We start from the raw sequence: 57,671 nt of genomic DNA on the forward strand, positions 1-57,671 counted from the left end.
ACTGCCACGGACGGCGACGGCGATACCAGCAGCACCAACATCGCCATCGGCGACAAGGTGCAGATCAGGGACGATGGCCCGACGATCACGGTGCCGTTTGACGGCGACCAGAACACCGGCAACGGCACCGGGACCCACGAGGCTCTGGCCAACACGCTCAACGCGTCGGCTACCGGAGCCTTCGGGTACGACATCGGCACGGACAGCCACCCGGCCTCGTTCTACGACGCCACGCACTCTGACTTCGTCGATGCCAACGGAGCCCTTGATGGTATCCAGATCGGGCTTACAGGTAACCTCACCGGCCTTGTGCCGACGCCAGGGACGACCCCGTTCCTTAGCTCGTTCGCGACGCTTCAGTCGGAAAGCGACACCTCGGCGTCGTTCAACTGGCAAATCTCGTACGATAGTGACCCGAACACGGCCGGCAACCAGACTGCCACAGCGGGTGGCACCCTTGTCTTCAACAAGGTTGCCGACACCTACACCATCACATTGAACGACACGGTCGAGGGCTTCACCAAGGACATCCTGCACACCTCTGAGCTCTTGTCCAAGGAGCCGGTGAGCAACGTCGGTCACCCAAACATCGTGGTGGAGAAGCTTTTCGACGCTAGCACCACGAGCGATCAGACCGACCGGGACTTCTTCGTGCAGTTCACCGGTAACTCGAACCCCAACGGGAACCCCTTCGGGTTCAACGCGACGGGTGACGGCAATCCGGTTGTCGGCGGTGTTAACGACACCATCTTCAATGCCGGCCAACAGATCAGCAGCAACTTCGAGGATTGGGTTTCTGCAACCCAAGCCACGAACGGGGTTGCCGGTGACACGATCCAGAAGGGTGAGTTGCTGACGTTGCGGTTCTTCGACCACAGCCCCGGCATCATCACCGACGACGGCGCCAATAGCGTCCCGAACCAGACGGCCAACGATATGGCAATCAAGTTCGACGGTATCGGCAACAGCGAGGACTTGATGCTGATCCTCAACCTCGTCAATTTCGGTACCGACGGGGTCGCGGGTGGCACAGGCACCGCCGCCGACACGTTTACCACGAAGGCGATGTACGTCTCAAACGCCGACATCTTCAAGACAGGGCAGGTGCCTACTGCCTACGCTGCCGACTTCCCGCTCGACAACAACGACGGTCTCGTTATCGTCGAGAGGAATGACTACAACGGTGCAGGCGAGAACTGGGTACTTCAGGGTGTCCAGATCATGCAGTCTGGTAACGGTCTCACCGGCCCCGATAGCAACCCGAACTTAGCCGGCCTTCAGGAGACACCGACGGCGATCGACCTGCAGCGGGCGACCGGCTCCGGTGGTGGTAGCACAACCTTCGCCCTACAGAACTGGGACCCCACCGACAACGATGTGCTGAAGATCACGGACATCGGCTTCACCTCGACGCAGACCACGACGCCGGATGCCCATCTCGACTTCGCCTTCCAGGTGGCGGACGCGGACTTGGACCAGACGACGCCGCAGCACATCCTTGTTGATGTCGCCTGACGCGTAACCAACGGGGGCAGCCATGGCTGCCCCCGTTGCGCCTCCCGCAATCCGTTGCACGGAGATGTCATCCCGATGATGAAAAACAGACAACAGCCCCCTGCCTTGCAGGTGGTGATGAAAGAGGCCAGACGCGCCATCCGGCCGCTTATCTGGTTCAGCGGGGGCATCAACGTACTGATGCTGACCGGAGCGCTTTATATGCTCCAGGTCTACCATCGCGTGTTGTCCAGCCACAGCTTGGAGACGCTGGTGATGCTGTCGCTGATGGCGGCAGGCGCACTCGCGACAATGGCGGGGCTGGAGGTGGTGCGCGGGCGTCTGCTGGCCACCGTCGGATCGTGGATGAACGCGCGATTGGCACCGGTTCTCCTGACCGCATCGGTGGAATATGCCGCCTCGGCGCCCGGTCATGCCAACGCACGTCCCCTGCGCGACCTGGATCAAGTGCGGAATTTCTTCACCAGCCCAAGCATCTTCCCGATCCTTGACGCGCCCTGGGCGCCGCTATTCTTCGCCGCCATATTCGTCATGCACCCTTGGCTGGGCTGGTTGGCGCTGTGTGGCGGGATCGTCCTGTTTGCCCTGGCGGTGCTCAACGAATACCTCACACGCAAGCCCTTGACCGAGGCTGCGAACGCACAGTCGCGGGCCTATGTGCAGGCCGAGGCGGCGATCCGCAACGCCGAGGTCGTGCAGGCGATGGGCATGCTGAAGCCACTGCTGGAGGGCTGGAAGGCGCAGCAGGACGAGGCAAACAAGGGACAGGTTCTAGCCGCCAACCGTGGCGGCGTCATCGCGGCCATCGCGCGTTGCCACCGGCTGGCCCTGCAAATGGCCATACTGGGCCTTGGCGCCTATCTGGTGCTTCGCAACGAGGCTTCGCCCGGCATCATGATCTCAGCCTCGATCCTGATGGGGCGCGCGCTCTCCCCGGTCGAGCAAGCGATTGGCACATGGAAGGCGACGGTCGGAGCGCGTGCCGCTTACCGGCGTCTCACCGCGGTTGCCGGAGAGCACCGGGAAGCCACACCGGTTCTGCCGCTGCCACGTCCGAAAGGCAGGTTCGAGGCCGAGAACCTCGTGCTGGCCCGGCCGGGTGGCGAGCACATACTAAAAGGGATCAGCTTCCGGCTCAATCCGGGCGAAGCCATGGCGTTGATCGGCCCGAGCGGGGCCGGCAAAACAAGCTTGGCGCGGATACTGGCCGGCGCCTGGCGCCCATCAGGCGGTCGCGCATTGCTGGACGGCATGAGCGTCGCCGAATGGGCATCGGAGGACCGTGGTCATTATGTCGGTTACTTGCCACAGGACATCGAACTCTTCGCCGGCACTATCTCCGAAAACATCTGCCGCTTCGCGACTACCACCCCAGCGGTCTTCAACAACGTGGTCAAGGCCGCGCAGCTGGCGGGTGTCCACGAACTGATCAAAGGACTGCCGAAGGGTTACGCCACCGAGATCGGCGAAGCCGGAGCGGTGCTGTCGGGTGGCCAGCGCCAACGCATCGGGCTGGCGCGGGCGCTCTATGGCGACCCGGCACTCATCATCCTGGACGAGCCCAATTCCAACCTCGACCGCGAGGGTGAGGACGCCTTGATCGCCGCCCTCGGCGCGGTCAAGGCGGCGGGCACGACCATTATCCTGATCGCGCACCGGGCGAACATGATGGACAAGGTCGACAAGATATTGGTTCTCAACCGGGGCCAACAAGACCTCTTCGGTTCACGCGACCATGTCTTCAACGAACTCGCCGCGCGCGTCCGCCAGGTAACTCAGATACCCTCAAATCCGGCGCCGGAAATCTCCACCGCCGTAGTCGGCGTCGACAACGGGCCACGGCCCTCTTCCAAGCGTACGTCGCGTCAGAACGCAATGAGCACGGCTGTCGTGGCGAACCAGGCATGAAATGAGAACAGCTATGAACGTCGTGCCGTTACCCGTTCCGCCTCCCTCCCTGCTGGAACCGGTCCCCCTGCGTCTTACGGGCGTGACGTACACCGGCTTCGCCATCCTGTTCCTGTTCTTCGGCGTGGCCGGGGGCTGGGCGGCCCTGGCGCCGTTGGACAGCGCCGCGGTGGCCCCGGGCGTCGTGAAGGTCGCCGGCGACCGCAAGCTCATCCAGCACCTTGAGGGCGGCATCATCGCGGAGCTCGATGCCGCCAACGGTGATATCGTCAAGGCGGGCAAGGTCCTCGTCCGGCTCGACGACACCCAGGCAAAGGCACAGCTCGACCTGATCCAGAACCGGATCGCCACGCGCGAGGCGCTGGCCGCGCGCCTCAGGGCCGAGCGCGACGGCAAAGACGAGATCGCGTTTGACCCGGCGTTGCTCGCAAACCCCGCCACCGCCGCGAAGGACGCGGTTGCCGCGCAGCGTGACGTGTTCGCGGCCAAGCATCACAACTTGACGGACGAGCAGGAAATTCTCAATCAGCGCCGTCGCCAGACCGCGGAAGAGATAACAGGACTGGAGCAGCTTATCGTCACCAAGGACAGGCAGATCGACGCGATCGAGGGTGAAACCAAAGATCTCGAGACCCTGCTCGCGAAGGGGCTGACCACGCGCGAACGGAACCTTTTGCTCAGGCGCCAACAACAGGAGATCGAGGGGGATCGCGCCACCAACATCGCCGCGATCGCCCGCGCCAGAAGTGCCATGGCCGAGATCGACATGCAAATCTTGAACCTCGGCACAGTGCGGCTGAACGAGGCCGTCGACGAGTTGAGCAAGGTCGAAGCGGAATTGTTCGATCTTAGACAGGAGGAACGTTCCGCCAGGGACGTGCTTGCCCGTACCGATGTCGTCGCCCCAGTCGACGGCATCGTCATGGACCTGAAGGTCCACACGGCTGGCGGCGTCGTGAAACCCGGTGAGACGTTGATGACGATCGTACCGCTCGGACAACAACTCGTGGTCGAGGCCATGGTCAAACCGGAGGATGTCGAGACGATCGCTCCCGGACAGCCCGCGCACGTCAGCTTCCCGGCCTTCGCCCGCTACAATCTGCCGCCGCTCGACGGCGTCGTGGAGATCGTGTCGGCCGACCGCATGGTGGAGGAGCGCAGCGGCGCACCCTATTTCGCCGCGACCGTGTTGATCGACAGAAACGAACTCGCCAAGCTGGAGGGTCGCAAGCTGCTGCCCGGCATGTCGAGTGAGGCGATGATCCGGACGGGCGCCCGCACAGTGCTTTCCTACCTTGCCGAGCCGATCACGCAGAACTTCCGCCGGGCGATGCGGGAAAAATAGTCATAGGCGGCCCAAGCTGCATCGCAGGTCCTTGTCCCTACCGTGCGCTCAACGCGACCATGCGGTCGAGCGCAGCGGTCAGGCCGTGCAGCGACACCGGGAATGTCAGTGGCGTGTCCGCATCTGTCGTGACATTGAGCTTCAGCACCTCGCCTACCCTCAGCTTTCCGAGCACGGATCGGTCAATGGAAAACACCGCGATGCAGCCTGTCGGCAGGCAGGTCCTGAAGTGCTGCGGGGACAATGGCGGCTGATCGTCGATCTGGGGCGTCACGCCCGGATCGAGCAGGATGCCGAAGGGCAGAAGCAGGGTGGCCGTCGTCGACCCGTCCGCGCGCCTCTGTATCTCCATGGCAAGCAGCCTTTGGCCATTCTTCTGGACCTGGTCCTGCGAAAGCGAGCAGACCCTCGCATTCTCCTGGACAGAGCAAGCCACGCTCCAATCCTCATAGACTTCGCGCAGCGATGACGGTCCATCTGGAGCAGCCGCGGCCTTTTGTTGAGCCGACGCTGGCGACATCAACGAGAATGCGATTGCCCCGTATGCGCAGGCGGCCTTGAGGCCACGCTTCATGTGCAGACCCATTCGCGAATCTTGCATTTGGCCCCTGACGCCTCGCAGGCCTGCAAGGCAAGGTCTTCGGCCTCCCGGCGGGTCTCGGCCGAGTTCACGCCCCAGGGCGTGAAACGGTTCTCGACCTTGTCGGCCAGGGCGAGCGCGCCGCAGTGCTTGTAGGGAAAGCCGGTCTCGTCGTCATCAGTCCAATGGCGATGGTTGCGGAAGACGGAGACGACGTTGCAGGCCTTGCCGCCGGCGTTCTCGCAATATTTCTGCGCGATGTCCTTCGCCTCCTGCCGCTTGTCGGCGCCCCAGAAGAAGCCGTATTTGCTGTCGGACTGCGAATAGGCGATGGCCGCCCAGATGCCTTTTTCCTCCTGCTGCGGTTCCGAAGGTGCCACCAGGTCGGCCGAGACGACGTGTCCGCTCCACAACAAGGTCAAGCCCAAAACTGCCAAAGCCCGTAATCTCATGGTCGGCACCCCTTTCCTTGATCCGGTCGCATTGCCTACTTCGCCGCCGAGGCGACGGAGATCACCACGCAGCTTTTGCCTGTCGGCAAGAGAAGGGCCTCACCCGCATTGCCGCCGAGCTCGTACACCTCGACCTGCCCGAGATGGTCGGTGATCTTGCTGCCTTGCGGAAGAATGGACGGGAGATCGGCGCACGGGCTGGCGAACGGCGCCACCCGCACCATCGTCCCTTCGCAACCCGAAGCGGTGGGCGATGCGAAAACGACGCCCGCGGCAGGTCCGCTATAGCGTTCCGTCGCATAGTCCATGCCGACGAAGGCCTGGACCGCATGCTTGTCGGCGGCCTGATCGTTCCACAAGGATTTGACGCTGTATTTGGTGCCTGTCGTCAAGATCTGCCCGAGCACCGGATAGATAGTCGAACAGGCCTGCACCCCGGCCTGCTTGACATGCTCGAGGAAAGGCGTGTCCGGAAGCGCCGGGTTGGCTGTCTCAGCCTGTGCGGCCGTCGCGCTGCCGACCAGATTGGCGATCGCGGCATAGTTCCCGGCGGCGAAGCCAAGGCCGGCCACGGCGAGCCCCAACAATGAAAATCCGACGACGCGCGGCCATCGCCGCCGCGTCGGTTCGACGAGCCGCTGCCGATCCGCCTCGACGGCCGGGCTGCTGCGTTTTGCGGACATGAACTGGTCCTGCTGGCTCATTGTGCTGCCCCGGTCATTTGAGTGGCGAAAGGGCTGCCGTCAGCCCCTTGAGAGTTGCTGCGGTCACCGTGATCGTCTTGCCGTCGACGGTCGGATAGGAAATCGCTGGCGTCGCATTCTGCGAGATCTGCTGGCGCATGACGGGGCCGACCGGCAGCATGCCGACGCAGACCACTTCATTGCAGCCGTTCAGGTGGACGTCGATCGCCTGGTCCCGCCCGTCGAACTTCAGTGAGACCAGGCCATCGCTCCTGGCGTTCGGCGCGGTGCGAACGATCATGTAGGGCTTGCCGTCCTGCGTGGCTGCAAGCGACCAGCTGAAGGCCATCTTGCCCGAGGTATCCTCGATCACCTGCGAGACATTGCAGACCTTCTTGCGGGCTTTGAGGTTCTCGTCGCAGATCAGCGTCCAGTTTTCGAAGGGACGGATCGTCCGCTGATAGGTTCCCAGTTTCACGTCGGGCGGCAGCACCACATCCGAAGGCTTGATCCTGTAGGGCGACGCCACCTGCCCCGCGGCCGGCGCGAGGCCGCCGCAGAGCACCAGGCAAGTCAGTACGGCAAGTCCTTTCATTCCTGCCTCAGTTCAAGGTGAAGCTGATGCCGGCGCCGACGCCGACATGACCGCCGGCGGCCGTGCCCGACACGTTGCCGCGGATGCGGCCGTCCTCGCTGGTGTAGCCCGCACCGAAGGCCAGGGCGCTCGAATCCCGCCAGAAGCCGCCGCCCGCCGCGACGCTCAGCTTGCCGGGCCGGTCATCGTAGCGCAGCGAGGCCGCGGCAAGGCCGATCGCCGCCGCCTGGCGGGCTTCGTCGCGTATGCCGTCGATGTCGGTATTGAGCTGGCTGAGCTTTTGGTCGGTATAGTTGTTGGCCTGCTGCAAGGTCGTGGCGGCCACCTTGTCGGTGTAGCTGTTGGACGTGTTGATGGCGTAATCGACGCGGTTGTTCATCTGGGTGACGTTGACCGCATCGGTGCCGGCAACACCGGGCCCGACATTGGAGATGACCACGGGCGCGTTGACGTCGCCGCCCTGCAGCGTGATGCTGTTCTTCTTGCTGCCGTCCGGATTGGTGTCATAGGTGACGGCATTCTGGGTGAGCGATCCAAGGCCCGATTTCAAGTCCTCGACCGCCGTGTTGGTGGCGTAGAGCTGCGAGCCGTTTATCGCGTCGGTGCTGCCGGCGTTGACCCGTCCGGCGGCGACATTGGTGATCGTGCGCTCGGCGCCGGCGTCGCCGACGCTGACGGTCCCGGTCGGGGTGGTGCCGGCGAAGGCATAGGTCTTGCCGTTGATGACGGTGCTGGAGGTGCCGACCGCGGCCTGCGTCACCGAGCCCGAACCCAGCGCCACGTCATTGGCATTGTTGGCCTTGGCGCCCTGACCAAGCGCCACCGCGCCTTGTCCGGTGGCTGTCGAGCCATTGCCGGCGGCAAGGCTGTTGGTGCCGCTGGCCACGCTGGCCGGCCCGATCGCCACGCTGTCGGTGCCGCTGGCGGTGGAGTCGGCCAGCGTCGAATTGGCGTGGAAATACTTGATGCCGCCGCCATTGCTGATGTTGGTCAGCGCATTGTTGACGGCCGTGAACCCGTCATAGACGGTCGAATAATTGTTGCCCTGGATGGTATAGGTCGGGCCGGTGATCGAACCGTCGGGATTGACCGTGGTGCCGCCGCCGAACAGGTTGCTGATGTTTTGCGACACGCCCTTAAGCTGCGAGACGTTGACGGCATCGGTGTTGGCCGAGCCCGCCGCGACATTGGTGAGCTTGCGTTCGGCTCCGGCGCCGCCGATCGACACTTCGCCGGCCGAGGCCTGTGAGCCCGACAGCGCATAGGCCGTGTAGTTCGCCTGCGCGCCGACCGTGGTGACGGATTGCGCTCCAAGCGCCACGCTGTTGGCGAAGGTGCTGTTGGCGCCCGCGCCGAGCGCCACCGACTGGACGCCGGCCGCGGTCGAATTGGTACCGAGCGCCAGCCCGTCGGCCAGCATCACATGGGCATTCTGGCCGATGGCCGTTCCGCCGGGCGCGATCTGGTCGACGATGGCGCCGTTGCCGATGCCGATGCCGTTATCGCCGTTGACGACCGTGGTCGGGCCGACCGCGACCGATTCCGCGCCGACTGCCAGCGAGTCGCCCGCCGTCGAATTGGCATGGAAGTACTTGGTCGAGGTGACCGATACGGCGGCGATGGCGCCGGCGAGCTGGCGCACCGTCACCGCGTCCTGATCCTGCGTGCCGTCGGCGACGTTGGTGATCTGCCGGTACGCCGAGGTGGTGCCGACCGACACGGCGCCGAGCAGCGTCTTGTCGGTGGTGTTGTACTGGATGAAGTTGGATGGGCCGGCCGCGATCTGGCCGGTGGCGGGCGCCACGGCCCGGTCGGATACGGAACCCGAACCAAGCGCCACGCTGCCGTCGATGCTGGCCAGTGTGTCGCGGCCGAGCGCCAGCCCGCTGACACCGGTCGCGGTCGCCTGGTAGCCGACGGCGGTGGAGCCGACCCCTTGCGCGAAGGAATCGGTTTGCGCCAGTCCGGCCTCGTTGGTGCGGGCGTAGCGAATGCCTATGCCATTGGCGTCGGTATAGGCGGTCGAAGTGTCGCCGGCGATGTTGTTGATCGTGTTGCCGAGATTGGTGACGCCACTGCCGATATTGGCGATATCGGTCGTGTTCTGCGTGACCTGCTGGTTGGTGGCGAAGAGCTGCGAGCCGTTGACCGCATCGGTCGAGCCGCCGTTCAACTGTCCGGCCGCGACGTTCTGGATCTGGCGCTCGGCGCCAGCCGACCCGACCGAGAAGGCGCCCGCCGGCGTGCCGCCGGCGAAGGTGTAGTTCACGCCGCCGATCGTCGCTCCGCCGACATTGGTCGTTGCTCCTGACGTGGAATTCAGGCCGATCGCCACATCGCCGGCATTGTTGGCCACGGCGTTGGGTCCGACAGCGACGGAATTGGTTCCAAGGGCCTGGGAATCCGGCAGGGCCGAATTGGCATGGAAATACTTGATGCCGCCGCCGACATTGATGTTGTTGAGCGTCGTGCCGATGGCGTCGACCGCCTGGTTGGTGGCGAAGAGCTGCGAGCCGTTCACCGCATCGGTCGAGGAGCCGCTGATCCGCCCCGCCGCCAGATTGGTGAGCGTGCGTTCCGCACCGACCGCGCCGATGCTGACCGTCGAGGTCGGATTCGTGCCCTGGAAGGCATAGGTCGTGCCGTTGATCACTGCATTGGGCGTGCCGACCGCCGCCGTGGTCACCGAACCGGAGCCGAGCGCCACGTCGCCGGAGCTTGCCGCCGCGGTGGCACCGTCGCCCAGCGCGACATTGCCGGCGAGGCCGGCGGCACCCGCCGTCGAGCCGTTGCCCAGCGCCACGGAGCCTTGCCCGATAGCCTTGTTGTTGTTGCCGATGGCGACGGCACCCGCCGCCATATTGGCCGCGGAGGCACTCGCCGTGCCGTCGCTGTTGGCGATGTTGTTGGCGCCGCCGGTGAAGGCGCCGGTGCCGCTGGCGTAGCTCGGATCGCCGATGGCGACCGCACCGTCGCCATAGGCTTCGTTGCCGTAACCGATGGCGACCGCCTTGCCGCCGTCAGCCACCGCGCCCGTGCCGATGGCGACGGAATCGGCGGTGATCGCGCTGGCGGCGGTGCCCATGGCGACCGCGTTTACGTCCTGTGCCACCGCGCCCGCTCCAACTGCTGTCGAGCCTGCCCCTGTCGAGACGGCCGTCGTGCCGATGGCGATGGAATCGTCACCGCCGGCAGTGGACGAACGGCCGCCTGCGAACGCACGGGCGCCGGTGGCTTTGGAGGTGGAACCAAGCGAAGTGGAGTACGTTCCGCTAGCCGTAGCGCCCAACCCCAGCGCGCTGGCATTTGCGGCGGTCGCCGCGGCGTTGTTGCCGAGCGCCGTGGTCGAGACGTCCGTGGCCTGGGCTCCAGAACCAGCCGCGACGGAGCCGACCCCGCTCGAGACGGCCGAATTGCCCAAGGCCAGCGCGAAATTGCCCGAAGCCGTGGCGACGTTGCCGAAGGCTGCCGAGTTTGATGCCGATGCATTTGCCTGGGGACCGATGGCGGCGGCATTGGTGCCGGCGGCCTGGGCCTGGAAGCCGACGGCCGCCGAACTGGCGCCGCCGGCAGAGGTGCCGATACCAAGTGCGGTACTGCCAACTCCGCTGGCGTTGGCGCTGACGCCGGCAGCAAGAGAATTGTCGCCTATCGCATTCGATCCGGTTCCGAAGGAGGAGGCGTTTATGCCGCTGGCAGCGGCCTGGCGTCCTACGGCAGTGGAATTGGCGCCGCTGGCGACGGATCCCCAGCCTGCGGCTGTCGCATAATTGTTGCTGGCCGTGGAACTGGTGCCGAGGGCAGTGGAGTTCCCACCCGAAGCAACGGAGAAGGTGCCCAAGGCGTTGGCGCCAGCCCCGAGGGCTTGGGCCTGAACACCGAGCGCGACCGAGTTGACGCCGCTTGAGATCGTGCCCTGGCCCAGCGCCATCGCGCCGCCGGTGCCCGTGGCTTTCGCGTTTAGGCCGAGAGCCACCGAATATTGTGCCGACGCAAGGGATGACCGTCCGACCGCGATGGCATCGGCCTGCGAAGCGGTGACATCCGTACCGATGCCGATAGCGCTCTGGGCGGTAACACCTGTCCCGGGGGCGGTGCGCGAGCCAAGATAAATGGAATTTATCGCGGAGGCGATCGTTCCGAAGCCAATCGCCACGGCATTCTGGCTGCCGGCGCTGGCATTGGTGCCCTCGGCTATCGAGTCGGCTCCGTTTTGCACGGCTCCGGATCCAAACGCGATACCGCGTACCCCGTTCGCCGTGCCGCCGCCGCCGAAAACCTGTGCTGATGCCGGCGTGGCGATGCTGCCCAATGCGATGGCACCCAGCGCCGCCGCCAACATCTTGCCGATGCCGAGCATGCCGAGTCCAGATCCGTTGCGCCGCATGCCGAGCACGCGGTGCGCCATGCGCAGCACCGCCATCAGGCGGCGGCGAACCGAGCGGGAGCCGTGCTCGGCCCCCGCAATCCAATGCCTGGCGAAATGCGTCGTGCGACGCTGAACAAACGAGCCACTCGAAATGTGATTGTCGGTCATGGTCCCTCTCCGTTCGCCAGCCGTCATCAAATGTCTGACAAATTCCAGCACTCGCAGAAAGCCATGATTCTGGTTTGCCGTATTTCACGAAATTGCTGTTTTGTCAGAAAAAATCGCGGCAACTTCACGGGAGTTAACGGATAGTTACTTTAGTTAGAGCTTTAATAAGGCAAAGTAAAACAATTAAGCGGTCAATATATCACCTAAGCTTCGAATTAAGCTTGCCGAAGCGAGCCTGCAAAGGCGTCAATCGCCGGTATTTCTTCATCACGGTAGTAAAATGGCTCTGGCTCGAAAAGCCGCTCAAATGGGCGATATCGGTGATCGTCATGCGGCTTTCGGCAAGCAGCCTCTCAGCGAAATCCAACCGCAGATCAAGCACATATTGATGCGGCGGCACCCCGAACGTCCGCGAGAAAGCCCGCACGAAATGATAGGATGACAGCCCGCAAACCGCTGCCATTTCGGCAAGCGCTATCTTGCGTGTAAAATTCTGATCCAGGAAATCCTGCACCTTGCGCGCGCTGTGGGCGGAAAGGCCGCCTTTCACGTTCAGCGCCGGCTGTCGCGCGGGACCGGGTCCGGATGCCGATCCCGGAGGGCCATCATCAGACCGCATCTTTCGGTCCCTTGATATTTCGCAGATGGAATTCAACCCGAGACCGCCCTCCCCGTTCCCCCCAAAAACAATTCGTGATTGATCGAGCTGTGGCCGCATTGTCGCTCCGGTTCATTCGATCGGTCCGGCCAGATGGCGAATAATGCACAGGCTGCATGCTATTTCGAATGACTCCCGTAATGCCTGCGGCATTGTGGCGACGGACGTATTTTGGAAAACTCCGGAAGCTTAGTAGAAAATTCCGGTCTTGGATTATCGGACGGCAGGTGTTGCCACTTTGCCATCCCGGGCTTTCATTTTCTGCCCGGCGCATATCCGGTCATGGTCGGTGTTCTGCCCCTGTACTTCTTCATGGTCGAGGCCAGATGACTCTGATCCGAAAACCCTGCGAGGTAGGCGACTTCGGCGATTGCGAGCTCGCCGTCAACGAGTAACTTTTCCGCGAAGTCCAGGCGCAGGTTGATCAGGTATCGGTGCGGCGGCATGCCGAACGTGCTGGCGAACCTTGCTATGAAATGATTGGGCGAAACCCCCGCGACCGAAGCCAGCTCGGCGACCATGACCTTCCGCACGAAATTCTCGTCGAGATATTCGCGCACGCGTCGGGCGCCGGCGGCGGAGAGCCCGCCTTTGGGCGACGCGGCCTGCCTGTTGCGGCCGGTGTAGGTGCGCAGCAGATGCACGCCGAACACGGTGAGCAGCGAGTCCAGGTAGAGCTCGTTCGGCGGCAGCGTGCCGGTCAGCTCCGCGGTGATCATCTGGGCGATGTTGAGCGCCCTCAGGTCGACCTTGCCGAACGCAGGCGGCTCGAGCTCCAAGTCGGAGCGATCGAATTCGTGCGCGGCCAGCTCCGACAGCGCTTCGGGAGAGATGGAAACGACAGCGTTTTCCCTGGTCTGCGTCCAGGCGAAGGTGCTGTCGACTCCGGCGGGATTGATGATGAGGCATCCGACCGGCGCATCGTATTCTGTAACTCTGTCGCTGCCGAGCGAGGCTCTGAATTTGCGCCCGGGCCTCAGCACGATGCCCGCGGAATGTTCCCTGGCCAGGAACGTCTGCGAGCCTGGGCCGCGGACGGAATGGATGACGCTGCCACGTGCGGTGGCTCTTCTGGGACCGGCACTTTCTGGAATGATGTCCAGGACATATCGGGCCACCCGATCGACGCCTCGGGAAACGCCGCTTTCCCGAGCTTCGTCCGCATTTTTCATTTGCGTTGCCTCAGCCGCCTGCCGCCGCCTGAAATCCCCTTGCCCCACCCCGTAACCAACGTAACGCAGGCGTCTCGGCTAGGGAAGAACTCTCATGCGCAAAGAAAAATTCTTATTCGCGAAAAGAGAGAAAAAATGACCGATCGACGAAGTTGGCGAGCATTCTATTTCAGGGCGATGGCCGATCTTCGCCATCCCTGAGATCCGTTTATCACCCGTGGGCGCGGCTTCGGCGAATCCATCTTCATTTTTTTGGCGCCGAGATCGGCGGCCAGGCACGACGGGGCGCCGAGCCGACCGGCTACGGCCGGCTGCTACAGATCACCGCGACGTTTCTCGTACAGATCCCAGGTGAGTTCGACAAAGGCCAGAAGGACATCGTCGCGGTTCCAGCCTGCCGCGACCGCCGCCTGGACGATCTCACGGAGGGGAGGCAGCAACTGGCGCTGGCATTCGGCAGACAGGTCGCCATCCCCCACGGGAGGCCCCTCGAAGTTGAATTTCGTCATTCGGCGCCCCTCCCGCCTCGGATCAAGTTTTATACCGCTAATTTCGTTCCCGCTGATATACAACAGATGTGATACCAAAGTACAGGAAGCCTTGGGCCACAAGGGCAGCACAGGACGATGCAGGACCACGCCGTCTCTTTGCTTTCCCTCGTGTCAAGTTGGTTTTCGAAGGCGGGCGTTCAGGGGGAATTAATTGGTGCAAACCCTGACTGGGGCTAGATATCCTCGGCCAGGCGGCAACCGCCATCCGCCGAATGCGAGGCATGAACCGGCCGCATTGCCTTCTGCAACCGCTCGCTGGATAGTCCCGGCAATGTTCGAGACCATTGCGACTCACTGGACCCAAATCCTGGCGATCATCTCGGTGGTGATGGCGACCGTCGGCATCGCCCACGCCGTCATGACCAAGGAGGACGTGCGCGCCGCCACCGGCTGGGTCGGCGTGATGGTGCTGTCACCGATTCTTGGCGTGCTGATCTATGCCGTGGCCGGCATCAACCGCATCCGCCGCGCCACGATCACGGCGCAGCGTCCGCTCACCGGCGACGCGGTATCCGCCAAGGACGAGCGCGACATCGCCGCCGAGGAGGCCCTGATCGTCGAGCGCTACGGTCAGCGCTTCACCGGCCTGCGGACGCTGGGCGACAGGGTGGCGCGGCGCGCCCTCAACCCCGGCAATGCCATCGACGTGCTGGAGACTGGCGACGAGGCCTATGCCGCCATGTGCGCGGCGATCGACGGCGCCGAGCGCAGCGTCCTGCTCGAGACCTATATTTTCGACAATGACGCCGTCGGCCTGCTTTTCGTGGAATCGCTGGCCGGTGCCGTCCAGCGCGGCGTCACCGTTCGCGTGCTGATCGACGCCGTCGGTGCCCGTTACTCCGTTCCCAGCATCCTCGGCCATCTGCGCCGCGCCAACATCCCCGCCGATGTCTTCAACGGCAACATCGTCATAGGCCTGCGCCTGCCCTACGCCAATCTCCGGACCCACCGGAAGATCCTTGTGGTCGACGGCATCGTTGCCTTCACCGGCGGCATGAACATCCGCAAGGGCTTTTCGGCCGAGTTCGCAGGCTCCAACAGCGCCAGGGACACGCATTTCAAGGTCACCGGACCTGTCGTCGCCGACCTCTTCTCGGTCGCTGCCGAAGACTGGCGCTTCGCCACCAACGAAGCGCTGAAGGGCGATGCCTGGCGAATTGCCCCGCTGTCGCCGGCACCCGGCCAGCCGATGCTGGTGCGGGCGGTCGCATCCGGGCCGGATGCCAGCAATGAGACCAACCACAAGCTGCTGATCGGCGCCTTCTCGGTGGCGCGCAAGTCGATCCGCCTGATGTCGCCCTATTTCCTGCCCGACCGCGAACTGATCAGCGCCTTGATCACCGCCGCCCGGCGCGGCGTTGAGATCGATGTCGTGGTGCCGGCGGTCAACAATCTCTTCCTCGTCGACCGCGCCATGACCGCGCAATTCGACCAGATCCTGAAGAATTATTGCCGCATATGGCGCACGGAGGGCCCATTCGACCATTCCAAGCTGCTGTCGATCGACGGCGTGTGGGCCTATGTCGGCTCGTCCAACCTCGACGCCCGGTCGCTGCGGTTGAACTTCGAGATCGATCTGGAGGTCCTCGATGCAGGCTTTGCCCGCGAGATCGAAGCCCGGATCGGATCGGCAATCGAAACGGCCAGTCCCGTCACGCTGGACTCCTTGCGGGCCCGCCCCTTCATCATCCGGCTGTTCGACCGCATCCTGTGGCTGGGATCGCCCTATCTCTAGATGGGTTCTCACCCTATCTCTAGATGGGTGCTCACCCTATCTCTGGATAGGCTTTAACAAAACGACGTGTTTGACGGATAGTTTGGTGTCGGCCGTGGAACATAAGCGCAAAGACTCTATTTGAGGTGCATGGTGAGACCAGCAGGCATGGCAGGCACACGGTGCGGATGAACGGACGCAGCCTCCCGGCAACCATGCTTTTGTCCATTCGCGACAGGCGGATGCGCAAGGCAAACGCGGCTGCGCACAAGGCAACCGCCACCACAGGCACCTTGGTTGCCTCCTACAACGTCCACAAATGCATCGGCGTCGACCGCAAATTCGATCCCGAGCGCACCAGCCGCGTCATCCGCGAAATCGACCCCGACGTCATCGCGCTGCAGGAAGCGGACAACCGTTTCGGCGACCGTGACGGGCTTCTCGACCTGCCCCGCCTCGAGCGGGAAACCGGCCTGGTGCCGGTGCCGATTTCAGCGACCGGCAAGGGCCATGGCTGGCACGGCAATGTCCTCCTGTTCAAGAAGGGCGTCGTCCGTGATGTGCATCAGATCAGGCTTCCGGGCCTGGAACCGCGCGGCGCGGTGGTGGCGGAGATCGACCTCGACGGAAACCGCACCTTGCGCATCATCGCCGCCCATCTCGGCCTGCTGCGCCACTCGCGCTCGCAACAGGCCCGTGTCGTGCTGGACATCATGAGCAGCGCCGATGAAAAGCCGACCTTGCTGCTCGGCGACCTCAACGAATGGCGGCTCGGCAACCGCTCGGCGCTCAACACGCTGCACGCGACGTTCGGGCCTCAGCCACCGGCGGTGCCCACCTTCCCCTCGAACCTGCCGCTTTTGGCGCTCGACCGGATCATGACCAATCGGCACGGAATGATCGCGGCGGTCGAAGCCCATGACACGCCGCTTTCGCGCGTCGCCTCCGACCATCTGCCGCTCACGGCCTTCGTTCGCCTGGACCACATGGTTTCCGCCGATAACGCCATGATGTCCCCGGCGTCGCAAAGCGTGTAGATCTACAGTGGAACGCTCCGGGTCATCCGCGAGTTTATGTGTCAAGTTTATATGTGTTGAACGCGCAGGAGGACAAAATGAAAAAGTTGATTTTAGCGTCCCTTTTGGCATTGGCCGCAACTGCGTCGGTCATTGCGCCGACGCAAGCTGCAAGCGTGATTATCCAGTCCGACGACGGCAACCAATATTCACCAGACGATTCCGACAATGGCGGGATTGTTATTCGCCGGCACCATGACCGGCGCTATGACAACCAATATGAGGACGACCAGAGCGTTCAGTACGATAATTATGGCCAATATCGGCGTTACCACCGGCACCATCGCTGCCATTTGGAAACAGTCGTGCATTGGCGCCACCACCATAGGGTGGTCGAAGACGTTCGCGTTTGCGGCTAACCCGCGCCTTACCCCGTTCTGACAGGACGTAGTCCTCGGCGGCGGCATGGCCACATTCCTTTCAAGGACGTGGCTATGCCGCATTGCACAATTTCGCGGCCTTCCCCACAATGCAGGCATGGTCCGATCCTCCCTAGCCGTCCTGGTGATCGATGAAAATCGCATCCGTGCCTCGATCATCGAGGCCGGCCTGCGCGAGGCCGGCCATCAGCTTGTCACAGTCATCCATGACGTGACCGGCATTGCGCGGCGGATCGCCGAGATCGAACCCGACGTCATCGTCATCGACCTCGAAAACCCTAACCGCGACATGCTCGAAAACATGTTCCAGCTGTCGCGCGCCGTGAAGCGCCCGATCGCCATGTTCGTCGACCGGTCCGACCAGGCCTCGATCGAGGCCGCGGTCGATGCCGGCGTGTCGGCCTATGTCGTCGATGGCCTGCGGCAAGAGCGTGTCAAGCCGATCCTCGACATGGCGGTGAGTCGCTTCAATGCCTTCTCGCGCATGGCGCGCGAATTGGAAGAGGCGCGCAGCGAACTCGAGAGCCGCAAGGTCATCGATCGCGCCAAGGGCATACTGATGAAGTCGCGCGGCCTCTCCGAAGAGGCCGCCTACACGCTGCTGCGCAAGACGGCGATGAACCAGAACCGCAAGATCAGCGACATCGCCCAGAGCCTGGTGACCGCTGCCGGGCTGCTGGGGCCGGCGGAGGACGAATGAGCATGAGCCATCAGATCACCGCCGGCTTCATGCCGCTTTTCGACAGCGCCGTGCTGGTGGCCGCGAGCGAGCTTGGCTTCGCCGCCCGCGAAGACATTGAGCTGACGCTGCACCGCGAGACGTCCTGGGCCAACATTCGCGACCGCATCGCCATCGGCCATTTCGATCTCGCGCATATGCTGGGGCCCATGCCGCTCGCCTGCAATCTCGGGCTGACGCCGCTCGCTTCCGAGACCATCGTGCCGTTCTCGCTCGGGCTCGGCGGCAATTGCGTCACCATCTCCAACGCTGTCTGGGCCGGCATGGCGGCGCATGGCGCCCAACCCGATCTCGATCCCGCGCGCGCCGGCGCGGCCCTGCGCGCATTCATTCGCGATCGGGCGGCCGCGCGCCGCGAACCGCTGCGCTTTGCCGTGGTGCACCCGCATTCCGGGCACAATTACGAACTGCGCTACTGGCTCGCCGCTTGCGGCATCGATCCCGACCGCGAAATCGAGATCGTCATCGTGCCGCCGCCCTTCATGACCGACGCGCTCGCCACTGGACGCATCGACGGCTACTGCGTCGGCGAACCCTGGAACAGCGCTGCGGTCGCCGCCGGCATCGGCCATATCGTCACCGTCAAGGCGCAGATATGGCGCAACAGCCCGGAGAAGGTGATCGGCGTGCGCAAGGCCTGGGCCGACGAGAAACCGGAGGCTCTGGCGGCGCTGCTGCGCGCGCTGCATCATTCGGCGCGCTGGTGCCAGGACCCGGCCAACCACGCCGAATTGGCCGCGGTGATGGCGCAGGCCCGCTTCCTCGGCTTGCCGCCGGCCGTGCAGATGCCGATCCTGACCGGCCATCTGCGATTGGGCGGCGGAGCGGAGCTGGATGTCGACGACTTCTTCCTGCCCTTCGACAAGGCCGCGAACTTTCCGTGGAAGAGCCATGCGCTGTGGTTCTACACGCAGATGGTGCGCTGGGGGCATGTCGCGCACACGCCTGACAATCTCGCCATCGCCCGGGATTGCTACCGGCCCGACCTCTACCGCTCGGCGCTGAAGCCGCTCGGTGTCGCGCTTCCCGGGGCCAATGCGAAGGTCGAGGGCGCGCTCAAGGTCGCCACCGCGGTCGGCGCGACCGGCGCCGGCCTGGTGCTCGGCCCGGACGGTTTCTTCGACGGCCAGATCTTCGATCCCGATGAGATCGACACCTACATAGCGCGCCAGAAATCGGCCCGCACGGAAGCCTGATCATTTCCGCGCCACTATTGTGCATTGCACAAAAATTGTGCGTGCATTTGCACCCATGAACAATCTTTGGCTTGTCCACCCTGCGGGTTCTTGCGCCGATAGCTGTACTATATAGTTGATTTTATTTGTGTTTGTCATCTGCTCCGAAACTGGCACGGTTCCTGCATTGCAATAGGCAGACCCTTCTCGGGTCACGTAACAGGCGTCCAATGGCGGGCGCTACAGGCAAAGCTGCCGCTCAGGTCAACACGCGATCCCGGATGGACGGACGCGCGCGGCCTGGCCGGTGGCTTTTTTGTTTTGACCGAACACGCAATCGACGGCGCTGATCCGAGCAGTGCCCAACGGGAGATGACGATGACGAAACGCATCAAGACTGAAACCTCTCTTGAGGGCATGACCCGTCGCGGTTTTCTGATGGCAGGTGCTGCCACCGCGGCAACCCTGGCGGCCGCGCGTGCGCTGCTCCCCTCGGGCGCCTATGCCGCGACCGCCGCGCCGGAAGTCACCGGCGCCAAGCTCGGCTTCATCGCGCTGACCGATGCCGCGCCCCTGATGGTCGCCAAGGAGAAAGGTCTGTTCGCCAAATTCGGCATGCCCGATGTCGAGGTGCTGAAGCAGGCCTCCTGGGGTGCGACGCGCGACAATTTGATGCTTGGCGGTGCCGCCAACGGCATCGACGGCGCCCACATACTGACGCCGCTGCCTTACCTCATGCACACCGGCAAGGTGACGCAGAACAACCAGCCCATGCCGATGGCGATCGTGGCGCGGCTCAACTACGACTGCCAGGGCATCTCGGTCGCGCAGGAATATGCCGGCACCGGTGTCGGCCTCGACGCCTCAAAGTTGAAGGAGACCTTCGCCGCCAAGAAGGCCGCCGGCAAGGAAGTGAAGGCCGCCATGACCTTCCCGGGCGGCACGCATGACCTCTGGCTGCGCTACTGGCTGGCCGCCGGCGGCATCGATCCCGACAAGGACGTCTCGACCATCGTCGTGCCGCCGCCGCAAATGGTGGCCAACATGAAGGTCGGCAACATGGACGTCTTCTGCGTCGGCGAGCCGTGGAACGAGCAGCTCGTCCACCAGGGCGTCGGCTTCACCGCCGCCACCACGGGCGAATTGTGGAAAGGCCATCCGGAAAAGGCGCTCGGCCTGCGCGCCGAATTCATCGAGAAGAACCCGAACGCCACCAAGGCGATCCTGATGGCCGTCATGGAAGCCCAGCAATGGTGCGAGGCCAAGGAGAACAAGGACGAGATGGCCGCCATCATCGGCAAGCGGCAATGGATGAACGTGCCGGTCGCCGACATCATCGGCCGCCTCAAGGGCGACATCAACTATGGCAATGGCCGCGTCGCCAACGGTACCGATCTCTACATGAAGTTCTGGAAGGGCGGCGTTTCCTACCCCTTCAAGAGCCATGATTCGTGGTTCCTCGCCGAGAACATCCGCTGGGGCAAATTCGCACCGACCACCGATGTCAAGGCGTTGGTCGATCAGGTCAACCGCGAGGATCTCTGGCGCGAGGCAGCCAAGGACCTCGGCGTGGCGGCGGCCGACATTCCGGCCTCCTCGTCGCGTGGCGTCGAGACGTTCTTCGACGGCAAGGTCTTCGATCCGGCCAACCCGTCCGCCTATCTCGACAGCCTGAAGATCAAGGCATCGGCTTAGGCCCAACGGCACTCGCGCCGTTGTCGCCCAGCGCCCAGGAGTGTTTCCAAGACATGTCCATCCAAACCATCGAGGACACCAAGGTGAAGGCGTTTCCGGCAAAGCCCGCCGCCGAACTGGTTGCGTTCACAGCCAAGAGCCGACGCCGCATCGACCCGCTCGCCATTGCCGGCAAGGTCGCGACGGCGCTGGTGCCGCCTGCCGTCGTCATCGCCCTCCTGCTCGTCGTCTGGCAGGTCGCCTGCTCGTCACCGACCGCCAGCCTGCCGCCGCCGAGCCAGGTGTGGAACGAGGCCTATGACCTGATCGCGCATCCGTTCTTCGACAATGGCCCGCAGGATATCGGACTGGCCTGGCGGGTGCTGATCTCGCTGCAGCGCGTCGCCATCGGCTTCGGCCTGGCGGCGGTGGTCGGGGTGGCGCTCGGCGCGCTGGTCGGCCAGTCGATCTGGGCGATGCGCGGCCTCGATCCGGTGTTCCAGATCCTGCGCACCGTGCCGCCGCTGGCCTGGCTGCCGCTGTCGCTGGCGGCGTTCCGCGATTCCAGCCCGTCGGCGCTGTTCGTCATCTTCATCACGTCGATCTGGCCGATCATCATCAACACCGCCGTCGGCGTGCGCAACATCCCGCAGGACTACCGCAACGTCGCCCTCATCCTGCGGCTCAACCCGTTCGAGTTCTTCGTCAAGATCATGGTGCCGGCCGCAGCACCCTATATCTTCACCGGCTTGAGGATCGGCATCGGCCTGTCCTGGCTCGCCATCGTCGCCGCCGAAATGCTGACCGGCGGCGTGGGCATCGGCTTCTTCATCTGGGACGCATGGAATTCGTCGCGGCTGCCCGACATCATCGTCGCGCTCGCCTATATCGGCGTCACCGGCTTCTGCCTCGACCGCCTGGTCGCTGGCGTCGGTGCCTTCGTCACCCGCGGCACTACGGCAAAGTGAGGACAGCGCGATGACCGCCTATCTGAAACTCGACCATATCGACAAAACCTTCGCCCGCGGCGGCCAGGTCACCGAGGTGCTGAAAGACATCCGGCTGACCATCGACAAGGGCGAATTCGTCTCCATCATCGGCCATTCCGGCTGCGGCAAGTCGACCTTGCTCAACCTGATCGCCGGCCTGACCAAGGTGTCCGCCGGTGCCGTGCTGCTCGAGAACAAGGAAGTCGACAGCCCCGGCCCCGAGCGTGCCGTGGTATTCCAGAACCACTCGCTGCTGCCCTGGCTGACCGTCTACGAGAACATCAACCTGGCGGTGTCCAAAGTCTTTGGCCGCAGCAAAAGCAAGGCCGAGCGGCATGACTGGATCATGCGCAATCTCGACCTCGTGCAGATGGCGCACGCCAGGGACAAGCGCCCGGCGGAAATCTCGGGCGGCATGAAGCAGCGCGTCGGCATCGCCCGGGCGCTCGCCATGGAGCCGAAGATCCTGCTGCTCGACGAGCCGTTCGGCGCGCTCGATGCGCTGACGCGCGCCCATCTGCAGGATGCCGTGATGGACATTCATTCCAGGCTGGGCTCGACGACGATCATGATCACCCACGATGTCGACGAGGCGGTGCTGCTCTCCGACCGCATCGTCATGATGACCAATGGTCCGGCAGCGACCATCGGCGAGGTGCTTGCGGTGCCGCTGGCGCGCCCACGCCGGCGCGTCGAACTTTCTTCAGACCGGACCTTCCTGCGCTGCCGTGAGGCGGTGCTGAAGTTCCTCTACGAACGCCACCGCTTCGTCGCAGCCGCCGAATAAGGCCATGACCGAAAAGCGCAATCATCGGCAATTGGCAATGTGCATCGGCAATAGGCAGCCTACCGCACTGCACAAATATTACGCTGCCGCAAGGCATTCTGACTAATCTTTGATCCGCTGCCGCGCTTGGCCAAAAGTCGTTCGGCTGCGGTTCACATTGATTTCATTCGATAATCCAGGGAGCTCTAGAATTGGCACGCTTCCTGCATTTCGGAATGTAGGCCCGCAAGGGCCAAGTGATACGGCGTCCAATGGCGGGCGCCACAGGCAAAGCTGCCGCTCAGGTCAATGCGCAATCCCGGATGGACGGACGCGCGAAGACCTGGCCGGCGGCTTTTTTGTTTTTGCGAGATCGACGGCGCTGGCCCAAGCGGCGCCCAAACGGAGACGACGATGACGAAACGGATCGGAACTGGCGCGTCCCTCGCGGACTTCACGCGGCGCGATTTTCTGGCCAGCAGCGCGCTGACGGCGGCACTGTTCACCGCCGCGCTCCTGCTGTTTCCGACAGGCGCCAAGATTCAAGGCAAGGACCTGACCGTCGCGAACTCGGTCTCGTTGCATCCATCGATGCCGCGTCGCTGATCATTCACCCACAAAATATCCGCGGTGCCTCCCACGCCGCAGACCGGAGCCAGACATTGACCGCAAATCTCCCAGCCCCGCCCAGCCAGGACAATGCCCCCCGGCAGGCGCTTGTGATGTCCACCATCGCCTTCACCGTATGCTTCGCGGTGTGGACGATCTTTTCAATCATCGGCGTGCGCATAAAGCAGGATCTCGGGCTGAACGAGACGCAGTTCGGCCTGCTCGTCGGCACGCCGATCCTCACCGGTTCGCTCGTGCGCATGGTGCTCGGCGTCTGGACCGACCGCTTTGGCGGACGGCTGGTGTACACCGCGACCATGCTTGCGGCGGCGGCGGCGACCTTCCTGCTGGCTTTCGCGCACACCTACGGGCAGATGCTGGTCGCCGCGCTTGGCGTCGGGCTCGCCGGCGGCTCCTTCGCCGTCGGCGTGTCCTATGTCTCGCGCTTCTTCCCCGCAGACAGGCAGGGCACGGCCCTCGGCATCTTCGGTGCCGGCAATGTCGGGGCCGCGGTCACCAAGTTCCTGGCGCCCTTCGTGCTTCTCTCCTGGGGCTGGCAGTCGGTGGCGCTGATCTGGGCCGCAGCGCTCGTCGTCATGGCCGCCATCTTCTGGTTCACCACCGGCGATGATCCCGTCATCCGCGAGCGCCGCGCCGGCAAGGCAACACCCACGAGAAGCTTCTGGCAGGAATTCGCGCCGCTCAAGAATGTGCAGGTCTGGCGCTTCGCCTTCTACTATTTCTTCGCCTTTGGCGCGTTCGTGGCGCTGTCGCTCTGGCTGCCGCGCTACCTGATCGGCGTCTACGGCTTCGGGCTTGCGACCGCCGGCATGATCGGTGCGGCCTATTCAATTCCCGCAAGCGTCTTCCGCGCCTATGGCGGCGTGCTTTCCGACCGGATCGGTGCCCGCACCGTGCTCTATTCGACGTTCGCCGTCAGTGCCGTCGCGACTCTCGTTCTGTCTCTCCCCTCGGCAGACTACGTCGTGCGCGGCATTAGCGGGCCGATCGCCTTCCATTTCGAGATCGGCCCGCTCGCCTTCATCGCCGTCGCCTGCGTGCTCGGCTTCTTCATGAGCCTCGGCAAGGCCGCGGTGTACAAGCACATCCCGGCCTACTATCCGCAGAATGTCGGCGCGGTCGGTGGTGTGGTGGGCATGATCGGCGGGCTCGGCGGCTTCATCCTGCCAATCGCCTTCGGCGCGCTCAACGACCTCACAGGCGTGTGGTCGAGCTGCTTCATGCTGCTGTTCGTCATCGTCGCCACCTGCCTTGCCTGGATGCATGTCTCCATCCGGCGCATGGAGCGCGCGGCATCCGCCGAAGTTTCACCCCTTTCCTATGCGGCTGAGTGAGAGAGCGGACATGACAGAAAAACTCGTCATCATCGGCAACGGCATGGCCCCCGGGCGCATGCTGGAGCACCTCCTCGAGCAGGCGCCGGGCCGCTACGCCGTCACCATCTTCAACGCCGAGCCCCGCGTCAATTATGACCGCATCATGCTGTCGCCGGTGCTGTCGGGCGAAAAGGATTATGAGGAGATCATCATCCATGGTGACGGCTGGTACATCAAGCATGGCATCACCCTCTACAAGGGTCACAAGATCGTTGCCATCGACCGGCAGGCGAAAACCGTCACCTCCGACCATGGCGTAACCGAGCCCTACGACAAGCTCGTCATCGCCACCGGCTCGGTGCCGTTCATCATTCCGGTGCCGGGCCACAACCTTCCCGGCGTGCTGACCTACCGCGATCTCGACGACGTACGAGCCATGATGCTGGCCGCCCAGTCGCGGGCCAAGGCGGTCGTCATAGGCGGCGGGCTGCTCGGGTTGGAGGCGGCAGCGGGCCTCAACGCGCAAGGCATGGACGTCACCGTGCTGCATGTCATGCCGACGCTGATGGAGCGCCAGCTCGATCCGGCCGCCGGCTACCTGCTGCAGCGCGCGGTGGAGCAACGCGGCATCAAGGTCATCACCAAGGCCAACACCCAGGCAATCACCGGCAACGGCAAGGTCGAGCGGGTCGAGCTCGCCGATGGCACCGTCATTCCGGCGACGCTGGTGGTGATGGCCGTCGGCATCAGGCCGAACGCGACGCTGGCCAAGGAGGCTGGCATCGCCGTCAACAGAGGCATCGTCGTCGATGCCGGCATGCGCAGCAACGACCCCGACATCTACGCGCTCGGCGAATGCGCCGAGGTCAACGGCATGGTCTATGGGCTGGTCGCGCCGCTCTACGAGATGGCTCGCGTCGCCGCCCACCAGCTTGCCGGCAACGAGGCCGCCGCCTTCGTCCATTCGGACACGCCGACCAAGCTCAAGGTCACCGGCATCGAGCTCTTCTCGCTCGGCGACTTTGCCGAGGGCGAGGACCGCCAGGAGATCGTGCTGCGCGACGCCGCCGCCGGCGTCTACAAGCGGCTCGTTCTGAAGGACGACCGCATCATCGGCACGGTGCTCTATGGCGAGACGGCGGATGGTGCCTGGTTCAACGATCTCAAGAAGAAGCAGACCGACATTTCGCAAATGCGCGAAACGTTGATCTTCGGCCAGTCCTATCAGGGGGGTACCCCGCTGGACCCTATGGCGGCCGTTGCAGCCTTGCCGGATGATGCGGAAATCTGCGGCTGCAACGGCGTCTGCAAGGGCAAGATCACAGGCGCTATCACGGCCAAGGGCCTGACCTCGCTCGACGATGTCAGGGCGCACACCAAGGCGTCCGCCTCCTGCGGTTCCTGCACCGGGCTGGTCGAGAAACTGATGGTGCTGACGCTCGGCGACACATACAACCCTGCGGCCGTGCAGCCCATGTGCTCCTGCACCACGCTCGGCCACGACGAGGTGCGCCGGCTCATCAAGGCAAAGCACCTTAAGACCATTCCCGCCGTCATGCAGGAACTGGAGTGGAAGACCTCCTGCGGCTGCGCCAAATGCCGTCCAGCGCTCAACTACTACCTCGTCTGCGACTGGCCGGACGACTACGCCGACGACTACCAGTCGCGCTTCATCAACGAGCGGGTGCATGCCAACATCCAGAAGGACGGCACCTATTCGGTGGTGCCGCGCATGTGGGGCGGCGTCACCAACGCCGCAGAACTGCGTGCTATCGCCGACGTCGTAGACAAGTTCGAGATCCCGATGGTCAAGGTCACCGGCGGCCAGCGCATCGACATGCTCGGCATTCGCAAGGAGGACCTGCCGGCGGTGTGGGCCGATCTCGGCCAGGCCGGCTTCGTCTCCGGCCACGCCTACGCCAAGGGCCTGCGCACGGTGAAGACCTGCGTCGGCTCCGACTGGTGCCGCTTCGGCACGCAGGATTCGACGGGGCTGGGCATCCGTATCGAGAAATTCATGTGGGGCTCGTGGACCCCGGCCAAGGTCAAGATGGCGGTGTCGGGCTGCCCGCGCAACTGCGCCGAGGCGACCTGCAAGGATGTCGGCGTCATCTGCGTCGATTCTGGCTACGAGATCCATTTCGCCGGAGCGGCAGGGCTCGACATCAAGGGCACCGAAGTGCTCGGCCTTGTGAAGACCGAGGACGAGGCGCTGGAGCATATCGTGGCGCTGACGCAGATGTACCGCGAGCAGGGCCGCTATCTCGAACGCATCTACAAATGGGCCAAGCGCATCGGCATCCCCGAGATCAAGCGCCAGATCATGGACGACGATGCCAAGCGCAAGGCCTATTACGACCGCTTCGTCTTCTCCCAGAAATTCGCCCAGGTCGACCCGTGGTCAGAACGCGTCTCCGGCAAGGACAAGCACGAGTTTCGGCCGATGGCTTCGGTCGGGTTTGCGCAGGCGGCGGAGTGATGGAGATGTTTGCGCGAAGCACCCCCCTCTGGCCTGCCGGCCATCTCCCCCTCAAGGGGGGAGATCGAATGTCGTTTCGGCTTTCGCCAATCTCCAACGTCGCAGGACGGTCGCCGTCATCGAGGCTGCCAATCTCCCCCCTTGAGGGGGAGATGTCCGGCAGGACAGAGGCCTTGGCGCAATCCTATCAAGCAAAGGCAGCCCAATGAACTGGATCGCCATCGGCACCATCTCCGACATCCCCCGCCGTGGTGCGCGCTGTGTCGCCACCCCGCAAGGCAAGGTCGCCGTCTTCCGCACCCAGGACGATCAGGTCTATGCCATCGACGACCATTGCCCGCACAAGGGCGGGCCGCTGAGCCAAGGCATCGTCCATGGCGCGGCGGTGACCTGCCCCCTGCACAATTGGGTGATCTCGCTGGAGACAGGCAAGGCGCTCGGCGCCGACGAAGGCGCAGTACGCACCATCCCGGTCAAGGTCGAGGGCGAGCGCCTGTTCCTGGCGCTGGAAGCGCTGGCCAGCCGCGCCGCCTGACCATGGAGATCGACGCAGCACGCGAGGTGAGGACCACTTGCCCCTATTGCGGGGTGGGCTGCGGCGTTTTGGCGAAAGTCGCCGCGGACGGGCAGGTGTCTGTCCGCGGCGACCCCGATCATCCCGCGAATTTCGGCCGGCTCTGCTCCAAGGGTTCCGCCCTGGCCGAGACTATCGGTCTCGACGGCAGGCTGCTTCATCCCGAAATCCACGGCCGCCGGACAGGCTGGAACGAGGCGCTCGACATCGTCGCTTCGACTTTCTCGCGGACCATTGCCGAGCACGGACCGGATGCGGTCGCCTTCTATGTCTCGGGGCAACTGCTGACCGAGGATTACTACCTCGCCAACAAGCTGATGAAGGGCTTCATCGGCTCGGCCAACATCGACACCAATTCGCGCCTGTGCATGGCCTCGTCCGTCGCCGGCCACCGCCGCGCCTTCGGCTCCGACACGGTGCCGGGAACCTATGAGGATCTGGAACGCGCCGACCTGATCGTGCTGGTCGGCTCCAACCTCGCCTGGTGTCATCCCGTGCTCTACCAGCGCATCGCGGCGGCCCGGGAAAAGCGGCCGGAGATGAAGATCGTGCTGGTCGATCCGCGCCGCACCATGACATCTGATATCGCCGACATGCATCTGGCGATCGCGCCCGATGGCGACGTCGCCCTGTTCACCGGCCTGCTCGCCTGGCTCGGCCAGCACAATGCGCTCGACCGCGCCTATATCACAGAGCATACGACCGGCTTCGGACAAGCTCTTTTTGCAGCATCGGCGCTCGATCTCACCAGTGTTGCCACCGCAACAGGCCTGAGCGAAGACGAGCTTGCCCGCTTCTACAGCCTGTTCGCAGCGACCGCGAAGACGGTGACCGTTTACAGCCAGGGTGTGAACCAGTCGTCGTCCGGCACCGACAAGGTCAACGCCATCATCAACTGCCATCTCGCCACCGGCCGCATTGGCAAACCGGGAACCGGGCCGTTCTCGGTGACCGGCCAACCCAACGCCATGGGCGGTCGCGAGGTCGGCGGCATGGCCAACATGCTCGCCGCCCATATGGAGATCGAAAATCCCGAACACCGCGATCGCGTCCAGCGCTTCTGGAATGCGCCCGACATCGCGCAAAAACCCGGGCTGAAGGCCGTCGAGATGTTTCAAGCCGTGGCCGACGGGCGCATCAAGGCGCTGTGGATCATGGCCACCAACCCGGTCGATTCGATGCCGGACGCAGACGCCGTCGAAGCGGCAATCAAGGCTTGCCCGTTCGTTGTGGTTTCGGACGTGCTGGCCAGCACGGACACGGTGCATCATGCCCATGTCAGGCTGCCCGCCGCCGCCTGGGGCGAAAAGGACGGCACCGTCACCAATTCGGAGCGCCGCATCTCGCGCCAGCGGTCGTTTCTGGCGGCGCCCGGCGAGGCGAGGCCCGACTGGTGGATCATCGCGGAGGTGGCGCGGCGGATGGGTCTTGCCGAGGCGTTCGGGCATGAGACGCCGGCGGAAATTTTTGGCGAGCATGCCGCCCTGTCTGGGTTTCAGAATGACGGTGCGCGGGATTTCGATATTGGCGCTTATGCAAGTGTCGATGATGAGACCTATGCAGCGCTTGAGCCTTTCCAATGGCCAGCGCCGAGCCAAGGCACCCCCCTCTGGCCGGCCGGCCATCTCCCCCTCAAGGGGGGAAATCAGCTGTTTTATCGGCTTTCGCCAATCTCCAGCGTTGCAACCGGAGACCCGGCGTCGGAGCTGCCGATCTCCCCCCTTGAGGGGGAGATGTCCGGCAGGACAGAGGGGGGCGATCAAGCTCGACATTCGCAACAAGCGAACAGCACGACGGAGCAGCAACCCGCGCGTTTCTTCGCCAACGGCCACTTCTACACATCCGACCGCAAAGCCCGCTTCATCGCCATCCGCGCCACCACGGAAACCCGCACCACCGCCGACTTCCCGCTCATCCTCAACACCGGCCGCATCCGCGACCACTGGCACACCATGACGCGCACCGGCAAAAGCCCGCGTCTGTCCCAGCACATCGCCGAGCCCTTTGTCGAAATCCATCCCGTGGACGCGCAGCACCACGGCATCGGCGACGCCGACATCGTGCGGATCTCCAGCCCGCGTGGCGACGTCCTGGTCCGCGCCTTGATCACGTCACGCCAGCGCCAAGGCAGCGTCTTCGCGCCGATGCACTGGACCGATCAGTTCGCGGCAAAAGGCCGGCTCGACGCATTGACCGCACCGCTCATCGATCCGGTTTCAGGTCAGCCGGCGTTGAAACATGTCGCGGCCCGTATCGAGAAATTTGCCGCAAAGGCCTTTGGTTTCGCCGTGATGCGCCGCCGTCCCGAGGCGATTGCTGCTGACTATTGGGCGGTCGCTCGTTGCAGGGGCGGATGGCGGGTCGAGCTTGCCTTTGCCGACGACGACGCGGACTGGACAGCCTTCGCCGGCTCGCTTTTCGAGGCTCCTTCGGCCGAAATGCTTGCCTATCACGACCGCGACGCCGGCCAGCACCGCATCGCTGCCTTCGACGGTGAGCACCTCACGGGTGCTTTGTTCGTCGCCCGGGGCCCGGTCGCGGTGTCGCGCGGCTGGGCGGCCGAACAGCTCGAAGAGGTCCACGCCAGCCAGCGCGAGCGCTTCAGGATCGTCGCCGGCCGCGCCGGTGCCGAACGGCCGGATGCCGGCGCGACCGTCTGTTCCTGCTTCAACGTCGGGGCCAACCAGATCGTGGCCGCGGTGGTGGCCGGCTGCACCACTGTCGAAGCCATCGGCGGCGCGCTGAAGGCCGGCACCAATTGCGGCTCCTGCCGGTCCGAGATCCGCGCCCTCATCCAGGCTGGCCGCGTTCAAGCGGCCGAGTGAGCCGCAATCCTGTATGATTTGAGCTGTCCGCGAGGCCACGCCAAACCTGACCAACTGTTAATTCGACTTCAGGCTTCGACCATATTGGTGGATGGGGTGATGCCGCCGTGGACCAGCAATTGGAAATGGTCACCTGCCCGCTCATCCAGGTGAATTTCAAGGAGGGCCAGGACGCACAGGTCGCCCTTCAACGGGCAGCCGTTCGGCTGGCTATCGTTGCGAGAGGTTTTCCAAGCCATAGCAATCAGTTAGCGGACTGAACCACGAACCCGCCACTCTCGATCCATGCCTCGGCTGGCCCTGTTGTCCGCAAATGGTACGTCTGGACACAAGTGTTGAAGGCTGAAAAATAGGGAACGCAACTTCGCTATCCGAGTTGATTCAAGAGATCGGGAGATCCGCGCTGAATCTGGAAGACATAGCCGCCCATCCGGCCTTGCACCGCTACGTACAGGAACAGTCGCAGTCCCTGATCCGAATCTATGAGGAAACCCCGCGACTGGCTTCCATCTTTGCCACGCAGCAACGTTGGCTGATGGCTCATGTCGGCCTTTCCATGCATTTCCGGCGGGACCCGAACAACCGCCGCAAGGAGTTGACCGTCTCGCGTTTCACCGAGGTCGTGCACAAGAACGCCGTGGCCAGCCGCAATACGGCGGATGCTTTCATCAAGGAGATGCTGCACTACAACATCGCCGAGTATGTGGCGGGTGGGGACGGCCGCACGCATCCCCTGCAACCGACGGCCGCCACCATCGAGAGGTTCACCGGCTGGGTGACCGCCCATCTGCGCACGCTTGACCATATCGATGGCGGCGACCGGCTGGGTAGATATCTGGAACGGCCCGACATGCTTGCCACGCTGCAGCCACTGATCGCTGACGGCCTGCTGGCCTCAAAGCCGGTGCGCGAACCCAACCAGACCTTTTCCCTTTTCATCTGGCTCAACAATGGCGGTATCGTCATGGACTGGCTGATGTCCGGCATCGATCCGGATCATGCCGGCCTGGAGCGGATTCCGACCAGCGTCGTTTCGATCGGCGATTTCGCCAAATGGCTCAAGCTGTCGCGGACCCATCTCGGCCGCAAACTGCGCACTGCCGAGGAACTCGGCAGCATTGGCTGGCTTGGCCAACGCGGCCATTCGGTGATGTGGGTGTCGCACGGGTTCTACGAGGAATACATGACCGTGCAGGCCGCCAAGCTGGCTGTCGTCGACAACGCCTTCAAGGCTTGTTTCCCGCCATCGCAAGGCGGTGACTGAGCAGCGCCCTGCACAGGGGCCGATTTTGGGGAACGCGTGAGGCGGATTGCCGTGTGTCGATTGACGCTCGCCGAGCATCACCGACACTGATCTTGGGCAGACCTCGGCGTTCTCAGTCGATGTCGAACGAAACACCCTGGGCAAGCGGCAGCGCCTTGGAATAGTTCACCGTGTTGGTGGCGCGCCGCATGTAGGCCTTCCACGCATCCGAGCCGCTCTCGCGGCCGCCGCCGGTCTCCTTTTCGCCGCCGAAGGCACCGCCGATCTCGGCGCCCGACGTGCCGATATTGACATTGGCGATGCCGCAGTCCGAACCGTCGACACCGAGGAAACGCTCCGATTCCTGCAGATCACGGGTGAAGATCGACGACGACAGGCCCGCACCCACCGCATTGTGTTCGTCGAGCACGGCGTCGAAATCCGAATATTTCATCACATAGAGGATCGGCGCGAAGGTCTCTTCTGTCACCGGCGACACCTGCTTCGGCATTTCGACCAGCGCCGGGTGCACGTAGTAGGCGTCCGGGTGGCCGTTCTCGACGCGCGCGCCGCCGGTCACCTTGCCGCCATGGGCGGTGGCTTCCTTCAGCGCCTTCTGCATGGCATCGAAAGCCGCCTTGTCGATCAGCGGCCCGACCAGCGAAGAGGTCTCCAGCGGATTGCCGACCGAGACGCTCTGATAGGCCTTCTTCAGGCGCGGCACCAAGGCATCGTAGACGCTCTCATGCACGAACAGGCGCCGCAGCGTCGTGCAGCGCTGGCCGGCCGTGCCCATGGCACCGAACGCGATGGCACGCAGTGCCATGTCGAGATCGGCGGTGGGCGCCACGATGCCGGCATTGTTGCCGCCGAGTTCCAGCACGGCACGCGCAAAGCGCTTGGCCAGGCGCGGACCGACGTCGCGGCCCATGCGGGTCGAGCCGGTCGCCGAAACCAGCGGCACCTTGGGATGGTCGACCAGGATTTCGCCGACGGCGCGGTCGCCGATCAGCACCGGCGCCAGCCCCTGCGGCGCGTCGGCGCCGAAACGCTTGACCGCGCGCTTGAAGATCGCTTCGCAGGCAAGTGCGGTCAGCGGCGTCTTCTCCGATGGCTTCCACACCACCGCGTCACCGCAGACCAGTGCCAGTGCCGCATTCCACGACCACACCGCGACCGGGAAGTTGAAGGCGGAAATGACGCCGACGACGCCGAGCGGATGCCAGGTTTCCATCATGCGATGGCCCGGACGCTCGGTAGCGATGGTCAGACCGTACAATTGCCGGGACAGACCGACGGCGAAATCGCAGATGTCGATCATCTCCTGCACTTCGCCGAGCCCCTCGGATGGGATCTTGCCGACCTCGATCGACACCAACCGGCCAAGTTCGGCCTTGTGCGCACGCAATTCCTCGCCGAGCAGCCTTACCAGTTCGCCGCGCTTCGGACCGGGCACCAGCCGCCAGGACTGGAACGCCTTGTGCGCGGCATCGATGGTCTTTGCCGCGTCGGCCGGCGAGATGGTCTTCAGCGCCGCGATCTGTTCGCCCGTCACCGGGCTGCGCACGATGAGGTCGCCGCCGGCAAGCGCGTCCTTGGCTACACCCAGTTTCGCCAGAAGCTCGGCCGTTTCCTTCGCAATGGTCATTTTTGTCCCTTTCAGATCCCGTCGTCATCATCTGGCGTCGGATCAAAGCCTCGCGCCATTCGCCCGCGTGCCGAAAAGGCACTTCGGGCACAGTCATGGCGTGGCCTTACTCGTTTCAAGGGAAAATCGCCACCCCGGCATGGTCTAAGCCCGGGCGACACGATTGAGCCAGAGGGCAAACGCGGCTCAGTTGGCCTTTTTCGCCGGCACGCGCACGGCGCCGTCTTTCATCAAACGGTCGATATGCATGCGGATATGGGCCGCTTCCGCCGCCGTGTTGGCCAGCGCGATGGCGCGGTCGAAGGCAACCCGCGCCTCCTCACCCCGGTCGAGTTGCATCAGCAGTCCGCCCTTGAGGCCGAAGAAGTGGAAATAGCCGGAAAGCCTTTCTTCCAGCGGCTCGATCATCGCGAGGGCGGCTTCCGGGCCGCGTATTTTCGAGACCGCCACCGCGCGGTTGAGCGTGATGACGGGCGACGGCTGCATTTGTTCGAGCAGGCCGTAGAGCAGGTCGATCTCCACCCAGTCGGTGTCCTCGGCCTTTTCTGCCCGGGCATGCAAAGCGGCTATTGCCGCCTGCACCTGATAGGGACCGGGCTTGCGATGGCGCAACGCCTTGTCGACCAGCGCCAGCCCCTCGTCGATCATCTTGCGGCTCCACAGGCCGCGATCCTGGTCCTCCAGCAGCACGATCTCGCCGTCTCCGTCGAAGCGGGCCGGCGCGCGCGCATGCTGCAGCAAAAGCAGCGCCGTCAGCCCCATGATCTCCGGCTCGGTCTGGAACAGCCGCAGCAACAGCCGGGCAAGCCGGATCGCCTCCTCGCATAGCGGCGCGCGGGCCGGCGCCTCGCCGCTGTTGGTCGAATAGCCTTCGTTGAAGATCAGGTAGACCATCGCCGCCACCGCGGCGGGCCGCTCGGAGCGCTCGACCGCGCCCGGCGTCTCGAACGGCACGCCGGCGTCGGCGATGCGCGCCTTGGCGCGGGTGATGCGCTGCTCCATGGCGCTCTCGCCGACCAGGAAGGCGCGAGCGATCTGCTTGACGGTGAGACCGGAGACGATGCGCAGCGCGACTGCGATCTGCTGCGTTGCCGGAAGGTCCGGATGGCAGCAGATGAACAGCAGCCGCAAGATGTCGTCGCGATAGTGCGCGCCGTCCAGCCGCTCGGCGATGTCGCTCTCGGCATCCTCCAGATCGGAGATCTGGTCCTCTTCCGGCATCGGCGCCTGCTTGGCGCGCTTGCGCACCGCGTCGATGCCGCTGTTGCGGCCGACGAAGATCAGCCACGCCGCCGGGTCGCGCGGCGGCCCGTTCTGCGGCCAGTTCTTCAACGCCCTGAGACAGGCATCCTGGAAAGCTTCCTCCGCCGTATCGAGATCGCGGAAATAGCGCAGCAGCGCGCCCATTGCCTGCGGGCGGGCGGCGCTGATCGCGGAGCTGATCCAGGCAAGTTCGGTCATACGGCAACCCCGGTGGGATTGAACACCGAGACCGGCCGGATCTCATAGGAGCCGCCGCTCGGGTTGACCTCGGAGAGCTCACGGGCGAATTCGACGGCCTCGTCGAGATCGGCGCAGTCGAGGGTGTAGAAACCTAGGAACTGCTCCTTGGTCTCGGCGAAGGGCCCGTCGATGACGACCGATTCGCCTTTCACTTTCCGCAGCGTCGTCGCCGCCGTCGTCGGCAAAAGCCGCGCCACCGGGCCAAGTCGGCCAGCCTTGGCGTACTTGTCCTGAACGTTGAGGAGATTGGCCATGACTTCGTCGTCCTGCGCCTTGCTCCAGGAGCTGACGACGTCTTCGGAGGCATAGCAGAGTATGGCGTAGAGCATGGCTGGTCCTTTTCTGTATCAAAGGACGAAACAGTATGACCGATCCCGACACGACGTCGACAAAAAAGACGGATTGAGCGACCGTCAATCGCCGCCAGTCAGCGTTGATGCGACTTCAACCATCTCAGCACGATCGCTTCCTCGTCATCGAGACCCTCGATCGGCCGCTTGCGCTTGTTGGCTTCCGCCATTTCTGCCAGCAGCCGTCCCTGCGACCAGGCCTCGAAAACCAGCGGATGAATATAGCATTTGCGGCAGACGGCGCGCGTGTTCCCCAGCCGCTCGGCCACCTTGTCGATGACGCTGTTCATCACCCGCTTTTGCTGGGCCTGGGTTTCGGGCAGCTCCGTCTGCGCAAACAGCGACGCGGCATGGATGGTGCCGCCCCAGGTGCGAAAATGCTTGGAGCTGAACGCATCGCCGGCGGCATCCCTGATGTAGCGGTTGACGTCGTCGGAGTGGATCGGGCGTCTGTTGCCTTCCTCGTCGAGATACTGGAACAGTTTCTGGCCCGGCAGGTCCTGCGCACCCCGCACGATGCCGGCGATACGGCGATCGACCAGCTTCAGTTTCCATTCCTTGCCGGACTTGCCCTCGAAGGCGAAGCGCAGCCTCGATCCCTTGATATCGACATGACGGTCGCGCAACGTCGTCAGGCCGAAGCTCTTGTTGTCTCGCGCATAGGCGGCATTGCCGACGCGGATCATCGTGTTGTCGAGCAGCCAGACGACCGCGGCGACGACGCGCTCGAACGGGAGGCCGTGGCGGCGCAAATCGCTGTCTATCGTGCGCCTCAGGCTGGCCAAGCTTTCGGCGAAGGCAACGAGGCTCGAATATTTGGCACCGTCGCGTTCTTCGGCCCATTGCGGATGATAACGATACTGCTTGCGCCCCCGCTGGTCCCTGCCAGTCGCCTGGATGTGCCCGTCGGCATCAGGCGAGATCCAGACATCCGTCCAGGCCGGCGGGATGACGATCGCCTCGATACGCGCCCTGGCGGCATCGGAGACCGCTTTCCCGTCCGGCCCCTTGTAGGAAAATCCCTTGCCTGTCTTTAGCCGGCGTATACCGGGCTCGGCATCGCTGACATAGGTCAGTGCGGCGTGCCCGGCCGCGCTTTGCGCCCCGTTCTTCGGCGCGGCGTCGCCGTCGGTTGACCGGCAGGGCGGCAATCCGGATCTCTGCAGCATGCAAGCTCCACGCAAATATGCGTAGATAAGCTGCTGGCCGACAGCTGGTTCCACGCCCTGCCGCGAAAGTCGGCTGGCGCGGCAAGCGAAGGACGGAACCTTACGAGGCGCCCTGCAGTTCCACCCGCGGCGCCGACAGCCGCCGTCGCACCGCGAGCTTGAGCCTGTAGCGCAGGCAGCGCCAGGCTTCCGACCGCCGCTTTGGCGCGGCAGCGGCCACTGCCAGGAAGCGCGCGGCAATGTCCAGGTCGCCGCGCGCATAGTGGACGCGGGCGATCTTGAGGGCGACAAGCCCCTCCCTGGTCTTGAGCGCCGAGACCGGGATGCCGCAATCGGTGAGCGTGCGCAATTCCCGGCGCCACTCCAGGAAGCGCCGCACCGGGTTGATTGCAAAGCGGTCGTCGGAACGGGCCGGCGAAACCTCATAGACCATGACGGGTTGCGGCGTCATGGCCAGCGAAGCCTTGCTCATCAGCCGCGCCCAGAACAGCGTGTCCTCGTCATAGGCAAGGCCCACCGGAAACTGTGTATCGCCGATCAGTTGCCGGGACGCCAGAACGCTGCCCACGGCGACGGAGCGTATGTCGCCTTTTACGTAGGCCGAAGCATTTGTCAGGCACGCAGCCTGATAGCCGTTCGGAATCTTGATCTGCCGATCCTGGCCGTTCACCCGCCGCCGGTAGGCCCCTACGATCATTCCGGCCTTCGGCTGGTCCTCCGCCTGCCGCAGCAGCGCGCGCAATCCGCCCTGAAGATGCAAATCGTCGGCGTCGATCAGATACACCCAGGGATGGAGCGCCTGGGCCAGCGCCACGTTGCGGGCGCCGCCGGCGTCGCGGCATTCGGCAGGCAGCACGCGCAGCGGCAAGGCCAATTGCGCCGCTGCCTGCCTTGCGACATCAGCCGTGTTGTCGGTCGATGCATCGTCGACCAGCAGGACCTCGCCGATGACGTCGGCCTCACTGCTAAGCGACGCCAGCGTTGTCGCGATCGTGGCCGCCGCATTGTAGGCCGGGATGACGACGCTGACCGCTTTCAATTAAAAGACCCCGCGCCCGCGCCCATTGGCAGCAAAAAATGGCTGTCCCTCGAAACGAATAGAGATTAGCGACCCCTTCGATGTTTGAGAAGTCGCTTCCTCCACCCACAATTGCAGTGGCGGAACGCTTCGCGCTTTTCAGCTCGCTCTCATGCCTTCTCGAGCGCAGCCGGAATGACGTCGACGGCCTGCTCGCCGACCTGCCCGCCAGTGGTCTTCAGCACGCCGACGATCGGCGCGACGTCGGAATAGTCGCGGCCGTAGCCGACGGTGATATGATCGTTGCTGGCTCGCATGCCGTTGGTCGGGTCGAACTCCTGCCAGCCGGCGTCACGTCCGCACCAGACCTTGACCCAGGCATGCATGGCGTCGGCGCCTTCCAGCCGCGGCTTGCCCTTGGGCGGGATGGTGCGCAGGAAGCCGCTGACATAACCGGCCGGAATGCCGAGCCCGCGCAAGCCCGCGATCATGATGTGCGAAAAATCCTGGCAGACGCCGCGCTTCAGCCTGAAGGCATCGCTGGCCCGGGTCCGCACCGTGGTCGCCTCGCCGTCATAAGTGAAATCCCGATGGATGCGGTTGCACAGATCCATTGCCGTGCCGGCGGCCGAGGTGCCGATGCTGTCCTGCGCATAAGAGGTGATCGCCGCGTCGATACCGGAGTGAGCGCTTCCCGCCAGAAAATGGTGCGGCGAGTCAGACGCCAACGACCGCACCGCGGCCAGTTCCTGCCGCAGCCGCCCTATATCGGGCGACACGTCGAGCCCGGGCTCGGGCCGCGACACCGAAACGCGGGCGCTCATCCTGATGTCGAGCGCGTCATGGGCATCGCGAAAAGCAATCGAAGTGACGTTGTTGCCGAAGAAATCCGAGAAATCCGATCGTTCATTGGGCGCCGGGGCAAAGGACAGCGATGCGGCAATGACGCGCTGCACGCCCGATATCGTCGATGGCAGCACGCGGATCTGATGGCGACCGCCGCCCGCCGCGGCTGCATAGTCGTAATGGAGATGAAGCCTGATGTCGTAGAGCATGAACTAGCCGAAATAGGCTTTGGCGAGGCTGTTGTAGAGACCGCCGATTTCATAGGCGAGTTCGTCCAGCGCCTTTGCCGTCATATCCGAAGGCTCCTTGATGGCTATGGCCGTGTTGAGCTGCAGGATCTCCTTCGCCGCCGTCGACATGTGCCCCTCGCCGCCGACCGACGGCAACAGGCCGATCTCGGCCTTCAGCCTTTCCAACTGGAACAGGATCGAGCGAGGATTGAGCGGGTCGAGCGCCAGAAGATCGATCACCGTGCGCCGGCCGGCCTGCACCGGATATTGCCGGCGATGGGTCATGACGCTGTCGCCGATCTCCAGCATCATGTCGAGCGCGCCGTCCGGCGCCTTGGGGTCGGTCAGCCGGGACAGCGTCCGGGCAATCTGGATGCCGCGTTCCAGCCGCCGGCCGATCTCAAGGAACCGCCAGCCGGCGAAACGGTACATGTTCTCATGCAGCAGGCCGGAAAAACCGGCGAGCTTGCGCAGGATCACCGTCATGGCCCGCGTCGCGTCATCGCCCGGCGCCACCGTCGTCGCGAATTGGTGGATGGTCTTCGACAGGTCCTTGAGCGCCAGCCAGCCGTCGGGCGAGAAGCGGTCGCGGATCTGGCCCGCGCTGTAGACCGCGCTGTCGAGCGTGCCGATCAGCCCCGACGGGATCGCCGTCTCGACGTCGATGCCGAACGGTTCAAGATAGTCCCTGATGTCGGCCAGCAGCGGCATGTCCGGATCGGATGTCTCGGCCAGCCGCACATGATAGGCACGCAGGATGCGCACTGTGTCTTCCGAGCGCTCGATATAACGGCCGAGCCAGGTCAGGTTTTCCGCAGCGCGGCTCGGCAGGCTGCCCGGCCTGGTGCGCGTGAAGCTGTCACCCTCCTGCGGCAGCAGCGTCTCGCGCTCGACGGGCCTGTCGCTGACCACCCAGACGTCGGCCGCCTGGCCGCCGCGTTGCATGGCGATCGCCGTCGGGTCGAGCGACAGGCCGACGCGGGCAAACCCGCCCGGCATCACCGTCCAGCCATCGGGTGTGCGCGCCAGGTAGACGCGCAGGCTCGCCGGCCGCGGCTCCAGCCAGCCGCCGACAAAGACCGGTGTCGTCGACAGCGTCACGGCTTCCTGGCCGACGAAGGCGCCGCCATCGCGTTCGATGCGCGCCACCAGCTCGGCCCGTTCGCCTGCCGACAGCGCCGAACCGAGCGTGGTCTGGCCATCATCCTCGAAGGCAAGTCTCGTCGACAGCGCCGGGCCGACCACCATGCGGTCGATATTTGCAAGCACATGGGCGCGTTCGGTCGCCTGCCCGCACCACCATGTCGCGACGCTCGGCAAGAGCAGCTCCTCGCCACGCAATTCGCGCGCGATCTTGGGCAGGAAGGCGAGCAGCGCCCGCGTTTCCATCAGGCCTGAACCCAGCGCATTGACTGTGGCTACCGCCCCCTGGCGGATCGCCTCGACCAGCCCCGGCGTGCCGATCTGCGAATCCGACCGCAATTCGAGCGGATCGGCAAAAGCCGCGTCGAGACGCCGCCACAACACGCTGATCGGCATCAGGCCGGAAACGGTGCGCACCATCAGCCTGCCGCCGGAAACGGTCAGGTCCTCGCCTTCGAGCAGCATGATGCCGAGATAACGGGCGATATAGGCGTGTTCGTAGTAGGTTTCGTTGAGTGGCCCCGGCGTCAAAATGGCGACGCGGCCATCGCTTTCCCTGGCCATGCCGATCAGCGCATCGCGGAAACGTCGAAAGAAGCCGGCGAGCCGATGCACATGCATCTCGCCATAGATGTCGGACAGCGCGCGCGTCGTGGCGACGCGGTTCTCCAGGGCGAAGCCTGCGCCCGACGGCGCCTGCGTACGGTCGCCCAGCACCCACCACTGGCCGTCAGGCCCACGGCCAAGCTCGAAGGCACAGATATGCAGGTAATAGCCGCCGGCCGGCGTGGTACCCACGACAGGCCGCAAATATTCGGGGCTGGCCGCGATCAATCCCGCTGGCAGGATGCCTTTTTCGATCAGCCGGTTGCGCCCATAGATATCGGCGATGGTTTCCTCGAACAGTTCGGCCCGCTGCACGAGACCGGCGCTGATCGCGGCCCATTCGCTGTCTTCGATGAGCAGCGGTACATGCGCCAGCGGCCATTCGCGCTCATTGGCGCCGGCCTTGTCATACACGCGGTAGTAGACGCCGGCATCGCGCAGATACTGGTCGGCGCGGGCAAAACGCTGGCCGAGCTTCTCGGCGCCGAGATCGTCGAGCGCCTCGATGAAATGCTTCCAGACCGGACGGGGATTGCCTGCGGCGTCGACCATCTCGTCGACGACGCCGTCGATGGGCTGGTAGTGCTCCAGCAGGCTATGGATCTGCGGCTTGCCGCGTATCCTTTTGTGATTCCCCTTTGCCATCGCTGATCAGAGTCTTGCCGGTCGCCTGAGGTCAAGGGTCATCGGGAAATCTTCCGCCGGTTGTTCCTCGCGCAGCACATAGGCCGATGGTGTATGGCCGCGCGGTTCGAAGCGGGCGAGCCGCCGCGCCTCCGCCTCGTTGCCGTTGACCGGGAAGGTGTCGTAATTGCGGCCGCCGGGATGCGCGACATGGTAGACGCAGCCGCCGACCGCCCTTCCTGACCAGCGGTCATAGATGTCGAACACCAGCGGCGTGTTGACCGGCAGCGCCGGATGCAGGCCCGAAGCCGGCTGCCAGGCCTTGAAGCGCACGCCGGCCACCGCGACCTCGCGGTTATCGGTCACCTTCATCGGCACGATGCGGCCGTTGCAGACGATGGCATGGCGTTCCGGATTGAGGCCTTCGGTCTTGACCTGCAACCGCTCGACCGAGGAATCGACGAAGCGCACGGTGCCTCCGATCGCGCCCTGTTCGCCCATGACATGCCATGGCTCCAGCGCCTGCCGCAGCTCCAGCTTGATGCCGGCATGCTGAACCTCGCCGCAGAACGGGAAGCGGAATTCGAGCTGCGCATCGAACCATTCGGGACGGAACTCGAAGCCATTGAGCTTGAGGTCGTCCAGCACGTCGAGGAAATCCGCCCAGACATGATGCGGCAGCATGAAACGGTCGTGCAGGGAAGTGCCCCAGCGTACGAAGCGGCCGTCGAGTGGGTTCTTCCACGCACGGGCAATGATCGCCCTGACAAGCAGTTGCTGCGCCAGGCTCATGCGCGCATTGGGCGGCATCTCGAAGCCGCGGAATTCGACCAGTCCCAGCCGTCCTGTCGGGCCATCCGGCGAAAACAGCTTGTCGATGCAGATTTCCGAGCGGTGCGTGTTGCCGGTGACGTCGGTCAACAGATTGCGGAACAGCCGGTCGACCAGCCACGGCAAGGGTGCCGCGCCCTGGTCCGGATGCGGTACCTGCGCCATGGCGATTTCGAGTTCGTAAAGCGAATCGTGACGCGCCTCGTCGAAGCGCGGCGCCTGGCTGGTCGGGCCGATGAACAGGCCGGAGAACAGATAGGACAGCGACGGATGCCGCTGCCATTGCAGCACCAGGCTCTTCAACAGATCGGGCCGGCGCAGGAACGGGCTGTCATTGGGCGTCGCACCGCCGACCACGACATGGTTGCCGCCGCCTGTGCCGGTGTGGCGGCCGTCAATCATGAACTTGTCGGCGCCAAGCCGCGTCAGCCGCGCTTCCTCATAGATCGCCGTGGTCGTCGCCACGCAGTCCTGCCAGTTGGAAGCCGGATGGATGTTGACCTCGATGACGCCGGGGTCCGGCGCCACACGGATGACGTTGAGACGCGGGTCATGCGGCGGCCCGTAACCCTCGATATGCACGGGAAGACCGATGGCACGCGCCGCATTCTCGGCGGCGGCGACCAGTTCGAGATAGTCTTCCAGCGCCTCGACCGGCGGCATGAATACGCACAGCCTTCCGTCGCGGGGCTCGACGGAGAGCGCGGTGCGCACCGCGCCGCCGATCTCGGTGATCTCCTGTTCGACCCGGTCCTGCTGACCGGTCGCTGCGGTGAACGACGCCGCCTGCTGGCGGCGCGCCATCTCGTCGGCGCCTTCAAGCTCGGCCGGCGCCGCGGTGGGCAGGATCGCTTCGCGGGCCGGCAGCGGGCCGCGCGGCAGCGACGGATCGACCGGCACGATGTAGGGGAATTGTGCCGGCGGCACGTAGGGCAGCGTTCCCAAGGGCAAGCGGTAGCCGACCGGCGAGTCGCCCGGCACCAGGAACAGCCGGCCGCGCCGTGTCTTCCATTTTTCCGAACGCCAGCGCGGTCCCGAAGCCTGGCTGTTCCAGCGCTGCACGGGCAACACATAGCCCGACGGTTTGGTCAGCCCGCGCTCGAACACTCTTGCCATGCGGCTGCGCTCTTCCGGATCCTCGAGCTTCGAATTGGACGGATCGACATTTTCCGGCAGCTTGCCTTCCTTGAGCAGCCATTCGGCCGGATCCTCATAGGCTTCGCTGACCATGGCCTTGTCGATGCCGAGCTCGCCGGCGATCGCCGTCAGCAGGCTTTCGGCCTGCTGCGGGCCAACCTTGGCTTCGCTTTTCTCCCGCGCGATCAGCGACGGATCGCTCCACACCGGCTGGCCGTCGGCACGCCAGTAGAGCGAGAAGGTCCAGCGCGGCAGGCTCTCGCCCGGATACCATTTGCCCTGGCCGTAGTGGAGGAAGCCGCCCGGTGCGAAGCGCTCGCGCAGCCTGCGGATCAGCGCATCGGCCTTTTCGCGCTTGGTCGGACCGACGGCGGCGGTGTTCCATTCGGCGGACTCGAAATCGTCGATCGACACGAAGGTCGGCTCGCCGCCCATCGTCAGCCGCACGTCGCCGGCCGCAAGTGTCGCATCGACCTTGTTGCCGAGCGCATCGAGCGCCTGCCAGCTTTCGTCGGAGAACGGCTTGGTGATGCGCGGATGCTCGGCGATGCGGTCGACCCGCATGTCGAAGCCGAACTCGACATTGGCAAAGCTCGCCATGCCGGAAATCGGCGCGGCATTGCGGAAATGCGGCGTGGCGGCAAGCGGCACATGGCTCTCGCCGGTGAGGAGACCCGAGGTCGGGTCGAAGCCGATCCAGCCGGCGCCGGGAAGATAGACCTCGCACCAGGCATGCAGATCGGTGAAATCGACCGATGTGCCGGCCGGCCCGTCCAGCGCGACGAGATCAGGCTTCAGCTGGATCAGATAGCCCGAGACGAAACGCGCGGCGATGCCGAGATTGCGCAGGATCTGCACCAAGAGCCAGCTCGAATCCCGGCACGAGCCCTTGCCGGCGGCCAGCGTCTCCTCCGGCGAGAACACGCCGGTCTCCATGCGCACGATATAGGCGATCTCGCGCTGCAGCCGCGCATTCAGGTCGACGAGGAAATTGACGGTGTTTTTCGCGCTGGTGTCGATGGTTCTCAGGAAGGCCGACAGCAGCGGTCCGGCCGGCTCAGGTGTCCGGTAGATGGCGAGATCGTCCCTGATCTCTTCTGGATATTCGAACGGGAATGTCTCGGCCGACGGCTCGACGAAGAAATCGAACGGATTGTAGACCGTCATGTCGGCGACGAGGTCGACCTCGATCTTCAGTTCCGTCACCGGCTCGGGAAAGACGAAGCGGGCAAGGAAGTTGCCGTAGGGATCCTGCTGCAAATTGACGAAATGGTTCGCCGGCTCGACCTTGAGCGAATGGCTCAACACCTTTGTCCGGGAATGCGGCGCCGGCTGCAGCCTGACGATCTGAGGCCCGAGAACCACCGGCCGGTCGTATTTGTAATGGGTCAGATGGTAGACGGCTGCCAGAATTGCCATGGGGCCCCGGAGATCGGCGTTTCAAACGAATTCGCCGAACCCTGACACATCTGCTGGCCATTCTCCAAGCACAGATGTTGCGGTGCACCTAATTTAAGCAGCCGAAGTCGGCTTAAGGCACGGCTTAGAAGAAAGCCTGGATCCCGGTCTGCGCCCGTCCCAGGATCAGCGCGTGCACGTCATGCGTGCCCTCATAGGTGTTGACCGTCTCCAAATTCTGCGCGTGGCGCATGACGTGGTAGCCGATCTGGATGCCGTTGCCGCCATGCATGTCGCGGGCCTGGCGGGCGATGTCGAGCGCCTTGCCGCAGTTGTTGCGCTTGACGATCGAGATCATCTCCGGCGCCATCTTGCCTGCATCGAGCAGCCGCCCGACGCGCAAGGATGCCTGCAGCCCAAGCGCGATCTCGGTCTGCATGTCGGCGAGCTTCTTCTGGTAAAGCTGCGTGCCGGCCAGCGGCTTGCCGAACTGCTTGCGGTCGAGACCATACTGGCGTGCGCGGTGCCAGCAATCTTCCGCCGCACCCATCGAGCCCCAGGAGATGCCGTAGCGAGCCCGGTTGAGACAGCCGAACGGGCCGCCAAGGCCCTTGGCGTTGGGCAGCAGCGCGTCCTCGCCGACCTCGACGCCTTCCATCACCACTTCACCGGTGATCGACGCGCGCAGCGACAGCTTGCCGCCGATCTTCGGCGCCGACAGCCCCTTCATGCCCTTTTCCAGCACGAAGCCGCGAATCTCGTCCTTGCCGGTCTCGCCCTTCAGCTTGGCCCAGACGACGAAGACGTCTGCGATCGGTGCGTTGGAGATCCACATCTTCGAGCCGCTGAGCTTGTAGCCGTTCGCGGTCTTCTCGGCGCGCGTCTTCATGCCGCCCGGGTCCGAGCCGGCATCCGGCTCGGTCAGGCCGAAGCAGCCGATCCACTCGCCGCTGGCAAGCTTGGGCAAGTACTTCTTGCGCTGCTCTTCCGAGCCATAGGCGTGGATCGGATACATCACCAGCGACGACTGCACCGACATCATCGAGCGATAGCCGGAATCGACGCGTTCGACTTCCCGCGCGACCAGCCCGTAGGTCACATAATTGGCGCCGAGGCCGCCATACTCTTCCGGGATGGTAATGCCGAGCAGGCCGGCCTCGCCCATTTCGCGAAAGATGCCGGCATCCGTTTTTTCATTGAGATAGGCATCCTCGATGCGCGGCGCGAGCTTGTCGGCGGCGAAGGCCGCCGCGCCGTCGCGCACCATGCGCTCTTCTTCCGAAAGCTGGTCCTCGATCAGGAACGGGTCTTCCCAGACGAATGCATTCTTGTCGGCGGCCATCGCTTGTCGATCCTCAAACGGGTGAAGCCCGGCTTATCGGCCCGTGGTCTTAAAAAATCAAACGAAATTGCTTCACTGATCAATGAGCGTTAGGAATGGATCATGAGTGTCCAGCGCCGCCTTCTGCCCAACATCAGCGCCCTCGCTGCCTTCGAGGCGGTGGCCCGGCTTGGGTCTTTTACCGCCGCTGCCCAGGAGCTGGACCTGACCCAGGGCGCGGTCAGACGGCAGATCAGACTGCTCGAAGACCAGTTCGGGCGCCGCTTGTTCGAGCGCGACAGCCGCAATGTCCGGCTGTCGACGGCAGGGGAAATCTACGCCGAAGCGGTGCGTTCAGCCCTCGGTCAGTTGCGCGACGCAGCTCTTGGACTGATGAGCAATCGGCATAGCGGCATCCTGAACCTCGCCATTTTGCCGACCTTCGGCACGCGTTGGCTGATGCCGATGATCCCGGATTTCGTCGCGAACAATCCCGACATCACCATCAACTTCGTCACCCGCGTCGGCCGCTTCGACTTCGCCAGGGAGAGGTTGGACGCCGCCATCCATTACGGCCTGCCGGACTGGCCGGAGGCCGATTCGACGTTGCTGGTGCGCGAAACCGTGGCGCCGGTGGCGTCGCCCGAATTCCTCGCCGGCCGCGCCATCGCCACGCCCGCCGATATCGGCCGCCTGCCGCTGCTGCACATGGCGACGCGCCCCGGCGCCTGGACCGAATGGTTCGAGCATCAGGGCCTGAGCGCGCCGGCCGGACCCGGCATGCAGTTCGAACAGTTCGGCACCGCCGCCCAGGCCTGCATGGCGGGGCTTGGCGTCGCGCTGTTGCCGCTGCTCCTCATCGTGGGCGAATTGCAGCGCGGCCAACTCGTGCCGGCGCCCGGCCAGCCCATGCAAAGCCGCAGCGCCTATTACCTCGTCGTCCCGCACGACAAGCGCGACCATCCCCCCGTCGCCAGCTTTCGCGACTGGCTGCTGGAGCAGGTTGAGAAGGAGCCGGCTGTTCTGGCCTGGTAGCTACTTCCGCTTCAGCGCATCCGCCAGTGCCGCACCGAAGGCCCCTTGCTGGGCCGGCCGTTCCGGCTGGCGTTGCGGCGCCGGCGATCGCGGCGCCGGCCTGCCGCCGCCATTGTCGCGCGGCCCACCACGCGGCGCACCACCCTCGCCGCCATCCTTGCGCATGGAGAGCGCAATGCGCTTGCGCTTGATGTCGACGTCGACGACGCGCACCTTGACCACATCGCCGGCCTTGACCACTTCATGCGCGTCCTTGATGAAGCGGTCGGCCAGTTGCGAGACGTGTACCAGCCCGTCCTGATGGACGCCGATATCGACGAAGGCGCCGAAGGCCGCGACATTGGTCACGGTGCCTTCCAGCAGCATGCCGGGTTTGAGGTCCTTGATGTCGTCGACGCCGTCGGCGAAGGTCGCCGTCTTGAAGCCGGGGCGCGGGTCGCGGCCGGGCTTTTCCAGCTCCGCCAGGATGTCGCGCACCGTCGGCAGGCCGAAACGCTCGTCGACGAAGACGCGTGGATCGAGCGCTTTGAGCGCGGCACTGTCGCCCATCAGCGAGCGGACGTCGCGGCCGCAGGCGGCGACGATCTTCTTGGCCACGCCATAGGCTTCCGGATGCACCGACGAGGCGTCGAGCGGCTCGCTGCCATTGGCGATACGCAGGAAGCCGGCGGATTGTTCGAACGCGCGAGGTCCAAGCCGTGGCACCTTGAGGAGATCTTTCCGGCTGGCGAAGGGGCCGGTCGCATCGCGATGCGCGACGATGGCGTCGGCGAGCGATGCGCCGAGGCCCGAAACCCGCGCCAGCAATGGCGCCGAGGCGGTGTTGAGATCGACGCCGACCGCGTTGACCGCATCCTCGACCACCGCCTCCAGCGAGCGGCCGAGCCGGTACTGGTCGACATCGTGCTGGTACTGGCCGACGCCGATCGACTTGGGTTCGATCTTGACCAGTTCGGCCAGGGGATCCTGCAGGCGCCGCGCGATCGACACCGCGCCGCGCAACGACACGTCGAGGCCGGGAAATTCCGCCGCCGCCGTCGCCGACGCCGAATAGACCGAAGCGCCCGCTTCGCTGACGATCACCTTGAGCGGCTTCGGCCCGCCGTCGGAAGGCATGTCGGACAGCATGTCTGCCACCAGCTTTTCCGTCTCGCGGCTGCCGGTGCCGTTGCCGATCGAAATCAGCTCGACCTTGTGCAAGCGGATGAGCTTGGCGAGTTCGGCCTGCGTGCCGCGCACATCGTTCTTCGGCGGGAACGGATAGACCGTCGTCGTCGCCACCAGCTTGCCGGTGCCATCGACCACGGCCACCTTGACGCCGGTGCGGATGCCGGGGTCGAGCCCCATCGTCGGCCGCGAACCGGCGGGTGCGGCCAGAAGCAGATCCTTCAGATTGCGGGCGAAGACATGGATCGCCTCTTCCTCGGCCCGCTCGCGCAGGTCGCGCATCAGATCAAGCGTCAGGTGCAGCGAAAGCTTGATGCGCCAGGTCCAGCCGGCGACCTCCATCAGCCAGCGGTCGCCGGGCAGGCTGGCGCCGATCGCATAGGCGTTGGCAATCATCCGTTCGACCGGTTTCACCGGAGACGCGTCGTCGGCATCGACCTCGATGTCGAGCGACAGCACCTCTTCGTTGCGGCCGCGCAGCATGGCCAGCGCGCGATGGCTCGGCACGTTTGCCCAGCGCTCGACATGGTCGAAATAGTCGGAGAACTTGGCGCCGGCCTCCTGTTTGCCGTCGACCACCCGGGCGCGCATGAAGGCGCGGTCCTGCATGTAGGTGCGCAGTTTGCCGACCAGGTCGGCATTCTCGGCGAACTGTTCCGACAGGATGTCGCGCGCGCCTTCAAGGGCTGCCTTGGCGTCGGCCACTTCCTCGGTGACATAGGCGAGCGCCAGTTCGGCGGGCACGAGCGAACGGTTGGCAAGGATGGCCTCGGCCAGCGGTCCCAGCCCACGCTCGCGGGCGATCTCGGCCTTGGTGCGGCGCTTCGGCTTGTAGGGCAGATAGATGTCTTCGAGTTCCGCCTTAGTGGCCGCCGCCGCGATCTTGGTTTCCAGTTCCTCGGTCAGCTTGCCCTGCTCGCGGATCGAACCGAGGATGGTGTCGCGACGGGCGTCGAGCTCGCGCAGATAGGCGAGCCGCTCGGCAAGGTCGCGCAGCTGCGTGTCGTCCAGCCCGCCGGTCACCTCCTTGCGATACCGTGCCACGAACGGCACGGTCGCACCCTCGTCGAGCAATTCGATGGCCGCCGCCGCCTGTTCGGGCCGCGCCTTGATCTCGGCCGCGATGATGGCTGCGATGCGCTTGATGTCGGATGCCATGTCGTTCCTGCTCTCATCGAAAAGAGCGGCGACCATAGGCGCAGACACCTGCCTCGCCAACCGCGACGTTTTCAACGGTCGCGGGCGGTCCACAGGAAAGCACGCGGCAACGAGGCCGCGACGGACGGTCAGACCAGTTGGGTCAGCGCCTCGAAGAAGGCGACGATTTCGAGGTCAAGCGGATCGTCGACCGGCTCCGGCTGCGACGACATCTTGGCGATGACCACTTCCGCCTTCGGGTCGACATAGAGCCATTGGCCATGAATGCCGATGCCGCAATAGGCGCCGTTTGGCTTGCCTGACTGGTACCATTTATTGCGGTAGCGGCCTTGCGGGAACAGCGGCAGCATGGTGCCACGCTGCCAGGCTTCTGCACTACCGCCGGTGCTGACGGTGTCACGCACCCAGGCCTCCGGCGCGATGCGGCGGCCATTGGCGGTGCCGCCTTGCCGCATCATCTCGCCAATGCGCGCCAGGTCGCGCGGCGTCATCGAAATGCCGCCGGCGGTGCGGGCCGTGCCTTCCATGTCGACGCCGATCGAGGCTTCGCTGACGGCGCCAAGCGGGAGCCACAATTTTTCGCGCATCAGGTCGCTGAAGCGCTGGCCGGAGGCGCGCTCCAGCAGCAGGCCGAGCAGGTCGGAATTGGGTGAACGGTAGCGAAAAACCTGGCCATGCGGCTCGGCAAGCCCCTGCAGGGTCAGGATGAATTCGCGCAGGCTTTCCGTGCCGCCACCCGGATTCCACAGCGTGGCGCGGCGATAGCGGGCAAAGGCACTCTCCGGATCGAGATAGGCCTCTTCGAAATCGAGGCTGACGCTCATGTCGAGCACATGCCGCGTGCTCGCATCGCCATAGGCCGAGCCGGCGGCTTCCGGAATGTAGGTGGTGACCGGCGCTTCCGGATCGAACACCCCCTCGCCTTCCAATATGCCGGCTATGATCGCGGTCACCGACTTGCTGATCGAGAAGACAATGTGGCGGGCGCCGAATTCCATGTGCGGCGCGAACCAGTCGCCGATCACCTTGCCCCCTTTCATCACCGTCAGCGCATCGGTGCTGGAGCGTATGAGGAATTCGGCGACCGTCCCCGGCGCGCTGACCACCGACACCTTTTCGCCGAGCAAACCACCGAAATCCTTGGCGGGTGCCTCGGCACCAGCCGATGCCGCGGCCACGCGCGCCGTGGGCACCAGTTCGCCAAGGTTCTGGAACGACCATCGGTTGAACGGGCTTTCGCGCCAGTTGGAAAGCAGCACCTCGTTGCGGCGGAAGCCGTGGCGAATCTCGAACGCGGTCTTGCCGGTCATGGCGTTTCCTTCCAGGTCGTTTCTTGCGGGGGGCCTAGAGCAGTGCGGCGGCGATGGTGTGCACGGCCTTCAGCGTCGCTGTGGAGTAGGCGAGATTGCTGAAATCCGGCCAGGTCGAAAGCTTCACCACGACCGTTCCTGTATTCCAGTCGATATGGATCATCTGCCCGAACACGCCCCGGCACATCAGCGCGCGCGAACTGGGGTTCTCGATCCAGAACTGGTTGCGGTAGCTGCCCTCAGGCAGACTGGGGGAGAAATCAGGGCCATGCCTGCCATTGCGTGTCGCCTCGATCCAGGCGGCCGGCACGATGCCGCCGCCATTGTCGAGGATCATCTGGCCGAAGCGGCCATAGTCGCGCAGTGTCGCGTTGAAGCCGCCGTCGGCCAGCGCATAGCCGGCGCCGTCGACGGTGAAGCAGGCGCTTTCGTCGGCGCCGAGCTTTTGCCAGAGTTCCTCCGACACCAGCTGCGGCAGCCGCTTGCCCGTCACCCGCTCCATGATGAAGGCAAGCACGTCGGTCTCGATCGAGCGGTATTCGAACGCCGCACCGTGCGGCCGGACCGTGTCCTTCAAGCCCAGGATCAGCTCGAACATATGCGAGGGCCAGCGGAAGTCCGGATCGCTGCCCGGCGGCACCGGCTTCCAGCCGGTGGCGACATCGACCTGGCCGATATCGGAATAGCGGTCGGTATACTCTTCGGAAAAACGCACGCCCGTCGTCATGTCGAGCACATGCTGAACGCTGGCGCCAGCCCAGCCGGTCGCGCTGAGTTCAGGCAGGTAATCCGTGACCGGCCTGGCCGCATCGATTAGGCCGCGCCCGGCCAATATGCCGAACACCGAGCCGGTGATGGACTTGGCCATCGACTGCGACAGATGCAGCGTGCGCACGTCCATGCCGTTGAAATAGCGCTCATAGGCGAGCCTGCCGTGCTTGAGCACCAGGAAGCCGTCCGTATAGGTCTCGTCGAGCAACCCGGCGAGCGTCGAGGGCCTGCCCTGGCTGTCCTCGACCGCAAGTCCGTCGAGATCGACCTCGGCGCGTTCGAGACGATGGCGGTGGCCGTTGCCGCGCCAGACTTCGGCGGTCGGCAGGATTTCCCGGATGTGCTGGAACGCCCAGCGGTTCCATGGCGGCCGGTCCCAGTCGAGCTTCGGCGGCACCATGGCGGGCGGCGAGCCCCGCATGATCGGCGGCCGCGGATCGCTGTTGCGATAGGAGTCCATGAAAGGCATTCCCGGAAAAGAAAAGACCCGGCGGTGTGTGCCGCCGGGTCTGGCATGCAGCGATTACTTCTGCAGTTCGGTCCAGATCTTGGTGTAGAGTTCCTGCGTTTCCGGCGCGCACATCTTCTGGAATTCGCCTTTCGGCTTGGCGTCGGCCGGAATGACGACTTCCGGCGCGTCCTTCATGTCGGCCGGCATGTATTTGTCCGAGCCGGTGATGGCGTTGGCGTAACGGTGGAAGGCCGAGAGGCCGGCCGCGTTTTCCGGATCCATGATGAAGTTCTGGAACAGCTTGGCGTTCTCGACGTTCTTGGCTTCCTTCAGGACGACGACATTGTCGCTCCACAGGCCAAAGCCTTCCTTCGGATAGTTGTAATGGATGGCCGCATTGGCCAGACGCTGGCGCAGCGCCGAGCCGTTCCAGTCGCTGGTTGCCTTGAAGTCGCCGGCACCCATCTTCTCGATGGTGTTGTACTCCATCGCGATCCAGTTCGGCTTGGCCGCTACCAGCAGGTCGCGCACCTTCTTCAGCACCGCCTTGTCGTCGGTGCATTGCTGGCCGCCGACATATTTGATCGCCGCGAAGATGACGTCGCCCATCTCGGGAACGACGTTGACCTTACCCTTCAGCTCGTCGGGCGTGTTGAAGACGATGCCCCACGTATCGGCCGGACCCTTGTAGGCATCGGTGTTGACGACGACCCCAATCGTGCCCCAGGCCCACGGCACGGAATATTTGCGGCCCGGATCGAATTCGGGATTGGCCCATTCCGGCGCGACGTTCTTGAAATTCTCCATCTTGCCCGGATCGGTCTCGAGCAGGAGCCCTTCCTTGATCCAGATCGGCACGTAGGTCTGCGACGGCACGGCGATGTCGAACCCGGTGCCGCCCTGCCGGACCTTGGCGAGCGCAGTGTCGTTGGAATCGTAGTCGGTGATGGTCACCTTGATCTTGTATTTGTCTTCGAACTTCTTGATCACGTCGGGGCTGGTGTAGTTGCCCCAATTGTAGATGTTGAGCACGCCCTCGGCGCGGGCCAGGCCCGTCGAAGCGAGCAGCGCCAACCCCATGGCGGTCGCCGTTGTCTTCCAGTTCATCGTTCTAACTCCCATTTTCAGGTTCAGTCTCGTTTCCTGCTGACGAAGAAAAACAACGTGACGATCGCGACCGAAAGCAGCAGGAAAGCGGTCGATATCGCGTTGATCTCGGGTGTGACGCCACGGCGGATCTGGCCGAGCATGTAAGTGGGCAGCGTGTCCTGGCCTCCCGATTTGACAAACTCGGTGATGACGACGTCATCGAGTGAGATGACGAAGGCCAGCATCAGGCCGGCCAGGATACCGGGCCACAAAAGCGGCAGCGTGATGCGGCGGAAGGTCTTCCACGGGGTCGCGTAGAGATCGGCCGCGGCGCGCTCGAGGGTCAGATCCATATTCTCCAGCCGCGCCCGGATCGGCAGATAGGCGAACGGGATGCAGAATGCCGTATGCGCGGCGATCAGGTAGCCGAGGCCGGAATAGCCGGTGAAGATCTTGATGCGCGAGAAGAAGATCAGCAGCGCCACGCCGGTGACGATCTCGGGCACCATCAGCGGCTGGTTGATTGCCGCATATTTGAAGGTGAGTCCGGGATAGGGGGCGGTGCGCGTGGTGGCGAGTGCCGCCATCGTGGCGAAGATGGTCGACAGCACCGCCGCGATGGCACCGATCTGGAACGAGCGCAGCGTTGCGTCGATGACCTGCGTGTTCTGGTACGCCGACTGGAACCATCGCAGCGAAAAGCCACCCCATTCGGATGTCGAGCTCGCCGCGTTGAAGGCGTAGAGGACCAGCACGATGATCGGCAAATAGAGCACGACGAAACAGGTCGCCGCGATCGTCGTGAAGCCCGGCTGGTGCTGGATGGAGAAGTTGCTAGCCATGACGCACCCCTGACTTGCCGGCGTTGCGCACATAGGCAAGCAACGCCAGCATGACGATGACCATCACCGTGATCGACAGCGCCGAGCCAAGCGGCCAGTTGCGGCCTTGTCCGAACTGCAATTCGATCAGGTTGGACAGCATCATGTTCTTGCCGCCGCCCAGCACGACCGGCGTCACATAGGCGCCGAGTGCCGGAATGAAGACCAGGATCGAGCCGGCAATGACGCCGGGTTTGACGAGCGGGAAAATGATCTTCCGCAGCACCTTGAAGCGCGTCGCGTAGAGATCATAGCCGGCCTCGACCAGGCGGAAATCGAGCTTCTCCATGCTGGCGTAGATCGGCAGCACCATCAGCGGCAGGTAGACATAGGCCATGCCGATCAGGATCGCGGTGTCGGTATAGAGGATCTGGATCGGCGCCGAGATGATGCCGAGCTTGAGCAGGATCGTGTTGATGATGCCTTCGTTGCGGATGATCTGCAGCACCGCGAAGGTGCGGATCAGGAGGTTGGTCCAGAACGGGATGGTGATCAGAAACAGCCAGAGATCCCTGGTCTTCTCGCTGCGCGTCGCCATGAAATAGGCGGTCGGGAAACCGAGCGCCAAAGTGGCCAGCGTCGTCACCACCGCAAGCTTGATCGAGCGCCAGAAGATGGTGACATGCGCCGCCGCGAGCGAAAGCGTGTCGTCGAAAATGTCACGTTCCATGAACACCGATATCCAGGCGTCGGGCGAAAACTGCCATTTCACGTCGCCATAGGCGCCGGGCGTCAGGAACGAGTAGACGAGCACGATCAGCAACGGGCCGGTCGCGGCGAGCAGGATGACCAGCAGCGCCGGCGCTGACAAAAGCCAGCGGTCACGGACATCACGCCGTTCCGCTGCCTTGGCGACTTCTTCCGCGGCGGCCATCAGTCCCTCAGCACTTGCGCGGCGTCGTTGCCGATCAGGATGCCGACCTTGTCGCCGCGCTCGAAACCGCAGCCTGCGCTGCGCGTGTTCTGCTGGCGCACGGTGAAGGCCTCGCCGCCGTCGAGCTGGACGTGGATATGCGTGTCGGTGCCGAAATAGACGATGTTTTCGACCGTGCCCGACAGGTCTCCCTTGTCCTTGGTCAGCTTGGCATGCTCGGGCCGCACCACCACGGTGGCGTTGTCCTTCGGCTGGAACCCTTCGGCGACGGTCGCCTCGATGGTCGTGCCGGATTTGAGCGTCGCGCGGGCCTTGCCGTTGCCGGTGCCCGATATGGCGGCGGTGAGGAAGTTGGTCTCGCCGATGAAGTCGGCGACGAAGCGTTCCGCCGGCTTGTCGTAGATATCCCAGGGCGAGCCGACCTGGAGGATCTTGCCCGACGACATCACCGCGATGCGGTCCGACATGGTCAACGCTTCTTCCTGGTCGTGGGTGACGAAGATGAAGGTGATGCCGGTCTCGTGCTGCAGCCGCTTCAACTCGATCTGCATCTCCTTGCGCAGCTTGTAGTCGAGTGCCGAGAGCGGTTCGTCGAGCAACAGCACTTTCGGCTGTGGCGCCAGCGCCCTGGCCAGCGCCACGCGCTGCTGCTGGCCACCGGAAATCTGGGCCGTGCGGCGACCGGCAAGCGCCTCCATCTTGACCAGTTTGAGCATTTCGGCGACGCGCGCCTTGATCTCGCCCTTGGGCTTGCCGAGCATCTCCAGGCCGAAGCCGATATTGTCGGCAACCGTCATGTGCGGGAACAGCGCGTAGGACTGGAAGACGGTGTTGACCGGCCGCTTGAAGGGCGGCAGCGGCGCGATGTCCTGGCCGTAGAGCAGGATTTCTCCGGCGGTTGGAAAGTCGAAGCCGGCGATCAGCCGCAAAAGGGTGGTCTTGCCGCAGCCGGACGGTCCCAGCAGCGTGAAGAACTCGTTCTCGCGAATGGATACCGACACCTTGTCGAGGGCAGCGACCTGCCCCTCACCCGATCCGAAAATTTTACTGACGTTTACTACTTCAATCGCATTTCGATCCGGTTTGTCCGGCACGATTACGCCTCACTGTTGACCCCGCTCTTGCTGGCGGAGCTGTTCCCCTGTTCGATGTGACCACACGCCCGGTAGGTTGGCAAGCCCGGCATTGAATCACAGTTCAGTCCGTCTTTAGCCAGCAAGCCTCATGCCATTGTCAGGCCTGATAGGTGATCTTGCCGCCGCAAATTGTCGTCACCGGGCGCAGCTTGTGCAGATCGGCCGGCGCCGTCTTCTCGATATCCGCCGACAGAACCACCAGGTCGGCCATATAGCCTGATTTCAGCGTGCCTTTGCGGTGTTCGGCGAATTCGGCATAGGCGCCCTCGACCGTGTAGGCGGCAATCGATTCCTGCAGCGAGAAACTCTGGTCCGGGTCGCTGTCTGCCCATGGTTTGCGCATCACTGCCGCCTGAATGCCCAGGATCGGGTCGATTGGCGACACCGGCCAATCCGAGGCGAAGACGACGTGCGCGCCGGCATTCTTCAGCGTTCGCCAGGCATAGCTCAGCGGCCAGCGGGCCGGGCCGATGCGCGACACGGTCGGTTCGAGCGGGAAATCCATGGCGCCGGGCGGATGCGGCGGCTGCATCGAGGCAATGGCGCCGAGTTCGGCGAAGCGCGGCACATCCGACGTGGTGGTGACCTCGATGTGTTCGACGCGGTGACGGCTGTCGCGCTTGCCATTGGCCTTTTGCGCCGCCTCGTAGCCGTCGAGCACCGCACGCACCGCGCCATCACCGATCGAGTGCACCGCGATCTGCAGTCCGCGTCTGTCGACGGCAACGGCGAGATCGATGAACTGCTGCGGTGTGAACAGCGGCTCGCCCACCCAGTCCGGACGGTCGGCATAGGGCTCGATCATCACAGCCGTCCAGGAATCGAGCACGCCGTCATAGAACACCTTGACCATGCCCGATGACAGCCACTCGCTGTTGTAGCGCTCGGCCATGACGGATGCCTTGTCGAGCATGTCGAGCGTCATGAAATTCTTGTAGTGGAAGGGTATCTGCACACGGCAGGGCAAGCCTTCCTCGGCGTCGATCTCGGCCAGCAGTTCGAGCTGGTAGAGATTGCCATCCATGTTCTGGATGGAGGTGATACCGTGACGCGCACACCAGGCGAGGCCGCGCCGCATGATGTCGCGGTCGGCGGCGCGTTCGGCGGCGGACAGCATCGGATCCGGCTCGCCGCCGGTCGCCAGCCCCAGCCGCACCCGGCCCTCGCCGGCAAGATCGAGCACCGGGCCGAAGGCCTCGCCCTCGCGCAATTCGCCGGCTGCCAGGCCATCCTCGCCCATGACGATTTCATTGCCTGGACCAAGCGCGCGGCCATGCAGGATGCCGGCCATCTCCAGCGCCTTGGTGTTGGCCCACATCGTGTGGTGATCGGGCGCGGCCATGCAGAACGGGCGATCGGGCAGGATCTGATCGAGATGGTGGCGCGTCACCCGCTCGTCGCCGAGCACGGTGTAGTCGACGCCCTGCCCGACCAGCATTTTCGCGTCGGGCTTGGTCGACGCATAGTCGCCGATCGCCTTTTTCAGCGCCTCGAAGCCATGGACCCCGCCAAGCTGAAGATGCGCGAGCTCGGCCCCTCCCGAGAACAGATGCATATGGGCTTCGATGAAACCGGGCAGGACCGAACCGCCCTTGGCGTCGATCACCTGTGTGCCCGTTCCCTTGAGTTCTTCGATGGCGGCGCGGCTGCCAACGGCGATGATGGCGCCGTCCTTGACGGCTACGGCCTCGGCTGCGGGATTGCCACCGTCCATGGTCAGCACACGACCATTGATGACGACCAGATCCGCATTGTGACCCGCACCCGTAACAGACATCGCGACTCCGCGCTTTTGATGACCGACTGAGACCGACAGCCCTGCGCTCAACGACCTGCAACTCCACCGGAGCGGCGCCACGGAACAAAAAACGATGCCAGTCCGCTGCCTTCGAAATTCCCCTTGTTATCCCTAGGGACAGCGTGGATAAAGAATGCGACTGATTATTCGCGTTTGTCAACATGCGGAATTTAGAATGTATTGTGGACAGCACCCTGCGCCTGGCTTCAGACCAAGCGGGGAACGAGGGCATAGAGCAGTGAAGCGTAGTCTCGACCGCAAAATCAGGATAGCGCTCGAGCCGCGCAAGCAGCCTCGGCAGCAACGATCGAGCAAGGTGGTCGACCGCATTCTCGACGCGGCGCTGATCCTGACGCGGGAGCAAGGAACCAGGACGCCGACGACGCTCGCCATCGCGCAGCGCGCGGGCCTGTCGGTCGGTTCGGTCTATCAATACTTTCCCAACAAGGAAGCCATTCTTCTGGACCTCGCTCGGCGCTGGCTGTCCTCCTTTCCCGACGTGATCGAGAAGCGCATCAAGGCACCCCGGCCCGCCAACCGCGACGAATTCCGGCGCGAAGTGCGCAAGCTCTTCATCGACACGTCCAGTATCTATCTCGAA

General features: G+C 64.2%; 44 protein-coding genes and 1 pseudogene (1 of these 45 running past the window's edge). 19 read left to right on the forward strand and 26 right to left on the reverse strand.

Translation table 11 applies throughout. The features are described from left to right. The 3 genes and pseudogenes from FJV80_RS03035 to FJV80_RS03045 all read left to right on the forward strand — a co-directional run. Positions 1 to 1,515: pseudogene (locus FJV80_RS03035) on the forward strand (hypothetical protein); the annotation flags it as partial. 78 nt (positions 1,516 to 1,593) lie between these two features. Next, entirely contained in the window at positions 1,594 to 3,423 is a 1,830-nt protein-coding gene (locus FJV80_RS03040; protein WP_245318113.1) for a type I secretion system permease/ATPase, read from the forward strand. Between the two features lie 13 nt (positions 3,424 to 3,436). Continuing rightward, positions 3,437 to 4,768, forward strand: a complete 1,332-nt coding sequence (locus FJV80_RS03045; protein ID WP_179295798.1) for an HlyD family type I secretion periplasmic adaptor subunit — start codon at positions 3,437 to 3,439, stop codon at positions 4,766 to 4,768. A gap of 37 nt (positions 4,769 to 4,805) precedes the next feature. Here FJV80_RS03045 and FJV80_RS03050 read toward each other — a convergent pair whose 3' ends face one another. From FJV80_RS03050 to FJV80_RS03085, 8 genes are all read right to left on the reverse strand, one after another. Then, entirely contained in the window at positions 4,806 to 5,354 is a 549-nt protein-coding gene (locus FJV80_RS03050) for an invasion associated locus B family protein (protein WP_142875525.1), read from the reverse strand. Continuing rightward, positions 5,339 to 5,800, reverse strand: coding sequence for a DUF4189 domain-containing protein (locus FJV80_RS03055; protein WP_142875526.1), 462 nt, complete (start codon positions 5,798 to 5,800; stop codon positions 5,339 to 5,341). Before FJV80_RS03055 ends, FJV80_RS03050 begins: the two co-directional genes overlap by 16 nt. A 35-nt stretch (positions 5,801 to 5,835) precedes the next feature. Continuing rightward, positions 5,836 to 6,504, reverse strand: a complete 669-nt coding sequence (locus tag FJV80_RS03060; protein WP_095792714.1) for a hypothetical protein — start codon at positions 6,502 to 6,504, stop codon at positions 5,836 to 5,838. A 13-nt stretch (positions 6,505 to 6,517) separates the two neighbouring features. After that, entirely contained in the window at positions 6,518 to 7,078 is a 561-nt protein-coding gene (locus FJV80_RS03065; RefSeq protein ID WP_095786920.1) for an invasion associated locus B family protein, read from the reverse strand. A gap of 7 nt (positions 7,079 to 7,085) precedes the next feature. Then, the gene (locus FJV80_RS03070; protein ID WP_142875527.1) at positions 7,086 to 11,615 is read right to left on the reverse strand and encodes a YadA-like family protein; all 4,530 of its coding nucleotides are present in this window, start codon (positions 11,613 to 11,615) and stop codon (positions 7,086 to 7,088) included. A 199-nt stretch (positions 11,616 to 11,814) separates the two neighbouring features. Continuing rightward, positions 11,815 to 12,333 carry an AraC family transcriptional regulator gene (locus tag FJV80_RS03075; RefSeq protein WP_095786922.1) on the reverse strand — a complete coding sequence of 173 codons (519 nt, stop codon included), beginning with the start codon at positions 12,331 to 12,333 and terminating at the stop codon, positions 11,815 to 11,817. 194 nt (positions 12,334 to 12,527) lie between these two features. Continuing rightward, positions 12,528 to 13,445, reverse strand: a complete 918-nt coding sequence (locus FJV80_RS03080; RefSeq protein ID WP_142875528.1) for an AraC family transcriptional regulator — start codon at positions 13,443 to 13,445, stop codon at positions 12,528 to 12,530. 314 nt (positions 13,446 to 13,759) lie between these two features. Then, the gene (locus FJV80_RS03085) at positions 13,760 to 13,954 is read right to left on the reverse strand and encodes a hypothetical protein (protein ID WP_095772704.1); all 195 of its coding nucleotides are present in this window, start codon (positions 13,952 to 13,954) and stop codon (positions 13,760 to 13,762) included. A gap of 313 nt (positions 13,955 to 14,267) precedes the next feature. Here FJV80_RS03085 and FJV80_RS03090 point away from each other — a divergent pair, with 313 nt between their 5' ends. The 13 genes from FJV80_RS03090 to FJV80_RS03155 all read left to right on the forward strand — a co-directional run bounded on the left by FJV80_RS03090 (position 14,268) and on the right by FJV80_RS03155 (position 30,333). Next, positions 14,268 to 15,731 carry a phosphatidylserine/phosphatidylglycerophosphate/cardiolipin synthase family protein gene (locus FJV80_RS03090; protein WP_095772703.1) on the forward strand — a complete coding sequence of 488 codons (1,464 nt, stop codon included), beginning with the start codon at positions 14,268 to 14,270 and terminating at the stop codon, positions 15,729 to 15,731. A gap of 221 nt (positions 15,732 to 15,952) precedes the next feature. Continuing rightward, a complete protein-coding gene (locus tag FJV80_RS03095; RefSeq protein ID WP_140891360.1) occupies positions 15,953 to 16,747 on the forward strand; it encodes an endonuclease/exonuclease/phosphatase family protein in 795 nt (264 codons plus the stop codon). Positions 16,748 to 16,824: 77 nt separating this feature from the next. After that, entirely contained in the window at positions 16,825 to 17,145 is a 321-nt protein-coding gene (locus tag FJV80_RS03100) for a hypothetical protein (protein ID WP_095772750.1), read from the forward strand. A gap of 118 nt (positions 17,146 to 17,263) precedes the next feature. After that, positions 17,264 to 17,866, forward strand: a complete 603-nt coding sequence (locus FJV80_RS03105) for an ANTAR domain-containing response regulator (RefSeq protein WP_032931485.1) — start codon at positions 17,264 to 17,266, stop codon at positions 17,864 to 17,866. Beyond that, complete coding sequence (locus FJV80_RS03110) at positions 17,863 to 19,101, forward strand: CmpA/NrtA family ABC transporter substrate-binding protein (protein ID WP_142875529.1); 1,239 nt, start codon at positions 17,863 to 17,865, stop codon at positions 19,099 to 19,101. The genes FJV80_RS03105 and FJV80_RS03110 overlap by 4 nt, the downstream gene beginning before the upstream one ends. A 357-nt stretch (positions 19,102 to 19,458) precedes the next feature. Continuing rightward, positions 19,459 to 20,775, forward strand: coding sequence for a CmpA/NrtA family ABC transporter substrate-binding protein (locus tag FJV80_RS03115; protein WP_095772749.1), 1,317 nt, complete (start codon positions 19,459 to 19,461; stop codon positions 20,773 to 20,775). Positions 20,776 to 20,828: 53 nt separating this feature from the next. After that, on the forward strand, positions 20,829 to 21,722 hold the full coding sequence (gene ntrB / locus FJV80_RS03120) for a nitrate ABC transporter permease (RefSeq protein WP_095772701.1): 894 nt from the start codon (positions 20,829 to 20,831) through the stop codon (positions 21,720 to 21,722). A 10-nt stretch (positions 21,723 to 21,732) separates the two neighbouring features. Further along, entirely contained in the window at positions 21,733 to 22,530 is a 798-nt protein-coding gene (locus FJV80_RS03125; protein WP_095772700.1) for an ABC transporter ATP-binding protein, read from the forward strand. 393 nt (positions 22,531 to 22,923) lie between these two features. After that, on the forward strand, positions 22,924 to 23,115 hold the full coding sequence (locus tag FJV80_RS03130; protein WP_095772748.1) for a twin-arginine translocation signal domain-containing protein: 192 nt from the start codon (positions 22,924 to 22,926) through the stop codon (positions 23,113 to 23,115). A gap of 116 nt (positions 23,116 to 23,231) precedes the next feature. Beyond that, complete coding sequence (locus FJV80_RS03135; RefSeq protein WP_179295813.1) at positions 23,232 to 24,473, forward strand: nitrate/nitrite transporter; 1,242 nt, start codon at positions 23,232 to 23,234, stop codon at positions 24,471 to 24,473. Positions 24,474 to 24,483: 10 nt separating this feature from the next. Beyond that, positions 24,484 to 26,934 (forward strand): nitrite reductase large subunit NirB, encoded by a 2,451-nt coding sequence (gene nirB, locus FJV80_RS03140; protein WP_095786927.1) that lies wholly within the window; start codon positions 24,484 to 24,486, stop codon positions 26,932 to 26,934. 205 nt (positions 26,935 to 27,139) lie between these two features. After that, positions 27,140 to 27,469, forward strand: a complete 330-nt coding sequence (nirD, locus tag FJV80_RS03150) for a nitrite reductase small subunit NirD (protein ID WP_095772697.1) — start codon at positions 27,140 to 27,142, stop codon at positions 27,467 to 27,469. Between the two features lie 2 nt (positions 27,470 to 27,471). Further along, on the forward strand, positions 27,472 to 30,333 hold the full coding sequence (locus tag FJV80_RS03155) for a nitrate reductase (RefSeq protein ID WP_142875530.1): 2,862 nt from the start codon (positions 27,472 to 27,474) through the stop codon (positions 30,331 to 30,333). A 68-nt stretch (positions 30,334 to 30,401) separates the two neighbouring features. On the opposite strand, the gene FJV80_RS34420 is transcribed toward FJV80_RS03155, so the two are convergent. Then, the gene (locus tag FJV80_RS34420; protein WP_185975125.1) at positions 30,402 to 30,572 is read right to left on the reverse strand and encodes a hypothetical protein; all 171 of its coding nucleotides are present in this window, start codon (positions 30,570 to 30,572) and stop codon (positions 30,402 to 30,404) included. Positions 30,573 to 30,868: 296 nt separating this feature from the next. On the opposite strand from FJV80_RS34420, the gene FJV80_RS03160 reads away from it, so the two are divergent. Continuing rightward, on the forward strand, positions 30,869 to 31,597 hold the full coding sequence (locus FJV80_RS03160; protein ID WP_246688889.1) for a hypothetical protein: 729 nt from the start codon (positions 30,869 to 30,871) through the stop codon (positions 31,595 to 31,597). A gap of 112 nt (positions 31,598 to 31,709) precedes the next feature. Here FJV80_RS03160 and FJV80_RS03165 read toward each other — a convergent pair whose 3' ends face one another. From FJV80_RS03165 to FJV80_RS03205, 9 genes are all read right to left on the reverse strand, one after another. Then, positions 31,710 to 33,224 carry an aldehyde dehydrogenase family protein gene (locus FJV80_RS03165; RefSeq protein WP_095772694.1) on the reverse strand — a complete coding sequence of 505 codons (1,515 nt, stop codon included), beginning with the start codon at positions 33,222 to 33,224 and terminating at the stop codon, positions 31,710 to 31,712. 186 nt (positions 33,225 to 33,410) lie between these two features. Next, complete coding sequence (locus FJV80_RS03170) at positions 33,411 to 34,685, reverse strand: RNA polymerase sigma factor (RefSeq protein WP_142875532.1); 1,275 nt, start codon at positions 34,683 to 34,685, stop codon at positions 33,411 to 33,413. After that, positions 34,682 to 35,056: a YciI family protein gene (locus tag FJV80_RS03175; protein WP_095772692.1), complete on the reverse strand. Its 375-nt coding sequence runs from the start codon at positions 35,054 to 35,056 to the stop codon at positions 34,682 to 34,684. The genes FJV80_RS03170 and FJV80_RS03175 overlap by 4 nt, the downstream gene beginning before the upstream one ends. Positions 35,057 to 35,154: 98 nt before the next feature. Then, the gene (locus tag FJV80_RS03180; RefSeq protein ID WP_142875533.1) at positions 35,155 to 36,246 is read right to left on the reverse strand and encodes a DNA topoisomerase IB; all 1,092 of its coding nucleotides are present in this window, start codon (positions 36,244 to 36,246) and stop codon (positions 35,155 to 35,157) included. Positions 36,247 to 36,346: 100 nt separating this feature from the next. Continuing rightward, positions 36,347 to 37,285: a glycosyltransferase family A protein gene (locus FJV80_RS03185; RefSeq protein ID WP_142875534.1), complete on the reverse strand. Its 939-nt coding sequence runs from the start codon at positions 37,283 to 37,285 to the stop codon at positions 36,347 to 36,349. A 149-nt stretch (positions 37,286 to 37,434) separates the two neighbouring features. Then, positions 37,435 to 38,319 carry a transglutaminase family protein gene (locus FJV80_RS03190; RefSeq protein WP_142875535.1) on the reverse strand — a complete coding sequence of 295 codons (885 nt, stop codon included), beginning with the start codon at positions 38,317 to 38,319 and terminating at the stop codon, positions 37,435 to 37,437. A gap of 3 nt (positions 38,320 to 38,322) precedes the next feature. Then, positions 38,323 to 40,734 (reverse strand): circularly permuted type 2 ATP-grasp protein, encoded by a 2,412-nt coding sequence (locus FJV80_RS03195; protein WP_142875536.1) that lies wholly within the window; start codon positions 40,732 to 40,734, stop codon positions 38,323 to 38,325. A gap of 6 nt (positions 40,735 to 40,740) precedes the next feature. After that, positions 40,741 to 44,100: a transglutaminase family protein gene (locus FJV80_RS03200; protein WP_142875537.1), complete on the reverse strand. Its 3,360-nt coding sequence runs from the start codon at positions 44,098 to 44,100 to the stop codon at positions 40,741 to 40,743. A 124-nt stretch (positions 44,101 to 44,224) separates the two neighbouring features. After that, a complete protein-coding gene (locus FJV80_RS03205; protein ID WP_142875538.1) occupies positions 44,225 to 45,421 on the reverse strand; it encodes an acyl-CoA dehydrogenase in 1,197 nt (398 codons plus the stop codon). 102 nt (positions 45,422 to 45,523) lie between these two features. On the opposite strand from FJV80_RS03205, the gene FJV80_RS03210 reads away from it, so the two are divergent. Beyond that, positions 45,524 to 46,435: a LysR family transcriptional regulator gene (locus tag FJV80_RS03210; RefSeq protein WP_142875539.1), complete on the forward strand. Its 912-nt coding sequence runs from the start codon at positions 45,524 to 45,526 to the stop codon at positions 46,433 to 46,435. Here FJV80_RS03210 and FJV80_RS03215 read toward each other — a convergent pair whose 3' ends face one another. The 8 genes from FJV80_RS03215 to FJV80_RS03250 form a co-directional block, all read right to left on the reverse strand. Beyond that, positions 46,436 to 48,760, reverse strand: a complete 2,325-nt coding sequence (locus FJV80_RS03215; protein WP_142875540.1) for a Tex family protein — start codon at positions 48,758 to 48,760, stop codon at positions 46,436 to 46,438. It lies immediately after the preceding gene. Between the two features lie 128 nt (positions 48,761 to 48,888). Next, entirely contained in the window at positions 48,889 to 50,070 is a 1,182-nt protein-coding gene (locus FJV80_RS03220) for a serine hydrolase (RefSeq protein WP_142875541.1), read from the reverse strand. Positions 50,071 to 50,104: 34 nt separating this feature from the next. Continuing rightward, complete coding sequence (locus FJV80_RS03225; protein ID WP_142875542.1) at positions 50,105 to 51,301, reverse strand: serine hydrolase; 1,197 nt, start codon at positions 51,299 to 51,301, stop codon at positions 50,105 to 50,107. Between the two features lie 63 nt (positions 51,302 to 51,364). Continuing rightward, positions 51,365 to 52,399, reverse strand: coding sequence for an extracellular solute-binding protein (locus FJV80_RS03230; RefSeq protein ID WP_095772683.1), 1,035 nt, complete (start codon positions 52,397 to 52,399; stop codon positions 51,365 to 51,367). Between the two features lie 23 nt (positions 52,400 to 52,422). Beyond that, positions 52,423 to 53,223: an ABC transporter permease gene (locus tag FJV80_RS03235; RefSeq protein WP_142875543.1), complete on the reverse strand. Its 801-nt coding sequence runs from the start codon at positions 53,221 to 53,223 to the stop codon at positions 52,423 to 52,425. Then, positions 53,216 to 54,136 (reverse strand): ABC transporter permease, encoded by a 921-nt coding sequence (locus FJV80_RS03240; RefSeq protein WP_095772681.1) that lies wholly within the window; start codon positions 54,134 to 54,136, stop codon positions 53,216 to 53,218. Before FJV80_RS03240 ends, FJV80_RS03235 begins: the two co-directional genes overlap by 8 nt. Further along, complete coding sequence (locus FJV80_RS03245; protein ID WP_095792701.1) at positions 54,136 to 55,230, reverse strand: ABC transporter ATP-binding protein; 1,095 nt, start codon at positions 55,228 to 55,230, stop codon at positions 54,136 to 54,138. The genes FJV80_RS03240 and FJV80_RS03245 overlap by 1 nt, the downstream gene beginning before the upstream one ends. A 139-nt stretch (positions 55,231 to 55,369) precedes the next feature. Next, positions 55,370 to 57,049 carry an amidohydrolase gene (locus FJV80_RS03250; protein WP_142875544.1) on the reverse strand — a complete coding sequence of 560 codons (1,680 nt, stop codon included), beginning with the start codon at positions 57,047 to 57,049 and terminating at the stop codon, positions 55,370 to 55,372. Between the two features lie 259 nt (positions 57,050 to 57,308). Here FJV80_RS03250 and FJV80_RS03255 point away from each other — a divergent pair, with 259 nt between their 5' ends. Continuing rightward, positions 57,309 to 57,671: the 5' portion of a TetR/AcrR family transcriptional regulator gene (locus FJV80_RS03255; protein WP_095772678.1), read on the forward strand. It continues 291 nt past the right edge of the window; the window shows 363 of its 654 coding nt (coding positions 1–363); its start codon is at positions 57,309 to 57,311; its stop codon lies off the right edge, out of view.

The sequence above is a fragment of the Mesorhizobium sp. WSM4310 genome (genome assembly GCF_007003935.1).
GTDB lineage: Bacteria > Pseudomonadota > Alphaproteobacteria > Rhizobiales > Rhizobiaceae > Mesorhizobium.

Coding starts and splice junctions, on each gene's coding strand:
- FJV80_RS03040 (WP_245318113.1), top strand. CDS start 1,594: ATGAAAAACAGACAACAGCCCCCTGCCTTGCAGGTGGTGATGAAAGAG.
- FJV80_RS03045 (WP_179295798.1), top strand. CDS start 3,437: ATGAACGTCGTGCCGTTACCCGTTCCGCCTCCCTCCCTGCTGGAACCG.
- FJV80_RS03050 (WP_142875525.1), bottom strand. CDS start 5,354: ATGGGTCTGCACATGAAGCGTGGCCTCAAGGCCGCCTGCGCATACGGG.
- FJV80_RS03055 (WP_142875526.1), bottom strand. CDS start 5,800: ATGAGATTACGGGCTTTGGCAGTTTTGGGCTTGACCTTGTTGTGGAGC.
- FJV80_RS03060 (WP_095792714.1), bottom strand. CDS start 6,504: ATGAGCCAGCAGGACCAGTTCATGTCCGCAAAACGCAGCAGCCCGGCC.
- FJV80_RS03065 (WP_095786920.1), bottom strand. CDS start 7,078: ATGAAAGGACTTGCCGTACTGACTTGCCTGGTGCTCTGCGGCGGCCTC.
- FJV80_RS03070 (WP_142875527.1), bottom strand. CDS start 11,615: ATGACCGACAATCACATTTCGAGTGGCTCGTTTGTTCAGCGTCGCACG.
- FJV80_RS03075 (WP_095786922.1), bottom strand. CDS start 12,333: ATGCGGCCACAGCTCGATCAATCACGAATTGTTTTTGGGGGGAACGGG.
- FJV80_RS03080 (WP_142875528.1), bottom strand. CDS start 13,445: ATGAAAAATGCGGACGAAGCTCGGGAAAGCGGCGTTTCCCGAGGCGTC.
- FJV80_RS03085 (WP_095772704.1), bottom strand. CDS start 13,954: ATGACGAAATTCAACTTCGAGGGGCCTCCCGTGGGGGATGGCGACCTG.
- FJV80_RS03090 (WP_095772703.1), top strand. CDS start 14,268: ATGTTCGAGACCATTGCGACTCACTGGACCCAAATCCTGGCGATCATC.
- FJV80_RS03095 (WP_140891360.1), top strand. CDS start 15,953: ATGCGCAAGGCAAACGCGGCTGCGCACAAGGCAACCGCCACCACAGGC.
- FJV80_RS03100 (WP_095772750.1), top strand. CDS start 16,825: ATGAAAAAGTTGATTTTAGCGTCCCTTTTGGCATTGGCCGCAACTGCG.
- FJV80_RS03105 (WP_032931485.1), top strand. CDS start 17,264: ATGGTCCGATCCTCCCTAGCCGTCCTGGTGATCGATGAAAATCGCATC.
- FJV80_RS03110 (WP_142875529.1), top strand. CDS start 17,863: ATGAGCATGAGCCATCAGATCACCGCCGGCTTCATGCCGCTTTTCGAC.
- FJV80_RS03115 (WP_095772749.1), top strand. CDS start 19,459: ATGACGAAACGCATCAAGACTGAAACCTCTCTTGAGGGCATGACCCGT.
- ntrB (WP_095772701.1), top strand. CDS start 20,829: ATGTCCATCCAAACCATCGAGGACACCAAGGTGAAGGCGTTTCCGGCA.
- FJV80_RS03125 (WP_095772700.1), top strand. CDS start 21,733: ATGACCGCCTATCTGAAACTCGACCATATCGACAAAACCTTCGCCCGC.
- FJV80_RS03130 (WP_095772748.1), top strand. CDS start 22,924: ATGACGAAACGGATCGGAACTGGCGCGTCCCTCGCGGACTTCACGCGG.
- FJV80_RS03135 (WP_179295813.1), top strand. CDS start 23,232: ATGTCCACCATCGCCTTCACCGTATGCTTCGCGGTGTGGACGATCTTT.
- nirB (WP_095786927.1), top strand. CDS start 24,484: ATGACAGAAAAACTCGTCATCATCGGCAACGGCATGGCCCCCGGGCGC.
- nirD (WP_095772697.1), top strand. CDS start 27,140: ATGAACTGGATCGCCATCGGCACCATCTCCGACATCCCCCGCCGTGGT.
- FJV80_RS03155 (WP_142875530.1), top strand. CDS start 27,472: ATGGAGATCGACGCAGCACGCGAGGTGAGGACCACTTGCCCCTATTGC.
- FJV80_RS34420 (WP_185975125.1), bottom strand. CDS start 30,572: ATGGCTTGGAAAACCTCTCGCAACGATAGCCAGCCGAACGGCTGCCCG.
- FJV80_RS03160 (WP_246688889.1), top strand. CDS start 30,869: ATGGCTCATGTCGGCCTTTCCATGCATTTCCGGCGGGACCCGAACAAC.
- FJV80_RS03165 (WP_095772694.1), bottom strand. CDS start 33,224: ATGACCATTGCGAAGGAAACGGCCGAGCTTCTGGCGAAACTGGGTGTA.
- FJV80_RS03170 (WP_142875532.1), bottom strand. CDS start 34,685: ATGACCGAACTTGCCTGGATCAGCTCCGCGATCAGCGCCGCCCGCCCG.
- FJV80_RS03175 (WP_095772692.1), bottom strand. CDS start 35,056: ATGCTCTACGCCATACTCTGCTATGCCTCCGAAGACGTCGTCAGCTCC.
- FJV80_RS03180 (WP_142875533.1), bottom strand. CDS start 36,246: ATGCTGCAGAGATCCGGATTGCCGCCCTGCCGGTCAACCGACGGCGAC.
- FJV80_RS03190 (WP_142875535.1), bottom strand. CDS start 38,319: ATGCTCTACGACATCAGGCTTCATCTCCATTACGACTATGCAGCCGCG.
- FJV80_RS03195 (WP_142875536.1), bottom strand. CDS start 40,734: ATGGCAAAGGGGAATCACAAAAGGATACGCGGCAAGCCGCAGATCCAT.
- FJV80_RS03200 (WP_142875537.1), bottom strand. CDS start 44,100: ATGGCAATTCTGGCAGCCGTCTACCATCTGACCCATTACAAATACGAC.
- FJV80_RS03205 (WP_142875538.1), bottom strand. CDS start 45,421: ATGGCCGCCGACAAGAATGCATTCGTCTGGGAAGACCCGTTCCTGATC.
- FJV80_RS03210 (WP_142875539.1), top strand. CDS start 45,524: ATGAGTGTCCAGCGCCGCCTTCTGCCCAACATCAGCGCCCTCGCTGCC.
- FJV80_RS03215 (WP_142875540.1), bottom strand. CDS start 48,760: ATGGCATCCGACATCAAGCGCATCGCAGCCATCATCGCGGCCGAGATC.
- FJV80_RS03220 (WP_142875541.1), bottom strand. CDS start 50,070: ATGACCGGCAAGACCGCGTTCGAGATTCGCCACGGCTTCCGCCGCAAC.
- FJV80_RS03225 (WP_142875542.1), bottom strand. CDS start 51,301: ATGGACTCCTATCGCAACAGCGATCCGCGGCCGCCGATCATGCGGGGC.
- FJV80_RS03230 (WP_095772683.1), bottom strand. CDS start 52,399: ATGAACTGGAAGACAACGGCGACCGCCATGGGGTTGGCGCTGCTCGCT.
- FJV80_RS03235 (WP_142875543.1), bottom strand. CDS start 53,223: ATGGCTAGCAACTTCTCCATCCAGCACCAGCCGGGCTTCACGACGATC.
- FJV80_RS03240 (WP_095772681.1), bottom strand. CDS start 54,136: ATGGCCGCCGCGGAAGAAGTCGCCAAGGCAGCGGAACGGCGTGATGTC.
- FJV80_RS03250 (WP_142875544.1), bottom strand. CDS start 57,049: ATGTCTGTTACGGGTGCGGGTCACAATGCGGATCTGGTCGTCATCAAT.